Annotated in this window: 34 protein-coding genes, 1 rRNA gene, 1 other RNA gene, 2 pseudogenes, 1 riboswitch and 1 other annotated feature; of the genes and pseudogenes, 31 read left to right on the top strand and 7 right to left on the bottom strand. The window is 52.5% G+C overall.

Annotation, left to right across the window (positions count from 1 at the left end):
* A pseudogene (locus tag K0T92_RS25730) lies at positions 1 to 126 on the bottom strand (IS256 family transposase); the annotation flags it as partial.
* 580 nt (positions 127 to 706) lie between these two features.
* Here K0T92_RS25730 and K0T92_RS24045 point away from each other — a divergent pair.
* From K0T92_RS24045 to K0T92_RS25725, 3 genes and pseudogenes are all read left to right on the top strand, one after another.
* Entirely contained in the window at positions 707 to 2,737 is a 2,031-nt protein-coding gene (locus K0T92_RS24045; RefSeq protein ID WP_219875165.1) for a bifunctional diguanylate cyclase/phosphodiesterase, read from the top strand.
* A 168-nt stretch (positions 2,738 to 2,905) separates the two neighbouring features.
* Positions 2,906 to 5,236: a hypothetical protein gene (locus K0T92_RS24040; protein WP_219875164.1), complete on the top strand. Its 2,331-nt coding sequence runs from the start codon at positions 2,906 to 2,908 to the stop codon at positions 5,234 to 5,236.
* A 387-nt stretch (positions 5,237 to 5,623) separates the two neighbouring features.
* Positions 5,624 to 5,895: pseudogene (locus K0T92_RS25725) on the top strand (transposase); the annotation flags it as partial.
* Between the two features lie 183 nt (positions 5,896 to 6,078).
* Here the strand turns inward: K0T92_RS25725 and K0T92_RS24030 are convergent.
* Entirely contained in the window at positions 6,079 to 10,668 is a 4,590-nt protein-coding gene (locus K0T92_RS24030; protein WP_343223786.1) for a DEAD/DEAH box helicase, read from the bottom strand.
* A 273-nt stretch (positions 10,669 to 10,941) separates the two neighbouring features.
* On the opposite strand from K0T92_RS24030, the gene K0T92_RS24025 reads away from it, so the two are divergent.
* Positions 10,942 to 11,361 (top strand): hypothetical protein, encoded by a 420-nt coding sequence (locus K0T92_RS24025; protein WP_219875163.1) that lies wholly within the window; start codon positions 10,942 to 10,944, stop codon positions 11,359 to 11,361.
* 339 nt (positions 11,362 to 11,700) lie between these two features.
* Here K0T92_RS24025 and K0T92_RS24020 read toward each other — a convergent pair whose 3' ends face one another.
* The 3 genes from K0T92_RS24020 to K0T92_RS24010 form a co-directional block, all read right to left on the bottom strand.
* Positions 11,701 to 12,201 carry a C40 family peptidase gene (locus K0T92_RS24020; protein ID WP_246628401.1) on the bottom strand — a complete coding sequence of 167 codons (501 nt, stop codon included), beginning with the start codon at positions 12,199 to 12,201 and terminating at the stop codon, positions 11,701 to 11,703.
* Between the two features lie 4 nt (positions 12,202 to 12,205).
* Positions 12,206 to 12,368: riboswitch (cyclic di-AMP (ydaO/yuaA leader) on the bottom strand.
* A gap of 290 nt (positions 12,369 to 12,658) precedes the next feature.
* Positions 12,659 to 13,474, bottom strand: a complete 816-nt coding sequence (locus tag K0T92_RS24015; protein WP_219875162.1) for a hypothetical protein — start codon at positions 13,472 to 13,474, stop codon at positions 12,659 to 12,661.
* Positions 13,475 to 13,583: 109 nt separating this feature from the next.
* Entirely contained in the window at positions 13,584 to 15,584 is a 2,001-nt protein-coding gene (locus K0T92_RS24010; RefSeq protein WP_219875161.1) for a M1 family metallopeptidase, read from the bottom strand.
* A gap of 187 nt (positions 15,585 to 15,771) precedes the next feature.
* On the opposite strand from K0T92_RS24010, the gene K0T92_RS24005 reads away from it, so the two are divergent.
* The 3 genes from K0T92_RS24005 to hisC all read left to right on the top strand — a co-directional run bounded on the left by K0T92_RS24005 (position 15,772) and on the right by hisC (position 20,540).
* Positions 15,772 to 16,323 (top strand): YwhD family protein, encoded by a 552-nt coding sequence (locus tag K0T92_RS24005; protein WP_219875160.1) that lies wholly within the window; start codon positions 15,772 to 15,774, stop codon positions 16,321 to 16,323.
* A 938-nt stretch (positions 16,324 to 17,261) separates the two neighbouring features.
* The gene (locus K0T92_RS24000) at positions 17,262 to 19,361 is read left to right on the top strand and encodes a methyl-accepting chemotaxis protein (protein WP_219875159.1); all 2,100 of its coding nucleotides are present in this window, start codon (positions 17,262 to 17,264) and stop codon (positions 19,359 to 19,361) included.
* Positions 19,362 to 19,466: 105 nt separating this feature from the next.
* On the top strand, positions 19,467 to 20,540 hold the full coding sequence (gene hisC / locus K0T92_RS23995; protein ID WP_246628399.1) for a histidinol-phosphate transaminase: 1,074 nt from the start codon (positions 19,467 to 19,469) through the stop codon (positions 20,538 to 20,540).
* A gap of 547 nt (positions 20,541 to 21,087) precedes the next feature.
* Here the strand turns inward: hisC and K0T92_RS23990 are convergent.
* The gene (locus tag K0T92_RS23990; RefSeq protein WP_219875158.1) at positions 21,088 to 23,187 is read right to left on the bottom strand and encodes a transglycosylase domain-containing protein; all 2,100 of its coding nucleotides are present in this window, start codon (positions 23,185 to 23,187) and stop codon (positions 21,088 to 21,090) included.
* Between the two features lie 257 nt (positions 23,188 to 23,444).
* Here K0T92_RS23990 and speE point away from each other — a divergent pair, with 257 nt between their 5' ends.
* From speE to argS (K0T92_RS23955), 7 genes are all read left to right on the top strand, one after another.
* The gene (speE, locus tag K0T92_RS23985; RefSeq protein ID WP_219875157.1) at positions 23,445 to 24,272 is read left to right on the top strand and encodes a polyamine aminopropyltransferase; all 828 of its coding nucleotides are present in this window, start codon (positions 23,445 to 23,447) and stop codon (positions 24,270 to 24,272) included.
* Positions 24,273 to 24,287: 15 nt separating this feature from the next.
* On the top strand, positions 24,288 to 25,157 hold the full coding sequence (gene speB, locus K0T92_RS23980; protein ID WP_219875156.1) for an agmatinase: 870 nt from the start codon (positions 24,288 to 24,290) through the stop codon (positions 25,155 to 25,157).
* Between the two features lie 87 nt (positions 25,158 to 25,244).
* Positions 25,245 to 25,757: a DNA-deoxyinosine glycosylase gene (locus K0T92_RS23975; protein ID WP_219875155.1), complete on the top strand. Its 513-nt coding sequence runs from the start codon at positions 25,245 to 25,247 to the stop codon at positions 25,755 to 25,757.
* A gap of 101 nt (positions 25,758 to 25,858) precedes the next feature.
* Complete coding sequence (locus K0T92_RS23970) at positions 25,859 to 26,116, top strand: DUF7667 family protein (RefSeq protein WP_219875154.1); 258 nt, start codon at positions 25,859 to 25,861, stop codon at positions 26,114 to 26,116.
* A gap of 65 nt (positions 26,117 to 26,181) precedes the next feature.
* Positions 26,182 to 26,459 (top strand) — a binding site (T-box leader).
* A 67-nt stretch (positions 26,460 to 26,526) separates the two neighbouring features.
* Positions 26,527 to 28,224, top strand: coding sequence for an arginine--tRNA ligase (gene argS, locus K0T92_RS23965; RefSeq protein ID WP_425517682.1), 1,698 nt, complete (start codon positions 26,527 to 26,529; stop codon positions 28,222 to 28,224).
* A gap of 110 nt (positions 28,225 to 28,334) precedes the next feature.
* Positions 28,335 to 28,793, top strand: coding sequence for a YwiB family protein (locus K0T92_RS23960; RefSeq protein WP_219875152.1), 459 nt, complete (start codon positions 28,335 to 28,337; stop codon positions 28,791 to 28,793).
* 42 nt (positions 28,794 to 28,835) lie between these two features.
* Positions 28,836 to 30,515 carry an arginine--tRNA ligase gene (gene argS / locus K0T92_RS23955; protein WP_219875151.1) on the top strand — a complete coding sequence of 560 codons (1,680 nt, stop codon included), beginning with the start codon at positions 28,836 to 28,838 and terminating at the stop codon, positions 30,513 to 30,515.
* A gap of 88 nt (positions 30,516 to 30,603) precedes the next feature.
* Here argS (K0T92_RS23955) and K0T92_RS23950 read toward each other — a convergent pair whose 3' ends face one another.
* On the bottom strand, positions 30,604 to 31,737 hold the full coding sequence (locus K0T92_RS23950; RefSeq protein WP_246628397.1) for a S8 family peptidase: 1,134 nt from the start codon (positions 31,735 to 31,737) through the stop codon (positions 30,604 to 30,606).
* Positions 31,738 to 32,082: 345 nt separating this feature from the next.
* On the opposite strand from K0T92_RS23950, the gene rpoE reads away from it, so the two are divergent.
* The 17 genes from rpoE to K0T92_RS23865 all read left to right on the top strand — a co-directional run.
* Positions 32,083 to 32,661: a DNA-directed RNA polymerase subunit delta gene (gene rpoE, locus K0T92_RS23945; RefSeq protein ID WP_219875149.1), complete on the top strand. Its 579-nt coding sequence runs from the start codon at positions 32,083 to 32,085 to the stop codon at positions 32,659 to 32,661.
* Between the two features lie 210 nt (positions 32,662 to 32,871).
* Positions 32,872 to 34,476, top strand: a complete 1,605-nt coding sequence (gene pyrG / locus K0T92_RS23940) for a CTP synthase (protein ID WP_219875148.1) — start codon at positions 32,872 to 32,874, stop codon at positions 34,474 to 34,476.
* 135 nt (positions 34,477 to 34,611) lie between these two features.
* On the top strand, positions 34,612 to 35,010 hold the full coding sequence (locus K0T92_RS23935) for a response regulator (RefSeq protein WP_219875147.1): 399 nt from the start codon (positions 34,612 to 34,614) through the stop codon (positions 35,008 to 35,010).
* 319 nt (positions 35,011 to 35,329) lie between these two features.
* On the top strand, positions 35,330 to 36,184 hold the full coding sequence (gene fba / locus K0T92_RS23930) for a class II fructose-1,6-bisphosphate aldolase (RefSeq protein ID WP_219875146.1): 855 nt from the start codon (positions 35,330 to 35,332) through the stop codon (positions 36,182 to 36,184).
* A gap of 169 nt (positions 36,185 to 36,353) precedes the next feature.
* Positions 36,354 to 37,607, top strand: coding sequence for a UDP-N-acetylglucosamine 1-carboxyvinyltransferase (locus K0T92_RS23925; RefSeq protein ID WP_219875145.1), 1,254 nt, complete (start codon positions 36,354 to 36,356; stop codon positions 37,605 to 37,607).
* Between the two features lie 113 nt (positions 37,608 to 37,720).
* Positions 37,721 to 39,076 (top strand): transcription termination factor Rho, encoded by a 1,356-nt coding sequence (gene rho / locus K0T92_RS23920; protein ID WP_219875144.1) that lies wholly within the window; start codon positions 37,721 to 37,723, stop codon positions 39,074 to 39,076.
* A 23-nt stretch (positions 39,077 to 39,099) separates the two neighbouring features.
* Positions 39,100 to 40,353, top strand: coding sequence for a radical SAM family protein (locus K0T92_RS23915; protein ID WP_219875143.1), 1,254 nt, complete (start codon positions 39,100 to 39,102; stop codon positions 40,351 to 40,353).
* Between the two features lie 128 nt (positions 40,354 to 40,481).
* Positions 40,482 to 40,679, top strand: a complete 198-nt coding sequence (gene rpmE / locus K0T92_RS23910) for a 50S ribosomal protein L31 (protein ID WP_219875142.1) — start codon at positions 40,482 to 40,484, stop codon at positions 40,677 to 40,679.
* An 84-nt stretch (positions 40,680 to 40,763) separates the two neighbouring features.
* Positions 40,764 to 41,180: a hypothetical protein gene (locus K0T92_RS23905; protein ID WP_219875141.1), complete on the top strand. Its 417-nt coding sequence runs from the start codon at positions 40,764 to 40,766 to the stop codon at positions 41,178 to 41,180.
* A gap of 92 nt (positions 41,181 to 41,272) precedes the next feature.
* Positions 41,273 to 41,539: signal recognition particle sRNA large type (gene ffs, locus K0T92_RS23900), an RNA gene on the top strand.
* 141 nt (positions 41,540 to 41,680) lie between these two features.
* The gene (locus K0T92_RS23895; RefSeq protein ID WP_219875140.1) at positions 41,681 to 43,126 is read left to right on the top strand and encodes an ATP-binding protein; all 1,446 of its coding nucleotides are present in this window, start codon (positions 41,681 to 41,683) and stop codon (positions 43,124 to 43,126) included.
* A gap of 87 nt (positions 43,127 to 43,213) precedes the next feature.
* The gene (gene dnaX / locus K0T92_RS23890; RefSeq protein WP_219875139.1) at positions 43,214 to 45,046 is read left to right on the top strand and encodes a DNA polymerase III subunit gamma/tau; all 1,833 of its coding nucleotides are present in this window, start codon (positions 43,214 to 43,216) and stop codon (positions 45,044 to 45,046) included.
* Positions 45,047 to 45,091: 45 nt separating this feature from the next.
* Positions 45,092 to 45,403 (top strand): YbaB/EbfC family nucleoid-associated protein, encoded by a 312-nt coding sequence (locus K0T92_RS23885; RefSeq protein WP_219875138.1) that lies wholly within the window; start codon positions 45,092 to 45,094, stop codon positions 45,401 to 45,403.
* Positions 45,404 to 45,427: 24 nt separating this feature from the next.
* On the top strand, positions 45,428 to 46,027 hold the full coding sequence (gene recR, locus K0T92_RS23880) for a recombination mediator RecR (protein WP_219875137.1): 600 nt from the start codon (positions 45,428 to 45,430) through the stop codon (positions 46,025 to 46,027).
* Between the two features lie 166 nt (positions 46,028 to 46,193).
* Positions 46,194 to 46,475, top strand: a complete 282-nt coding sequence (locus K0T92_RS23875; RefSeq protein WP_246628396.1) for a DUF2508 family protein — start codon at positions 46,194 to 46,196, stop codon at positions 46,473 to 46,475.
* Positions 46,472 to 46,735, top strand: coding sequence for a pro-sigmaK processing inhibitor BofA family protein (locus tag K0T92_RS23870; protein WP_219875136.1), 264 nt, complete (start codon positions 46,472 to 46,474; stop codon positions 46,733 to 46,735). Before K0T92_RS23875 ends, K0T92_RS23870 begins: the two co-directional genes overlap by 4 nt.
* Positions 46,736 to 47,053: 318 nt before the next feature.
* Positions 47,054 to 47,178, top strand: a 16S ribosomal RNA gene (locus tag K0T92_RS23865); the annotation flags it as partial.

The raw sequence follows: 47,178 nt of genomic DNA, 5'->3' as shown, positions 1-47,178 counted from the left end.
GTTCGTTTCATCCTCCATGAAGTGTTTGATCTCCGCCTTCATAATGGATTCCAGGTTTTCTTTTACAAACTGAGTGACAAGATTTTCAAATAGGTTTGTGAGCTGGTTTTCTGCTATTATAGTCATGAAGTAGAGTCCCTTCTTGGTGCGTGGTAACCCCGAGGATACTCTACTTTTTTGTTCCCTGTTAAGGGGCCAAATCTTGGTACACAAACTATTGTACGTCATCCCGTAGATGGCGAAATGCCTGCGCAAGTGCAGGAATAGGAGGCGGTTTTGAGCGATTGAGGAGAAATAGGGCGAAATACCTGCGCTTTGGCAGGCATTTGGTCAACAGTAGATCAGAACGAGATAATACCTGCGCTTTGGCAGGCATTTGGTCAACAGTGGATCAGAATGAGATAATACCTGCGCTTTGGCAGGCATTCGAACGACAGTGGGGCAGAACGAGATAATACCTGCACTTTGGCAGGCATTCGAACGACAGTGGGGCAAAACGAGATAATACCTGCACTTTGGCAGGCATGTGAGCTTTGGCGGATCGAAAGGTGAATCAACGGTATTTTCGCAGGGAGGTTTGACCGTGCCGCCGCATACGCGTATGTTTACCGTTATTTGTCGAATAATGACGAATTGTTCTTCTATTGGAACTGTTATTGACTTATAATGGGGAAGACAATCCATCAATGCAAAGAAGGTATACAGCATGAATCATCTTCACGGGCAGTATGACAGCCCGATTGTATTATTATCTTTTTTGATTGCTGTTGCAGCTTCTTATTCGGCGCTTGGCTTGGCGGGCAAGATTGCCAGAGCTAAAGGACTCAGCTACACCGTGTGGTTGATTGCCGGCTCCTGTGTAATGGGGGCAGGCATTTGGTCGATGCATTTTATCGGTATGCTGGCGTTTCATGTAGAAGCAGAGGTTCACTACAACGTTTATATTACACTGCTCTCCCTGGCTGCGGGCATCATTGCCTCGTATTTTGCGTTTCGCGGAACTGCAGCCCCCGATGCGGGAATGAAAAAGCTGCTTCAAGCGGGCTTGTTCATGGGAAGCGGTGTCGTTGCCATGCACTATATTGGTATGGCCGCGATCAATAAACCGATTATTCTCGCCTATGATCCGCTATTCGTAGGCTTGTCTGTCGTTGTTTCACTTGCAGCCTCCTATGCGGCTCTCTTTCTCTTCCGCAAGTTTCGCAGGGTGGAAGGGTACAGCAAGTGGAAGCTGATGAGCGCAATCGTGATGGCGCTTGGAATTTGCGGCATGCACTATACCGGAATGCGAGCATCCAGATTTGTGCTGGCACCTGCCCACTATAAGGAGGCGGGATTCGTTGCGCCGCAATCCTTTTTGCTTGTCGGGGTGGCGCTTGCCATCTTTTTCGTGCTTGTCGTCACCTTCGGCGCGATGTTCTTCGACCGGAACGTGCTGGAGCGGATGGCTTATCATGATTCGCTGACAGGAATGCCTAACCGGAACCAGTTGGCGCGCTATTTCGAGGATTCCTTCTCCGGGAACGCAAGCGGATTTCTGCTGTTCATTGACCTGGATCGCTTCAAGACGATTAACGATACGCTTGGACATGACGCAGGAGATCTCTTCATTAAGGAGGTTGCCGAGCGGCTTGGCCGGGCGATATCGGGTGATCAAACGGTATTCAGGCTTGGCGGCGACGAATTTCTTGTTGTGTCCAGCAGCGGGACGAAGCAGGAGGCGATCAGGCTTGCGAATGAACTGGTGACCATCATCAAGCGGCCGTATTCCGTTCTCGGCAATGAAATTTATATGACGACAAGCATCGGTATCAGCTTGGCCCCGGAGCATGGGCACAACCGGACAGCGCTGTTGAAGGCAGCGGATGTAGCGATGTATCGTGCGAAGACTGCCGGCAAGAACCAGTTTCAGCTGTTCGATGAGGAGACAGACCGGATGCATGTGCGCAAGCTGGAGCTGGAGCGGGATCTGCGCAAGGCGCTGGCGAACAAGGAGCTGCGCATATACTATCAGCCCAAGTGGGATGCCGAGCGCAACTGCATCTCAGGAATGGAGGCTTTGCTCCGCTGGGAACACCCGCGGCTCGGAATGGTGTCGCCTGCTGAATTTATCCCTATTGCTGAAGAAACCGGACTGATTGTGTCCATTACAAGATGGGTGCTGATCGAGGTGTGCAGACAGAACCGGAGCTGGCAGCAGAGGGATCTTGTCCACGTCTGTGTGTCTGTTAATATGTCCATTCGTGTGTTTGAGAGCAGCATGCTGTGCGAAATGGTTGAAGAGGCGCTGATGGAATCAGGTATTGAGCCCGGTGATCTGGAGCTGGAGATCACGGAATCTATCGCCATGTATGATGTACAGGATACGATCCGGCAGCTGCAGCATCTCAAGGGCCTTGGGGTAAGAGTGTCTATGGATGATTTTGGCACGGGATATTCTTCGCTCGGCAATCTGGACGAGATACCGATCGATGCGCTCAAAATTGATCAGATGTTCATTCGCCAGAGCGCTCAGCCGTCCAAGCAAGCGATCATCAGCACGATTATTGCCATTGCAGCGCATCTGAAGCTTGAAGTTGTTGCCGAAGGCGTCGAGACGGAGGAGCAGATCGGATTTCTGCAATCGCGGGGCTGCCGCATGATGCAGGGCTATTATTACGGCAAGCCGATGGATGTAGACGCTCTGGAATCATGGCTGCTCTCGAAGGGCGGCAATGTGAGCAAAAGCATCTCGTAGCAGGGTGCGGCAGATTGCAATAGGGGACTTTCGCTTTATAAAGCGGGGGTCCTTTGTTGTGTGAGCCAATTCGACAAAAACATCGGTATTCTAGCAAATAGCAATAGCTGCCCAAATTCTTCTATGATAAAATCTAGATGAATAGAGCATTATTAGGAGGGTTATTGGATGCGCAAACTTTCGATAGCATTAGTATGCCTGTTTCTGCTGGGAGGTGCATTTTCTGCTTTTCCGGCAGGTGTGGCCGCTGCAGGTGCTGCTTTAAAGCCTGTTAAAGCCTTCACAAAAGGCGAACAATACATGATCCTGACATTTCCCGAGCGGCTCACAGCAGAGCATCAGTATGTGCCGCTTCTCAAGTCGGGCTTTTCAATAGACCTTCCGGGTTATTCTGTAACCCTGGCGACTGCTTCCGGCAGCGAGGTGGTGCTTTTCTTGAACAAGCCTCTGGTCGGTGTGGATAGTGTCAATATTCATATTGATCAAGGAGTTGTGAGGTCGGTTGACGGACATGCTCATAATCCGACAATTAACGGCTTCAAAATGATTACGCCGCAAGGGAAGCTGGCGCTCAAGCAGACGCTGGACCCCAGCGGCGCGGGAACGACCATTCAGAGCGTAGTGAAGTATCTTCAGGCTCACCCCGGCGGGAACATCGTGGGCGCTTCCGGCATTGATAGCGCGGATGTCCGCTATTTGCTGTCTTTAATGGATCTCGGCGAGGTCAATAAGGACGAGCTTATGGATGCCATAGAGTGGGCTCGTCAATATACCGACAGCACGAGAGGAACAGCTGAGGCACGACAGGAATTAGCGGGGAAAATGGCTGCTGCGCAGGCTGTTGCGGATCAAGCCAGCGCCACCCAGCGGGAGGTCGATATTGCAGGAGTGGAGCTGCAGAATGGGGTCAATCATTTTATCCAGCTGCTTTCAACCTACACCCCTCCTGTCATGCTGTCGCAGCCGGTCAGCATCATCCCCAAAGCGGGAACAATGATTGCGGACAATATCATTAATGAGGCGGAGATCCAGTCGATACAAGGGCCGAATCAGCCGCTCTCAGCCTTTGATCCCCAGTTTGTTGTGACGCTGCAGAAGAACCCGTACAATACAGCCGAATATGCGGCGGGTGATGTGATTCATGTCATATTGGGGCAGTCGGGCGTGGACCTTGCATACACGCTGTCGGCATCGGATATCGAAGCGATCAATGACAATATCGGCCCGTCAGAGCATGCAGCCGTCACAATTGATGCCCGCAGCTTCTTCCTGAACCCGGCTCTGGGCGATGAAGAATTTACGCCTCGCGTGTATGTGGAGAGAGCGGGCCAGACGATTAGCTCAATGCCGAGATCGGCCGCGCATGCTGTGACAGTATCGCGTAACCCCGTTATTCTTAGCCATTCTACCGGCTATGTGGAGATAGGATCGCCTGTTACAGCAGCAATCAGCAAGGCAGGAACAGTGTACCTCGTTCCGGCGGAAGCGGTAATAAACAGCGAGGCTGATCTGCAGGCTCAGAGCTATAGTGAAGCTACGGCAGCAGCGGCGAATGAGACGGTATCCCTGTCTACGGATGGCACAAGCATTGGCAGCTCCTACAAGCTCTATGCAGTTGATCATTCCGGCCAGCTCTCCGCGCCGTCAGCAGCGGTTACCATTACAGCCGCCCCGGCGAATTACCTGAATGCCAGAGGGACGCACCCTCATGTCGAGGTAGATGGAAACATTGTCTATGTGCCAGCGGGAATGGATGCTGCTGCACTCAAGTCGCATCTGGTCACCACATATTCGTTCGATGTCGTGCCTTCGGAAGCGGATCTTACACCAGTCGGCGGTACGGAGATTGTAACGAACGCGATGAAGGTGGCGGTGAATGGCGAGGCATTAGAATTATTCGATATCCGCATTCAGAAAGCAGCCGCATCATTCAGCGATATCATCGATGCGTTGAGTGAGTATGGCATCGATGCGATTAAATTAACAGCAGATATTGTGGATACAAGCGCTGTTATGGAAATTGAATATTGGGTCAATTTCCGCTCGTCGGTCCCTCACAGCCTTACGGTAGGCGGTCTGCGGATCGAGGAGGACGCTGTCGTTACGAAGGATGACACAGTGACGGTTATCGCTGATGTGGGCAGCGACGATGACAGGCTGGCTGGCGCCGTTGCTTACAACAGCATTGCTGATGAGGTGCTTATGGATACACGGGCGGGCTTTATTGCAGGTCCGCTCAGACGCTCGGAATCCAACCCTGAAATTTATGTGAATCCGATTAATATTGCCGTGATTGGCGATCTGGACGGCTGGTATAATGCATCATCGGACAGCAGTATCGGGAAGATCTACGTTGCAGCTGATATTCCGACTGCGGTTGAAATTATCATCCCGAGCCATCCGTTGAACTTGTACGGGGACAACCGCGTCTTGACGGGCTACCCGATTACAGGAACATTGAACGGCACACTAAGCGGTGTGACGATTACAACTCCATAACCGTCAGCCTCGAAATAATCGCTCCATACATGCAAAAAGGGCTGAGAGTCCGTTTTGGAAATATCAGCTCCCATTAGGCGAAACCCGCGAAATGGCATTTATTTGCTCGTTTCTGGCCCCATGAAGGTGAAATGCCTGCCAGAGTGCAGGCATTTCACCTTCAATTCCCCTTAACGGCCGATTTTTCCTCAAATTCATGCATGATCGCAGGAATTTTACCATAAAGGCGTCTTGTAGCCGAAATGCATGCTCATTCGCAGCTTCTTACTCCGTCACTCTGCCTTCAAAACACTTGGAGAAGGGGAAAGGCTACACTGTGGGGAACCTCCCAGCCGATACAGATGGCGGCGAAGAGAATTGCTGCAATCTGGAAGAGGGTAGATCCACTGTCCGCTCACAAGCGATTGTACCAAGGCGCAGGGAGATCGGGAGATTCAGGTGTGCCTGATCTATCTTCGTCAGAAGCAACGGGTGCGAGAAATCTTAAAGAGCCAGGAAGGCTACAAGCTCTTGGTTCGACGGTTGATCGAACCCGAGAGTTCGTTTGCTCAGAAGAACAACCAGGGATTCCGGCGTTTCTTGCTTCGCGGCTTACCCTAATCAGCTTCGAGGTTGGGTGGCTTTCGTTTGCCCATAACCTGCTCAGTGGGCAAGCATGAACCAAGGAGGGGTTGTTATGTCCCCCCTATACAATGAAGATGCTTCCAGTTCCACTTTTTAGTGGTTTGGAGGCATCCCTTCACATCATTTGGGACTAACTCATTGGATATTGGACTTTTCGGAAAGTCCCTTTTTGCATGCTACCATGTTGAGAAGATGCCGTGCTCACACGCTTGCCGCGCTTATTGAAGCTGGCTGGGCCATAGCACAAGCGTGCGGTTGTCACGCTCGGCACCGATGGCGCGAAGCGCGGCTGCCGCATTGGAATCGGTAATATCGGCGCCGTTCCAACGTTCGATTTTGATTTTGCTGAGGCCATGCTGTCTCATGATCGTCCGGAATATTTGCTTGAGCAGCTTAGGATCGGGAACATCATCGGCGACGGATAAATGATGGATGCTGCTCTCCCCCCGTTCATCTGAGAGCTCGACAACTTTGCGGCCGTTATTCTCCAGCCAGTAGCGCCATCGGCCTTGATAGAGAACGAGAAAGTTGCCGCTCTTGCGGCTGAATGAAGCTCCTCTCACAGATGGCCAATCCGCTGCCAGTCCGAAGGGGTTCGCGGGATCGATGGCAGATATGACCGTGATGGCGTCGGATTCCTGCCCGGGGAATGGCTGCCGTATGGCGGACAGCAGCTCGCGCTTGGCGAATTGCAGCGTGTTCACACCCTGAATGAGCAGCCCGCGTGTGACGATACCCCAATGCTCATACTGCCTCAGCACAGGGGTCAGCTCGTCCCAGCCATATGGCGACAGCTGGGTGACAAGATCCTTGGTCACAATGCCGCAGCTCTCAAGCAGATGCTGCGTCCAGCGCAGAGCGGACTGCTGGAGCTCTCCCGAAGCTCCGCTTGCCGTGTCTTCCGAGTCTCCATCTCCGCCCGCAAGCGAGCCAGTCCAGTACCAGCGGCCTTGCCCGGAGCCGGTCTTGGCAAGTCCTTTGCCCTTGGCAAGCAGCTGCAGCCGAAGCGGAGCGAACTGGTCGTTGGAGACGCGGCCCTCCCATACCAGATCAATCAGGTCGGCCAGCAGCTCTGATGGTATTTTGCCACAGTCACGGCTGAGGCGGGTGAGAAAGCTGGCTCCGCCTTCTCGCAACAGTGCGAGCAGAGCCGGATGCCTGGAGGCTTCATCCGATTTCGGCTGGACGTAGGGAGCATAGAGCGGCTTGGATTCTGCGAGAAAGAATGCAATCTTGCCCTCCTTCTCATGATCCTCCTTGCGTCCGATCCAGACCACCTCGCCCGAGGAGCAGAGAAGGTCGAGATCTTCTTTGCGATAGCCGAGCACTCTTGCCGGGAATAGAATGGATTCCCAGTGGGAGGCGGGAAGGAAGAAGCCCTGCAGTCTTGCGATAACATCCCGCAGGCCGTCTATTCCGCTTAGCTGCGTGCCGGACAAGGCATGCTGAAGCAGTGACATGTGCGCACACCAGCGTACAGGGTGGACCGGCTCGGCCCGCTTGCGGGCCTGCTCTATCGTCAAACGGACCAGTCGTTTGGCGACGCCTCTGCCTGTCCAGATGCGTTCCTGCTCGCTTTCTGCGAAAGGCGCCTGCTCGATGGCATCCAGTGCGAGCAGGACATCGACAATGTGGCTGGCTTCTCCGGCTCCAAGCTCGGGGTAGCGTTCACGCAGCTCCGGCTCGGTGAAGGACAGCCGATGCTCAGCGTATCGTCCCGCAACGAAGGCGATCGCGCGATCGCTAAGCGGAAATAATCGATACATCTCTTCCTCATCCGAGCATATCCAGCGGCTATCGGAGCCGAATGCCAAAGCGGTAATACGCCCTGAGCCCTTCAGCTCATCCAGCCACGGGAGTGCCGCTTCACCCGCGACAGCGGATAATTCAGCGCTGCTCTTGTCCCCCTGGCGCTTGAGAAGCGTGTAGAGGTCATCTGCTGAAGCCGGTATGAAGGCACCGGTCTCCAGACGGGCTGCTTCCTCCGCAGCAATAAGAGGATCAACACGCTGGAGCGCATGCTCTCCGAACAGCTCTCCAGCCATAGCTCTACTGACATTCATAAGCTGCAGCTGTGTCGTCTCGCTCAGCCCGTCCCCTTCGTACAACTGCGCGTTAGCATAATCGGCAATAAATTGCACGGCAAACGGCGAGGGCGCATTCGTTTCGTGAATGACGATGTCAATATGTCCGGCGGCAATATCCCCGAGCAGCCGCTTGAGGCTGCCGGTATCCAGGTATAGATGAAGAGATTCCCTCATTGCTTCTTGCAAGTATGGAAAATGCTCCGCATAGGGAAGCGACTGCTTGAGCAGTTCCTCGCTGCGTAGCCTCTTCTGCCACATCGGTGTCCGCGTGAAGCTGCGTGAGAGAAGGAGTGAGGTCTCCGCAATCCGGCGGAAGGAAATGGCCAGCAGCGGCGATCCGGCAATCGCTTCTGTGAGAAGCGGCTCAAGGCTGTCCGGCGTAATATGCCAGAGCATCTCCAACCATGAAGCATCCCATTCCGGAAGTACAAGCTCAATGCCATTGTCCTTGGCATTGCCATACAGTTTATAGGGCAGCAGCCGTTCGAACTGGCGTTCTATGGCGAGCAGCCATGTCCGATTGATCCGCTTGCCGAACGGATTATGGATAATAACCCGCGTCTGATTCATCAGATCGCGGTAATGCTCGATGACGATGCGCCGGTCTGTCGGCAGAGCGAGCGCAGCATGCTGCGAGCAGATGAGCGCAATGAGCTCCTCTGCCGCAGTTCGATCAAATCCGTACTCCATATCCAGCCATACAGCGGCGGATTCCTCGCATTCGCGTCTACTTGCAGCCGCTTCCGTATCGGTATCCCTAGGAGTAGGGGATGCCCCTAGCCTGTCTGCTGCAGAAGAGGGAAGTCCGTAATCTGCTGCAAGCTGAAGCCTGTCTGACAATTCGCGGAGAAAAGCGCCAAGCTGGATGCCCAGCTCATAGGTGCGCCCGCCGGGCTCATTGCGCCAGAATGGAATTTCGCTGAAGCGGTTGGGCGCATCCTTCACATATACCCGGTCATTGTCGATGCTGCTAATCATCCAGGAGGTTGTGCCGAGCTGAAACACATCACCGACACGGCTCTCCTGAATATATTCTTCGTCCAGCTCTCCCAGATGAATACGGCTTTCCGCATGGTGAACCGGGTACGCCGAGCTCTGCGGAATCGTCCCGGCACCCGTAATCGCAGCCATCGCCGTGTTGGCTCTCTTGCGAAGCAGATTCCCGCGTGCGCCGTTCCCCTCGCTGCTGCTGACGGCGCTGCGATCCCAGTCAATCAGCGGTCTGGCGAAGGGGTAGAAGCCCGCAAGAACCTTCAAGGCCGCTTCCAATCTTGCTCTGGGGAAGAGACGGAAGCATTCACTGCGCGTCAGGAGCGCATGAAGGCTGCTCACTTCAATATCCTCGCTGGCGACGATTGCGGTCACTTGCTGTGACAATACATCAAGCGGCTCCATCGGCAGCGTGATGGCTTCGATATCCCGCTGAATGATATTGCGGCACAACACAGCTGTTTCGGGCAGCTCGCTCCGATTGCGGGCGAGAATGTAGCCGATGCTTGTATCACCGACAGCATGGCCTGCCCGCCCGATTCTCTGAATGCCCGCCGCCGCTTCCTTGGGCGAGTCGATCTGTATGACCAGATCAATGTGGCCGACATCAATGCCAAGCTCAAGGGAGGAGGTGGCGACAATGCAGCGCAGCTCTCCGGCCTTCAGCATATGCTCCACCTCTAGGCGGCGCTCGCGGGACAAGCTGCCGTGATGCGCGCGGGCCATCTCATACCCGACATGATCATTCAAGCGGAGGACGAGCCGTTCGCACAGACGGCGGCTTACAACGAAAATAATTACGGAACGGCTATCGTTCATCAGCTGCAGAATACGATCCATAATCGGCAGCCATACTGCTTCCCGCGTGTTCGCAAGCATGCTCATATCCGGCATGGTGACCCGGACTGCAATGGTTTTCTCCATCGCACTCTCTACAATCGTAACCGGACGTGGAACGTAGCCAAGGAGGTGCGCCTCCGACTCCTGTTCAGAAGCGCGTTCTGCAGCAGGTGAAGAGGACGGTGGCTCCCAGCCCCCGAGGAAGCGGGCTACCCGCTCCAGCGGCTTCTGTGTGGCGGAGACGCCGATCCGCTGCACGGGCTCGCCGCACAGTGAAGCAAGGCGCTCCAGCGTAAGAGACAGATGAGCACCTCGCTTGTCCGGTGCCAGATTGTGAATCTCATCTACGATGACGGTCTGCACCGTCTCAAGCATGCCGCGTCCTTTATCCGAGGTGAGCAGCAAATAGAGTGATTCCGGTGTTGTGACAAGCACATCCGGGGGCCTCCGTATCATTCTGGCACGTTCGTGCGCGGGGGTGTCACCCGTCCGGACGGCTGTGCGAATGCCGGGCCAAGCGGAGCCGGCGGCAGCGTTGTCCGCGGAGTCATCCGCATGCTGCAGATTTTCGACAGCTTGCATAAATCCGGTCAAATGATGCTGAATATCGTTGTTGAGCGCTTTGAGCGGCGTAATATATAGAACGCGGACGCCGGGTTTCCAGCCACCGTTTGTATTCAATTTATCCATAGCTACCCGATTCAGGCACGGAAGCAGGGCGGCAAGCGTCTTGCCCGATCCGGTCGGGGCTGCGATGAGAGTGTGCTGACCAGACAGAATAGAGCGCCAGGCTTGGAGCTGCACATCTGTGGGGGCACCGAAAGTTTGTGTGAACCAATGGGCAAGCGTAGGGTGAAAATTGATTAGAGCCGGAGACGGCGTTGGCATCATACAGCAGCTCCTTCTAATGTGCAGGGTTGTAAAGCAGGGTTTATGTATATGCATGCCGCCGATTCCTTCTATTCCCTCTGCGGCGGGGATGCTTTTGTGGTTACATTATACCTTTTTTTGCAAGGTGACAAAGGACAAGTTCTGCTGCGATGATCTTTTTCATAAATGATCCTGTCCTGTCAGTTAGTGATTCATGAAGGGGTTAGTGGTCAGATTACGAGCATTCCCTCATATATATCAGCAGAGAGCTGCAGTTAACAGGAGGGAATGAATATGGCGGGATGGCGGAACAGCTTGGAAGGCAGATGGAGAGAGTGGAAAGGAGTAGAGGAGGCGGTGAACCGGACGCTTGCAGGACGAAAGGTGCTGCGGATCGCAGGTTCCCGCTCGCCAAGGCTGCAGGGACAGAAGTTTAATTCGATCCAGGCACCCGAACTGGCAGGCATTGCGGGGAACTATGATGCAGGGCTGGCCTGCTTCTGTATTAGCGAGCTGCCATCCGAGCAGAGGATAGAGTTTCTGGCTGCGTGGCATGAGAGGCTTAGCCGGGGCGCGACAGCTGTCGTTGCCGACCGCCGCGGTGAAGGGTGTGAGACGGCCTTCGAGCTGCGCGAGCTATTCGCTGCCGGTGCTACGAAGCTGGATGTTCAGATGGGACCTACCTTCTGGTGGGCGCGCTACGAGGTGCTGTAATAGAATATTACTCCGGGCCCGCCAGGCTCAGAGTACACTCGGTCGCCTGCTTCAGGGGCTTTTACCCGTTCCGGCTGAACAATTGGACAATTTCCAATGCCAGCTCATCTATTATTCGCACATGAAGCGGGGCGATAAGCGGTTGGATAAGGTTATGCTTGGACTGGGCCATGCACAGCTTCGGGATGGAATCATATATGTCGATTTCCCTCCTCTTGTTTCAGCTCGGCATGTATGGTGTAAAAAGGAATTAAAGAACAATAAAGCCGCACCACGATTGTCTTGGGAGGACAAACGCAATGCGGCTTCAAGGTGCATCACGGGGATGCCGAGCTTCATTTAATCGACGTCTCCGCCACCGTCTGGCTCATCGGACGGTTCATCGGCATATTTCTCGAACGTTTCAGGACTCATTACACGGCGCGCAGTCACATAGCGTTTCTGATAGTAGGAATCACTGAGGCCGCTGATTGTAACGCCTTTGCTGGAGGAAGAGTGTGCGAACTTTCCATCTCCAACATAGATGCCAACGTGCGAAATGCCTTTACCGCTCGTATTGAAGAATACGAGATCGCCTGGGATCAAGTCAGCCTTTGCGACTTTCTTGCCCAGCTTTGCTTGGGATGCGGATGCGTGCGGGATACTGACGTTGAGTTTGTTGAACACATACATCGTGAACCCGGAGCAATCGAATCCTTTTGTCGTCGTTCCACCGTAGTGATACGGCGTGCCGATCAGGTCTTTGATATACCCGTCCATTTTGGAGTCTGCGAAAGCGCTACCAACCTGGAATGCGAGCAATAGTGCAAGACCAATCAGCATTGCAGAAAGCTTTTTCAAAAGATTGAACCCCTTCCAATGCCTACGAGGTTAGCTGTGGGGTTCGGTTGAAGGCTCCCTATGATTACCTCAGGCATCCGAGATCATGCAATGAGCTCGAATGTCGGCATCAATTCACCCAAAATGGTTCCCCCGTTTCCCTTGCGGGAATTCGGCAAATTTTTCATTCAGGGTATAAGTATTCTGTTTTTCTGTCATATCTCCTTCTTTGTTCACGATTTGTTCACAGATTAGAATTATTAGAGTGAAACCTTTTGACAAGTTATATCGTTATAGTTTAATGGGAATCGAAGCGTTTCTGGAAAACCCAGTAATATCAAGGGTTTGGATACCCATTAAGTTCCACGTAAAGCTGGCAAGACCTCCCGATACCATGATTATATGGCATTGAGAGGTCTTTTATTATTCTCATAATTGAGAAGTTTTGCAGGCAGGAGGACGAATTTCATAGCGAATTTCAGGTTTGCTTCGACTGCCATAGGTCATATTGTGACGCAACCGTCCATACCTTCATAATGGTTCGAATGAGATGGTAGCTTTGATGCAGAATGAGTGCGATCAATCCCGCCCACAGCATAGAAACGGAAGCCATGCTTATGCTGATCAGTATTCCAATCCCCCACATTAACAGCGAGATGCCGACTAGAGGGATGAAATGTCTCACACCGCTCCACATCGACCTGAGAGCGCCGCTGCCGGATACGATTCCGAACTGCATGGAGAGGAAGAGCAGGTGCAGCAGCAATGCCAGCGCCAGCCAGCCTCCGGCCCAGGGGCCGATTCCCTTCGCAAGGCCCGAGAGGCTGCTGCTGGCAAGAAGCGTGTCCAGCGCACGGGGCAGCAGCCATATTGCGGGGGCCAGCGTGAGCGCTGTCTTGATGCAATAGAGCAGAGCGAACGGCTTCCACTTCGTTCGGATGCCCTGCAGGAAGCGCGTTCCGCTATCATCTCGCGCATGATAAAGAGAATACAGCAGTCCTGCATTGAACAGAGGTGTCAGCAGCATCCGCGCGGCCAGTATAGAGGCGAAGAGCCATAGATACGGGCGTATGAGATCTGTCTTCATCAGCTGGAACTGAGCCTCCGCGAGGAACAGCTGCACAGCACCCTCCGCAGGGTTGCTGTCAGGGTACCGCTTCAGCAGCGGGACAACGATACCTTCAATAATCCGGTACAGGAAGAAGCCCCAGAGCAGCTCGTACAGAAACAATATAATCACAATGTAGAAATGCTTCACCGTCAGTCGCCAGCCCTGCCTCACATGATGATTCACCGCTGATCCCTCCTTAACACTACAGCATTTGTCCATCCCTAAGAAATCGCCGCGGTCCGCTAGTCTGTCTCCCTATCCCCTGGGGCGGCTGCAGGCTTCACCCCCGGCGCTACCACGCCAGGGATGTGAATACGGCTTCAATCAGCTTCGCAACTCCGATATTCCAGCGGGTGCGTGTCTTCTCCGGCAGATTCGCTTTCATATAGTTGTTGATTCGCTTATTGTCCAGCACATTGTTCATTTGCGGGTCAATAACCGCCCATGCGAGCGGGGACGAATGCACCATTTTGTATTGAATGTGCGCTTCCTGGCCCTGCCATATCTTCGGCATTGTTGTGCCGTCGGAGAATTGAAAGATAATCGGCACTGGTCCGAGACTGCCGCCCAGCTTGCGAATCAAGACGACAGATTCATACTTTGTCACGCCGTTCTCCTTAACGGGCTGGACATGGATGGACTCTACCGCGTAATCAGCCATCTGCTGTCCATAGACATATTGGCTGAAATAGTCCGTCCACTTGGACTTGGTAACCTGTTCCACGACACGCTGGAAGTCAGCGGTAGATGGATGCTTGAATTTATACTTTTGGAAATACGTCCGCATGATCTTGCGCATGGCCTGGGCGCCTGCCTGCTTCTCGATGCCGAACAGAACGAGCTTGGCGCGCATATAGACGTTCTCTGCATAATGATCATGACTTTGGTACGACCATGAGAGCTGTTTGAGCGGCGCGGGGTCGGTCATGTAGCTGGCTTCAATGGGCAGGTTGGGCTGGACGCCGTATTCGCTCTCCATCACCTTATCCTCCGCATAGGAGGTGAACCCTTCATCCAGCCAGGCTTCCTCGAATTCATTCGATGCGACCATTCCATACCAGTACTGATGCCCGATCTCATGTACAACGGTACGTTCGAGCTCGTAGCCCGGATTATCATTCTCTGCGGCAAAAGAGGTGATAAGCGTCGGATACTCCATCCCGCCGGCTCCGTTGCCTCCCTTGGGAGGTACGACGATGGACAAGGTTGAGTAAGGATAGGAGCCGTACCATTGCGCATATTTGGCGAGTGCGGACTTGGCGGCGTGCAAATAGCGATCCTTTAATTTGGCGTGCAGCGGATCCATATACAGCTTGATTCGCACACCCGGCACCCCATCAGAGGAAAAGGGCTCTTCCGCATAGACGAAGTCCGGAGAAGCTGCGAACCCGAAGTCATGCACATCATCCGCGTAGAACTGATAAATTTTGCGGCCATCCTTAATAACCGTCTGCTTCGTCGGAAAGCCGGTTGCCGCGACCTTATAGGCTTGCGGGACATTGATCTTCACGCTGTAGATGCCAAAATCACTGTAAAACTCCGAGTTGCCGTGATACTGATGGACGTTCCAGCCTTCGGCTGTTCTTCCGCGTGTTCCGGCAGGTTCATACACACACAGCTTGGGGAACCATTGCCCCGCCATGACGAAGTTGCCCGAATAGCCCATGCGAGCGAACACCTCAGGCAGCTTGACCTCGAATTTCATGCTGAGCGTGACACTTTTGCCAGGGGGTACGGGGTTCGGCAAACGCAGCTTGGCAAGTGTCATATCCTTCGTATTCCCGTCGTCAGGCTGAACGTAGTGCAATCGCGGCAGCAGACTTTCGCCCTCTGTTGTTGTGAGCGACAAGAGCTTCATGAACCCGTTGCTTGCACCCGTAGCTTTGTCATCCCGAAGCTGGCCGCCGGATTCGCGCATAAAGGTCGAGTCCTTGGATTGAAACGCATTGGGATACAGGTGAAAATAAAGCTCGGACACCGGATTTTTACCGGGATTAATCCATGTGACCGACTGTTCTCCATGCAGCAGCTTCGTATCATCGTGCAGGTGAACGTCGATATGGTATTCAACGACCCGCTTGCTGAGCGCTACTGGCTTGGGCTGCATGATGGAGTCCGGCTCCTGTACGCTTGGAGGCGCGGCAGGCTTTGGAGCGGTGTTGAGTTTGTCGGGGGCGAAAGCGTATGTGTATTGCGAAACCCAGGCATCCCCGAACCCTTGCTGGGCCGTCACCCCAAGCAGGGCGACGATGAGCGCAAAGAGCAACAAACGTTTGGTGTGACGTGGCTTCATGGAACGATTCCCTCCCGTTGACAAGCATCTACAGCATGTATATGTTTGCTTTTCGCGGATTATTAGCTAAAATGGAATTAATGTGTGGACATGCAAAAAATCCGCGCCGTACGCGGGTTTGGGCCAGCTGGCAAGCCTTCGCTTGCGGCATAGCGGATAGAACATAATAGATTGGAGCGGAGCTTGGATGACAGAGCAGGGACGAGGGCCGGGACAACAGCCTGAGGGCAGTGCGGCAGGAACGCCGGAGAAGAAAGAGAAGAGGTCGCTGGCGCTTAATGTGGTGAGCGGCAGGGAGCATAAAGGCTTCGGAGCGGGAACCATCGATCTGAGCAATGTGGCTTGTGTCATTATTGACAATGGCGAGGCTTATATTGATGTGGGTGCGATGCACGCCAAGAGCAAAGTAGAGAAAGGGATTAAATTCAGCACCAACAAAGAGGATGTGCCAAACGGACGTCTCTGCTGGATCGTATGGGTAGCGGTAGACCGCAACGAGGAAGGCTCCTATTATGCCGGGGCAACGGCATGTCCGATGCTGGTAGACACGGAAGCGCGGCGCGGATGGAAGATTCTTGCCCAGCACGTGAACAACCTGGATTATGCGATCAAGCGCAGATTCGTTCTGAACGAGCTTGGCGATCAAGAGAAGGCTGCGCTGCAGCGCCTCCTTATTTCGCATAATGAAGAGTGGTGGAATCGTTCCCCTGAGGAATTGAAGCAAGGGCTTTCGGTTTAACGTTTATTATAATGAGGGAAGGAAGCTGATCCCCATTATGAAGGGCTGTCCGATAAGTCCAATATCCAATGAGCCAGTCCCGAATGATGTGATAAGATGCCTCCAAACCACTAACAAGTGGGATTGGAAGCATCTTTTCTATTGTATATGGGGGACTTAACGGCCCTCCTTGGTTCATGCTCTCCCCCTGAGCAGGTTCCCGAATCTCCCCAATCTCACCAATCTCCCGAATTCCCCGGATTCCTCGGCGCCTTCGTACAGTCGCTTTTGAGCGGGCGGTAGATCTGCTCCATTTCCAGATAGCGGTCATTCTCTTCGCCGCCATAACCCGCATCGGCTGGGAGGTTCCCGAGTGTTGCCTCTCCCCTTCTCCAAGTATGGTTTGACGGCAGCGTGACAGAGCAAGAAGCCTGCGAATGTGCATGAATTTCGGCTGCAAGACGCCATAATGGCAACATTCCTGCGATGAAGCATGAATTTGAGGGAAAATCGGCTGGTAAGGGAAAATGAAGGTGAAATACCTGCCCTTTGGCAGGCGTTTCACCTTCAGGGGGTCGGAAACGAGCGAATAAATGCTGTTTCGCATGTTTCGCCCAGCTTGCCTCTCGTATTTCGCCTCTCGCTTGCCTTGACGTTTGAATGACGCATCATCCTCTGGCGAGGAGTGCGTGGGCAGTCTCATGACCGCAGGCATTCCACATCGTACAGATTTACAGCCCTTATTCTGTATGTATAAAGGGCGTTCCCCGGATGCCGGAATCGAAGGGCTTGCTGCATACGTTCGACTCCCTCTATAATTCGACAAAATATTAAACAATCATTATTAATGTCATTTATATGTTAGATATTTTTCTATAAAGAAGCTGAAATAAGTTGAAACTGCCACTTAGGAGGGATAGAATGTTAGATAAACTTACATAAAAAGGGGAGAGAACAGCATGGTGATCCTTGCACCGTTCCTTTATCTTATGAACCGTCTTGTCTATTGGAAGAAATTCGTACTCATCGGCCTGTTGTTCGTCATCCCGATCACACTGCTTACAGTGGATTCCTTTCGGGCCATACAGTCCTCGATCGGGTTCGCGATGAAGGAACGAGAGGGTGTAGCCTACTTGAAGCCGCTCAAGGAAATGCTGATGGCGGTTCAGCGGCATCGCGGCGTAGCCAATGGTTACCTTAACGGCGAGAGTGAATCGATCACACAGCTGAAGGAAATTGAGGCGGATGTCGAGAGCGGGCTGAAGTTTGTTCATGCTGTTCATGCGGCTCACGAGGATACATTCGGGGCTTCGACGCGGCTGAATGAATGGCAGGCTGACTGGGCGCTGTTGGTTGAGCAATACAGCGGATTGACCGCCCCCGAGAGCTTCCAGCGTCATAGTTCACTTATCAATGGATTGCTTGATTATATGGTCGTAATTTCGGATGCGTCGAATTTGACGCTGGATAGCGAGATAGAGACTTATTATTTGATGGATATGGCCGTGAACCGGATTCCGCTGCTGATGGAGAAGGTCGGCAAATCGCGTGGTCAAGGGAGAGGCATACTCGCTGCAGGAGCCATAAGTGAAGAACAGAAAATCGAGATGATGCTGGATATGGATCGTGTTGAAGGCTCGCTGGAGGGACTGGACAAGGATTGGACCAATGCCCGGAACGCGCAGCTGGACCTTGGTTCTCTTGAGAGGCTGTACAATACGAATACAACTGCTGCAAGGCAATATGCGGCGATCGTCGAGAGGGAGGTCATTAACGAAGCCTTCTTGATTAAGCCGGCCCATTATTTTGACGAGGGAACCAAGGTTATTGATGCAAGCTCGGTACTTTATAACGAAATCTCCAAGCTGCTTGATAGATTGCTGGCGGAGCGGATAGAGGAGATGAAGTTCAAGCGGGGGACCCTCATTGTCACATTAGGTATAAGCATTCTGCTTGCTGCGCTGTTCTTTGCCGCATTCTACAGCAATGTCCAGCGAACGGTAAGAAGATTGGAGCAGGATTCTGCAAGAATGGCTGATGGCGATCTGAGCATTCGCATAGAGCTTGAGACGAAGGATGAGCTGATGCGGGTTGGAGAAGCGTTCAACCGGATGGCTGTCAGCTTCGGTGAGGTGCTGCGGGACAATCAGGCGGTAGCGGAGCAGGTGGCTGCGTCCTCGGAGGAGCTGGAGGCAACGGCGGGGCAGTCCGTTGAGGCGGCCCATTATATTGCGGGGATTATGAAGGAAATAACAAGTGAGGCCGACAATCAGGCGAGTAGTGCAGACCAGAATGCTACGGCGATGTCAGAGATGGCGGATGGTATCGGGCGTATTGCCGAGACAACTGCCAACGTCAATGAGGCGGCCTCAGCGGTGGCTGTGGAAGCGAAGAGTGGCCGGGATACGGTGGGGCAGGCGGCAGAGCAGATGTCCGCCATTCGCGATAATACCGGAGAGACAGCAGAGGCAGTTGAGAAGCTGCGTGTGCAATCGGAGCAGATTGGCTCGATCGTGACGCTCATTACCAATCTGGCCCGCCAGACGAACCTGCTTGCGCTGAATGCGAATATCGAGGCGGCTCGTGCCGGGGAGCAGGGCAAGGGCTTCGCTGTTGTTGCCCAGGAGGTGCGCAAGCTGGCGGAGCAATCCCGCGAAGCTGCCGAGAATATTGGCGGTCTTGTAAGCGAGATGCAGGCTTATGCGGACGGGGCTTCCCGCAAGATGGCGCACGGAGTGGAGGAGGCTGCCAAGGGAATTGCCGCTATGAACGAGGTGAGCGGCATGTTCGGAACGATTCTGTCTGCAGTCGAGCGGGTTGCTGGCCAAGTGGAGGAAATATCAGCGGCTACCGAGCAGATGTCCGCTGGCACGCAGCAGGTTGCGGCTTCTATTCATGAGTCATTTGGCTATGCCAGTCATGCGGCCAGCAAAGCGCAGGAGGTATCCGCGTCAACACAGGAGCAGCTGGCTTCCATGGAGGAAGTGCTGTCTGCGTCAGGCTCGCTCAGCGCGATGGCGGGCAGGCTTCAGGATTCCTTGCAGAAATTTAAAGTATAGAAGCGATAGACCGGATGGTGATTGCTGCAAGCAAAGTTATTGATAATTCCCGGAGCAATGCCTATTATAAGGAATATGCTGCATTGTTATCTGGAGGGATTGCCTTTGTTATATAGAAAATCGGTAGACACGCTCTCGCCCTATGTACCAGGCTTTCAGCCGGCTATGGACGGCTCCGTAATCAAGATCAACTCTAACGAAAATCCGTACCCGCCTTCGCCCAAGGTCAAGGAGCTGCTCGGGGGCTTTGACTTCAGACAGCTGCGCTATTATCCTGATGCGACAAGCCAGCCGCTTAGGGAGCTGATCGGCGCTCAGCACGGGCTGTCGAGCAGACAGGTGCTGTGCGGCAACGGCTCTGATGAAGTGATTTCACTCATCTTCAAAGTGTTCTTTGAGCAGGGCGATACGGTAGCAACTCCTTATCCGACCTACACGTTCTATAAGTCGGTAGCGGACATTATTAATGTTAAAGTCGCTTTTGTGGATACCGCGGAAGATTTTGTGATTGACCTGCAAGGACTGGTGAACACCGGGGCCAAAGGCATCTTTATTGCGAATCCGAATGCGCAGACCGGGCGGCTGCTGCCGCTGCAGAGCATTGAAGAGCTGCTGAACCGTTATAACGGGCTTGTTGTTATTGATGAGGCCTATATTGATTTTGCCGGACAGCAATCATCGGCCGTTCATCTGATCGGCGCTTACCCGAATCTGATTGTGCTGCGCACCTTATCGAAGTCCTATTCCCTGTGCGGTATTCGCGTAGGATTCTGCATCGCTGACGAATCGCTGATTCATGCGATGGACAAATGCCGGGATTCTTATAATGTGAACCATCTGAGTCAGATCATCGCCGCCGCTGCGCTCTCCGATCAACCCTATTTGGAGACGACCGTGGAACGGGTTGTGCGCTCGCGTGACAAGCTGGAGGATGAACTGCACAAGCTCGGCTTTACAGTCTATCCTTCGCATGCCAATTTCCTGCTGTGCAAGCCGCATCAGCGGAGCGCGGCCGATATTTATAATTATTTGAAGGCTCAGCAGATCTATGTCAGGCATTTCGATTCGCCGCGCTTGTCAGACAAGCTGCGGATTTCGATTGGAACAGAGGAGGAAGTGGAGAGTCTGCTGCGCCATTTGCGCCAATATTTAGGGAGCGACGCAGCCGCGCACACTTGACGCATGTCGTGCAAGGGAACGAACACTGGCCTGTATGGTCATCGCATATTAGCATAACAGGCTGTCCGGAAAGTCCAATAGCCAATGAAATGAGCCAGTTCCAAATGATGTGAAGGGATGCCTCCAAAACCACTGGAAATGAAAAAGTGGGGCTGGAAGCATCTTTTTTATCGTTTACGAGGGCATGGTCAATGACGAACATGCCTGCGAAAATGCAGGCTTTCTCTCGTTAGAGCCTGCGAAAATGCGAAATGCCTGCCACAGTGCAGGCATTTCGGCATAATTGCCTCTAGTCGGCCCTTTCTGTCTATTATCCCTGCACCAACGCAGCTATTTCACCTCGTAATGGTGCTTTTAACCGAAATTCATGCACTTTCGCATGCTTCCTGTACTGCTTCGAAGTGTCCGGCTACCGTCAATGCTCTGCTATGCCGACACCGTCCTGCGGCGCCACGCCAGAGCTTGGAGATATACGCAGTAGGATACCGAATAATGGAGTCAATCACTGCCCGCAAAGATTGAGAATCTTACGGGACAGCCCCGCACTTTAGTCAGTCCACCATCGCTTGAACTGCTTCCACCACGACTTGGATTTCTCGGCCTGGGCGCCATCCTTTACTTCTACAGAAGCCGCCGATTCGCCGTTCCCGCATACCTCTGTAGGCTGTGTGCCTGTGACGAAGGTTTCGAGCCGCTTGCCCTCGCAGGAGGAGGAGGCGAGCTTGCCGCTCTTGGGATCGATATAGACGGATACGACGCCATCTGGTATGGGGAAGATCTTGGGCGGCACGGCTTTAAGCGCATTCTCGGTATAGGCTGCGAAGATAGGGGCGGCGCGATGAGCTTCTGCCTTCGTTAACTCGCGGCCCTTGTCATAGCCGACCCAGACGGCGGTTGCGAGCTCAGGCGTGTACCCGACGAGCCACGCATCATTGGCTGTTGTGCCTGTCTTGCCGGCAACGGGACGCTTCAGCGCAGCGGATACCCGGTTGCCTGTGCCGCCTGTGTCGAACACACTCTCCATAAGGCTGGTCAGTATGTAAGCATGGGCCGCATCTACAACCTGCTGAGGCGATTTCGCAGCCTCATACAGCACCTCGCCCTTGCTGTCCTCAATGCGCAGAATAGCAGTCGGCTCCGCGCGGACGCCTCCTGCGGCGATGGTTCCGAATGCGGAGGCCATCTCGAACGGGCTGACAGGGAATGTGCCGAGAGCCATGGAAGGGACAGGCTTCATGGGGCTGTCGATGCCGAGCCGCCTCGCCATCTCGATGACCTTATCCGGGCCGACGGCCATCATCGTATTCACCGCATAAATATTGTCCGAGCTGGCAATGGCCTGCCGCATATCAATGTAGTCGTTGGCGTATTTGTCATTATAGTTTTTGGGAGCATAGGTTTTGCGTCCTTCGTCGTAGGTGAAGACGGTAGGCGCGCTTTTATATCTCGATACCGGTGTCATAGCACCGTCCTGAAGCGCCGTCAAATATACGATGGGCTTGAAGGAGGAGCCCGGCTGCCGCGTCTTGGCGAACACGCGGTTGAATTGATTGGATTTGTAATCGCGGCCGCCGACCATCGCTTTAATATAACCGGTACGGGGATCGATAGAGATGAGCGCCGCCTGCTGCTCTGAATTGGCGGGTATACCCTTCGCAACAGCCTCCTCTGCCGCTAGCTGGGCATCGGGATCGAGCGTGGTGAAGATGCGGATGCCGCCTTCACTAAGCAGACGCTCGTCAATGCCAAGCTTGTCGACAGCGATATATCTGACATAATCGCGGAAGTAGGGGGCGATCCCGTCCTGAGTGCTTGATCCGAGAGGCTGGATCTTCAATATCTCTGCTGCTGCCGCATTGGCATCGGCCTGTTCGATGATGCCCTGCTCCGCCATCGTCTGGAGAATGACCTTCTGCCGGTCCTTGGCATTCTTCATGTCCAGGTAGGGAGAGTAGTATTTGGGCCCCTTGGGTATGCCCGCAAGCATCGCGCTCTCTGCCAGCGTCAAGTCCTTCGCGTGCTTGCCGTAATAGAGCTGGGAAGCGGCCTCGGCTCCATATGCTCCATGCCCATAGTAGATTTGGTTCAAGTACAAAGCGAGAATCTCGTCCTTGGAATATTGCATTTCCAACTGGATCGTATACATCGCTTCCTTGAATTTGCGTTTCCAGGTTCGTTCGTGTGTCAAATATAAATTGCGGGCAAGCTGCTGCGTCAATGTGCTGGCGCCCTGCTTGGCCTTCATATGCTCGATGTTGACCAGCGCGGCGCGGCCCATCCCCTTCAAATCGAATCCGAGATGCTCATAGAATCGCTGATCCTCGATCGCCAGCGTCGCTTCCAGCAGATAGTTCGAGATCGCCTGAAGCGGTACGGATTGCCGGTTCTCGCCTGCATGGAACGTATCGAGCACATTGCCCCGCAGGTCGAGCATTTGAGATGTCTGACTAATGGATGAAGCGGGAAGCGCCTGATTATGCAGGTAGAAAAGAAAGCCGAAGCCGATGATGCCAACTATTGCTGCAGCCCAGCCCATATAGATGAAGAGCCGTTTCATCCGGCGCGCAATCGGCATCCACCGTTCGGCGCGAATGCGAATGGGCAGACGCCGCTTGAAGCCTTGCTGCCGCGAACCTGGTTTATTCATGATGAAGTCCCCTCACGCTTGTGCCTTGTTATTCCCTTAGTATGGAAAATAGAAGGGTGGCCTATTCATAGTTGAAGGGGAGTGAGGCGAATTTTTTTGGTAAAAATGCGATATGCGGCACCGTATGATGAAGGGGATATTAAGATTCCAGATTCCGTTTGTATTGCGGAAATGATTGCACTATAATACAGGGTGAACCATCGACCCCCGCGGATATTAAGGTACCACATACATACCAGGAAAGAAGGGATTTCATTATGGAATTATGGTATACCGAGAAACAAACGGAAGGTTACGGCATCACAGCCAAAATCTCAGAAACCTATGTCAGCGAGCAAACGGATTTTCAGAAGCTCGATATGATCGAGACGGAAGAATTCGGTACGATGCTCGTCCTTGACGGCATGGTTATGACAACTGATAAAGATGAATTCGTTTACCACGAAATGGTCGCCCATCCGGCGCTTTATACACATCCTGATCCGAAGCATGTTCTTGTTGTAGGCGGCGGAGACGGCGGCGTTATCCGCGAGATTCTGAAGCACCCTGAAGTAGAGAAGGCTGTTCTTGTTGAGATTGACGGCAAAGTAATCGAATATTCCAAGAAATACCTTCCCAATATTGCAGGCGGTCTTGATGATCCGCGTGTCGAGGTTATCGTGAACGATGGCTTCATGCACATTCATGATCATAAGAACAGCTACGATGTTATTATGGTTGATTCCACGGAGCCTGTCGGCCCTGCTGTTAACCTGTTTACCCGCGGCTTCTATCAAGGCATCTTCGATGCGCTGAAGGAAGACGGCATCTTTGTTGCCCAGACGGACAATCCGTGGTTCAAAGCAGACCTGATTGAGAGCGTCAATCGCGATGTGAAGGAAGTATTCCCGATTGTGCGCGTGTACTGGGCGAATGTGCCGACGTATCCAAGCGGTCTGTGGACCTTCACGCTGGGCAGCAAGAAGCATGATCCGCTTCAAGTGGATGAGTCGTCCATTCCTGAGATCGACACCAAATATTACTCCCCTCGTCTGCACAAAGCGGCGTTTGCTCTGCCGAAATTTGTGGAAGACCTGGTCAAATAGGAGAGAAGCTAACTTATGAAACTCGATCAAAAATATTCCGGCAATGTCTTCATCCTCAGCTCGGATGACTATGCCGCTTCCAAAGCGGTTATCTACGGTATGCCGATGGACTTCACTGTATCGTTCCGTCCAGGCTCGCGCTTCGGCCCGCCTCGTATCCGCGAGGTATCCATCGGCCTTGAAGAGTACAGCCCGTATCTGGATAGAAGCCTGGAAGATATCGAATACTTCGATGCGGGAGACCTGCTGCTGCCGTTCGGCAATGCAGCGCGTTCGCTCGAAATTATCGGCGAATTTGTGCGCGGCGTGCTTGCTGACGGCAAGATGCCGGTTGGGCTTGGCGGCGAGCATCTCGTATCGTGGCCGATCTTCCGCGAGGTATATGCCAAATACCCGGATCTGGCGATCATTCATTTTGACGCGCACGCGGATCTTCGCGAGCAGTATGAAGGCGAGCCGCTGTCCCATTCAACGCCGCTACGCAAAGCGGCAGGCCTGATGGGCGGTCAGAATATCTACCAATTCGGCATTCGTTCCGGCTCGCGCGAGGAGTGGCAGTATGCGCGCGAGAACATTAATTTCCATCCATTCGAGGTGCTGGAGCCGCTCAAGAAGGTGCTGCCGGAGCTTGCAGGCCGTCCGGTCTATCTGACGATCGACATCGACGTGCTTGATCCATCCTGTGCGCCGGGCACCGGTACTGCGGAAGCGGGCGGAATCACCTCCAAGGAGCTGATTGATGCGGTACATGCTATCGCACGCTCCGGAGTGAATATTGTCGGCTGTGATCTTGTGGAAGTCGCGCCAGCTTATGATCCGACGGAACAGACGCAGATCGTGGCAGCGAAGGTCATTCGCGAGATGCTGCTTGGATTCTTGAAGTAAGAGCATGAACATAGAGCGGTCCATCGCATGAAGGCAGTTTCTTCTTGTGTGTGGCCGCTTTTTCTATTGATCGTGGAGGTGAAGGCGATGAAGGTCCATTCATTCCCGCCTGTTATCGATGAGCGGGCGCGGGTGCTGGTTCTCGGCAGCATGCCGGGGACGGCGTCATTGGACAAGGGGCAGTATTACGGACATCCCCGCAATCATTTCTGGCCGGTTATCTACGGATTGTTCGGAGAACAGCCGTCTCCTGCCTATGAGAAACGCATTGCGTACGCGCAGGAGAAGGGGATTGCGCTATGGGATACCATTGCTACATGCCGCAGGGAGGGAAGTCTTGATGCGAACATTCAGGATGAGCTTCCGAATGACTTGCCCGGCCTGCTGGAGCGGTATCCCGGCATTCGCTGCATCGCCTGCAATGGTGCCAAATCCCATGATACATTCAGCAAATATTATGGCGGGCATCCTTCCGTCAGGGATCGTATCGCGCTGCTTAAGCTGCCCTCGACCAGTCCTATACCGACGCAGCGGATGCGGACTACGGGTGACAGAATCGAAGTGTGGCGGGTGATTGTACCGTTCCTCTCTATGCATTGAGTGGAACGCAGCTATGATTTGGCGGTGGCTGCATTTGCGGTGAATATCGCTGTTGGATTGCCTTTCTTTTGGCCATAATGGTTACCAGGAGGTAGATACCAATGGGGATTATGCCGATACATGAGCGGCTTGCTGAGCTGTGGACCATAAGAACCCGCCGTCCGTTATCGACTGAGGAGCAGGCCGATTTCGAGCATTGTTTGGCGGTAAACGCCATGCATTGCCGGATGCTTGCGAATTTGCATAACTTGTCACTGCTGGCATCCATGACGCAGGATCAGGAGTGGCAGTACGAGATTTGCCGTAAAATTGAGAAGCTGGGCGGGACCGCTTCAAGGGAGTATAAGGCGGATTCGTAGTTGATGGAATCGGTCCGAACCCCTTGCAATTTTGGGGTGATGGCATATAATAAGACCAATAACAGCTATAGGCGATGAACGGGACAGTATCTTGCAGATCGGTGCTAGCAGCGAGCCGGGTTGGTGGAAGCCGGTGCAGCGAGGCAGGGGAAGCGGGCCCGGGAGTTGATTGTCCGAAGGGTATTCGCCATCGTAGGGCAGTCCGGTCACCCCGTTATCGTGCTTGAGAGGCATCTACCTTGCAGATGATCCTTGCTGGCTTTCGAGCCATGCGGGGCTTTCGTATTTTCGCACAGATGAAGCCAGAAGAGTGGTACCGCGGATAATAACCTCCGTCTCTTTATTGAGACGGGGGTTTTATTTATATCACAGCACGAACTGAATATTATGAAGGAGATGAAACGATGACGATCCTGCTAGAATGGTCAGTGGAGAAATTGCAGCCTTATGTGGAGCTAACGAGTAATGAGATTTTTGCTGTGCTGGAAGTGCCGCCGCGACCGGAACTGGGGGATGTCGCGTTTCCATGCTACGCCTTGGCCCGCAAGTGGAAGAAGTCGCCGGAGGCTATAGCCGGGGAACTGGCGGACCGCTTTAATGCAGGTGCGTCAGATGTGCGGGCGGAAGCGGCAGGCTCTTATCTGAACTTGTTCTTTGATCCGCGTCAATGGGCGCCAAGGCTGCTTGCAGCTGCCTTGGAACATGAATACGGGTACTCCGCTGATGGCGAAGGAGAGAGGGTTGTTATTGATCTGTCTTCACCTAATATCGCCAAGCCGTTTGGTGTAGGCCATCTGCGTTCTACGATGATTGGCAATGCGCTTGCTAATCTGTATCGTGCATCCGGTTATGAGGTAGTGACTGTGAATCACATTGGCGATTGGGGTACGCAGTTCGGCAAGCTGATGGCGGCCTACAAGCGCTGGGGGGATGAGGAGCAGCTCAAGCAATCGCCTATACGCGAGAGCCTGAGGCTCTATGTCAAGTTTCATGAGGAGACGGAGCAGGATGAGACGCTGGAGGATGAGGGCCGCCGCTGGTTCTGGAGATTGGAGAATGGAGATCCTGAAGCGCTGAAGCTATGGCACTATTTCGTCTCCTTCAGCCTGGAGGAGTTCGAGCGCGTCTATGCCCGTCTCGGTGTGACATTCAATCATACGCTGGGCGAAAGCTTCTATAATGATAAGATGGGAGCAGTAGTGGAGCAGCTGAGGGAGCAGCAGTTGTTGGTGGAGAGTGATGGGGCGCAGGTTGTCCGCCTTGACGATCAAGGAATTCCGCCATGCCTGATTCTGAAATCGGACGGCACGACGATCTACCCGACGCGCGATCTGGCAACCGCCTTGTACCGCAGGAGGGAGATGAAGGCTGATCGCCTGCTTTATGTTGTCGGAGGGGAGCAGAAGCTGCATTTTCAACAAGTGTTCAGTGTGCTGCAGCGGATGGGAATGGATTGGGCGGTCAATTGCGAGCATATCCCGTTCGGGCTGATGAAGATAGACGGCCGCAAAATGTCTACGCGCAAAGGCCAGGTTGTCTATCTGGACACCGTGCTGGATGAAGCAGTGAGAAAAGCGGAGGCTATTATCGAGGAGAAGAATGCCGGCCTTGCGAATCGCCGTGAGGTTGCCGAGGCTGTCGGAATCGGGGCCATCGTCTTTAATGATCTGAAGCATAGCCGGATGCTGGAGGTCGACTTCTCGCTGGATGAAGCGATTCGATTTGAAGGCGAGACGGGGCCTTACGTGCAATATACGGCAGCAAGATGCTATAAGCTGCTAAGGACGGGAATGACCAGAGGGCTGGCAGTGGATGAGATTGCCGGGGACAGTGTTTATTTGACAGGGCCTGCCGCGTGGGATTGCCTGAAGATGCTCGGGGCTTTCCCTGCAATGGTTAAAGAGGCGCTGCGCGTTCATGAGCCATCCGTATTGGCCAGATATTTGCTTGATGTATCCCAAAGCTTCAACCGTTTCTATCATCAGGAGCGTGTCCTTTCGGAATCAACAGAAGAGACGCTGGCCAAGCTGGGTGTCGTCGCCGCTACCGTTCAAGTGCTTCGTACCGGGCTGGAGCTGCTGGGCTTGAAGGCGCCTCAACAAATTTGAGCCAGCCTTCAATATCGGGCTTTGCATGAATACATTCATAGAGGAATATTGAATTGGCTTATCTCCTCCATTATAGTAGGAGCATGAGAGGAATGAACAGGAGGCGTGCAGTGACGACAGATAAAGCGCAAGTGCGGATCACGCTGGAGAGCGAGATAGACGGTGAGAAGCAGCTTCATGAACATATCGGCGAATGGTACTGCAAGAACCGTACCGTATATATCCGTTATGAAGAGACGGAGCCGCATGGCAAAGTGCGTACGATGGTACGTTGGCGGGAAGGTGAGCTGAATGTTACGCGCCACGGCGATGTGGAATCAGAGCAGTCATTCGTCGCTGGCGCGCGCCGGGCTGGCCAGTACGTGTCGGCATTAACCCGATTCCGGCTGGAGACAGACACCACCCTGCTGTGGATGCAATGCGGGGATATGCTGCATAACGAATCGGAAGATGGGGAGCCCAAGCTGTCACTGCCGATGCTGCTGGAGTGGCACTACACCATGTGGCTTGAAGATCAGCTTACAGGAACATTTGTTATTCGCCTTCATGCGGAAGCGAAGCGTGGATAGTGAAGCATTACTTGCAGAAAAATTGTGGAGGGTCTATTAACGATGAGAACAAACGTAATTGAACAACTGTATGTAAAAGTGAAGGAGGCGCTCTCTGAAGCGGTTGTAGCTGCGGGGCTTGTGAGCCGTGAGGAGCTTCCTCTCTTCGTGCTGGAAGTTCCCAAGGATAAGGCGCATGGCGACCTCGCTACGAATGCTGCCATGCAACTGACGAAGCTGGCCAAGAAGAACCCCCGCCAAATTGCCGAAGCAATCATCGCGAACCTGCCTGTTGGCCAGGGCTATATTCAATCGGCGGAGATCGCAGGCCCTGGCTTTATCAACTTCCGCCTGGACAGAAGCTATTTGTACCCCGTTGTAGCGGATGTGCTTCAGCAGGGAGAGGAATATGGCCGCGTTGATGCGGGTAATGGACAAAGCGTGCAGGTAGAGTATGTGAGTGCGAATCCGACAGGCAGCCTGCATTTGGGCCATGCGCGCGGAGCGGCGGTAGGGGATGCGCTCTGCAATGTTCTGGATTATGCCGGGTATAAGGTTACTCGTGAGTATTACATCAATGATGCCGGCAACCAGGTAGCTAATCTTGCGAAATCCATAGAAGCCCGTTACAAGCAGGCGCTTGGCCAGGATGTGCCAATGCCGGAGGATGGCTACCATGGCGAGGACATTGTTGGTTTCGCCAAGGCGCTCGTTGAGGCAGAGGGTGAGCGGCTGCTCTCGTTGTCCGATGATGAGCGGTTTGCCTTCTTCCGCGAATACGGTCTTCAGCGTGAGCTGGACAAGATTAAGCGCGACCTTGGCCGGTTCCGCGTTGGCTTTGACGTCTGGTACAGCGAAACATCGCTTTATGAGACCGGACAGGTCGAGCAAGCGCTGGAAGCGCTGCGTGAGCGCGGGCAAGTGTTCGAGGAGGGCGGCGCTACCTGGCTGTCTACGATGCCGTATGGCGATGACAAGAACCGTGTTCTTGTAAAGAATGACGGATCGTACACCTATCTGACACCGGATATTGCGTATCATCGTGATAAATTTGGCCGCGGCTATGATCGCATGATCAACATCTGGGGGGCGGATCATCACGGCTACATTCCGCGTGTGAAAGCGGCAATGGAGGCGCTGGGCAATGATCCGGGCAAGCTGACGGTGCTTATTGCGCAGATGGTCAGTCTTTTCCAGAACGGCGAGAAGGTCAAGATGTCCAAGCGGACGGGCAAGGCCGTTACAATGGAAGATCTGATGGATGAAGTTGGCGTGGATGCGATCCGTTATTTCTTTACGATGCGCAGCATGGATTCGCACCTGGACTTTGACATGGATCTGGCTATTTCGACATCGAACGAGAATCCGGTCTTCTATGTGCAATATGCCCATGCGCGCATCTGCAGCGTATTCCGCCAGGCAGAGGAGCAGGGTGTAGTACTGGGCTCCACGGATTCCATTGACTTTACTACGCTGTCGACAGAGCATGAGTTTGATCTGCTGCGCAAAATGGGCGAGCTCCCGCAAGAAATAGCGGAAGCGGCAGAACAGTATGCGCCGCATCGTCTTGTCCGCTATGTATATGAGCTGGCCTCCCAGTTCCACAGCTACTACAGGGCAGAGCGTGTCATTACAGAGGATGCTGCGCAGACAGGAGCTCGTCTGGCATTGCTTGGGGCAGTCCGTGTCGTCATTGCGAACGTGCTTCGCCTTGTTGGCGTATCCGCTCCAGAGCGGATGTAATAGAGCGAGCTGCAAGCTTCTTCGCTGACGGGCAAGGGCGGTGCGGAAACAGGTGCAGCCTGCTCCATCAATAATGCAGGCTGCAAACCTAACGGTCGGCAGCCTGCAGCATACGCATGACATCCAGCTCCCCGGTTAGCCGGGGAGCTTTGGTTCCTCGAAGCGGGATCATCGACCGCCTCAGAATGGCCTTTATTTCCGCAGGCGATAGATTGGGGCGGTGAGCAAGCAGCAGCGCGACTGCGCCGCTGACATGAGAAGTTGCCATCGAAGTGCCGCTCATTTCGTTGTATTTGCCATTCAGCCATGCGGATAAAATTTTGTCGCCGGGTGCAAAAACATCGATATAGGCGCCGCGATTGCTGAATAATGCTATGCGGCGCATCCGGTTGGTGGCGGCGACGGATATCGTTTGCGAATAGCGGGCGGGGTAGTCGATGGATTTGCGTTTCCCATCGTTTCCGGAGGAAGCAATAATAATAACACCTGCGTTGTATGCGCTTGTAACTGCGCTGAGAAGCGACTTGCTGCGGGTCTTCATGCCGAAGCTCATATTGATGATATCCATGCGGTTGCGAACGCACCAATCAATGCCGAGAATAATGTCGGATACAAATGCGCTGCCATGCTGGTCAAAGGCTTTGACAGGATAGACCGTCGCACGCGGTGCGACGCCGATCATGCCGCGCAGCTGATTGGCTGCTGCAATCGTTCCTGCAATATGTGTGCCGTGGCCATTGTCATCATGCGGGAGCGAGCCGCGATTCAGCAGATTGATTCCCCGGCCCAGTGAATGTTTCAAGTCCGGGTGGCTGAAGTCGACGCCGGTATCGATTACACCAACCTTGATGCGATGGCCTGTCGTGGTGCTCCACGCTTGAGGTGCTCTAATCTGGCCGACCCCCCATGGGATGCCCTTCTCACGGGAGGCTGGTTTGTGAATCGTGGCATGAACCGTTACTAGCGGGTCGTCCTCGATCCATATGCTTTGATGGTGGCGGGCAGCTGCCTCCTCATCCGACAGAAGGAGAGAGAAGGCTTCGATCGCCGGCAAATGCCGGATAGTATTCCGGGAGGCGGGAGGCGCGTTCAGCTCCGACCATTCATGGAGAAAACGTTTGTAGTCGCTATGCTGCCGAAAACGGACGATTCGCCGTTTTGCGCGATAGGCGGGCTTGGCGAATGCGCCCTGTAACCAACGAAGAATTGCAGTTCTGTCCAATTTGGCGTCCCCTCCAAGTCGGATCATGCTGAAGTATTGTATGAAGGAGAGCAACAAGCTGTATGAGCAAGTTGCCTTTTTTCATATAATTAGGCGCAAAACCGTGTCATTCGCCGTCCGGGGACATAGTATGAATAAGGAGCGGGCAGCGGCTTTAGGACATTCGGGTAGGACGCTGTTGCCGCATCCAACAGGATACAGTCAAAGCGAGGGATCGCCCTTCGCTTTTTCTTTTTGTCTCTATCTGCGGGGACGCTTGCTTTTTTGCAGGAAATAGGTTTTACTATAGGATGATAATGGTTCGCTTGCAGGAAGCGGCGGATTCGCATGAGAGGAAGTGTCAAGATGAGCAGCGACTACACCTTAAAAATTGATCCTGAACGCATCAAGGAAATGCCGATGGTCGATTTGGCGTTTGAATTGCTGAAAGCGGTCAATACGCCGTTCTATTTTCGTGATCTAATGATGGAAATAGCGAAAATCAGAGGCTTGTCTCAAGAAGAAATCAACCAGGTTATTGCGCAAGTATATACGGAAATCAATATCGATGGTCGCTTTGCCTGTGTGGGCAGCAATATGTGGGGATTGAAGCGCTGGTATCCGGTAGAGCGTTCCGAGGATCCGGTAGGCAGTGCGAAGCGTCCTCGTATTATTAATGACGAAGATGATGATGATGATCTCTACTCCGATGATGAAGAAGAATCCTTCGCAGCGGATGAAGAGGATTTCGATGCTTATGATGAAGATGGAGAGATCTTCGAAGAAGCAGAGGAAGAAGCGGAAGTTGATGAAGAAGTTCTGATCGATGATGAGGAGATGGATGAGGAATCCGAGGAAGAGGATTCTGAAGATCTCGACGATTCTGACGATGAGGACGGCTTTGATGACGACGCTGAAGATGATGATGAGGACGATGACCGATAAAAGACCGCTTTCGCTCGATATGTTCTCTTGACAGCGGGCAGTTGCGAAGAGTAAACTATTGCATGGGCTTTAAGTTCGTGTATAAGTTATATACAAATTAAGAAAGTGCCCCGTTTATACGGGTGTCACTTTTTTCTTTTTTTTGATCCATTTTTATGCGTGAAATGGGCAACCCTATACTTTAACATAATAGCGTGGAGGGTATCATCAGTGACCAAATATATTTTTGTGACCGGCGGTGTTGTTTCTTCTTTAGGAAAAGGTATAACTGCCGCATCGCTCGGCCGCCTGCTTAAGAACCGTGGTCTGAAAGTGACCATTCAGAAATTCGACCCGTACATCAACGTTGACCCGGGTACGATGAGTCCTTATCAGCATGGAGAAGTGTTCGTAACCGATGACGGAGCGGAGACAGATCTCGATCTGGGCCATTACGAGCGTTTTATCGACATTAATCTGTCGAAGAACAGCAATGTGACCACAGGCAAAATCTATTCCACCGTCATTACCAAGGAACGTCGGGGAGAGTACCTCGGCGGTACGGTTCAGGTTATTCCCCACATTACGAACGAGATTAAGGATCGTGTGTTCCGTGCGGGCAAAGAAACAGGTTCGGATGTTGTTATTACTGAGATTGGCGGCACAGTAGGCGATATTGAGAGCTTGCCGTTCCTGGAAGCGATTCGCCAGATCAAGAGCGATATTGGACGCGACAATGTCATGTACATTCATGTTACGCTGATCCCTTACATTAAAGCGGCGGGCGAAGTGAAAACCAAGCCTACCCAGCATAGTGTGAAGGAGCTGCGGAGCATCGGCATTCAGCCTAATGTTGTCGTATGCCGGACGGAGTATCCGCTTGCTGATGAATTGAAGCGCAAGATCGCGCTATTCTGCGACATTGATGCGAGTGCGGTTGTTGAATGCCGCGACGCATCGACACTGTATGAGGTTCCCCTTAATTTGCGTGAGCAAGGGCTGGACGACATTGTCGTTAACCACCTGAAGCTGACAACAACGCCTCCGGATATGACGGAGTGGGAGAATCTGGTGAAGCGCGTGAAGCAGCTTAGCCGCACGACGGAGATCGCCATCGTAGGCAAATACGTTGCTCTTCACGATGCGTATCTCAGTATTGTTGAATCGCTTAGCCACGCAGGCTTTGCTGCGGATGCGGAAGTGAAGGTTCGCTGGGTTAACGCGGAGGAGCTTACGGAGAGCAATGTAGCGGACAAGCTGCAGGGCGTACACGGCATTCTGGTGCCGGGCGGCTTCGGCGACCGCGGTATCGAAGGCAAGATCAACGCCATCCGTTATGCGCGTGAGAACAATGTGCCGTTCTTCGGCATTTGCCTCGGCATGCAGGTTGCGGTTATCGAGTATGCGCGTTCCGTAACGGGACTGCGTGATGCCAACAGCTCGGAGATCAATCCATCAACGCCGTATCCGGTCATCGATCTGCTTCCTGAGCAGAAGGATATCGAGGATTTAGGCGGTACGATGCGTCTTGGCTTGTATCCGTGCAAGCTGGTTCCAGGCTCGCTTGCCGAGCGGGAATACGGAGACGAGCTCGTGTATGAGCGTCATCGCCACCGGTATGAATTCAATAATGAATACCGTGAATCCATTGAAGCGGCTGGTCTGCTGATCTCTGGTACATCACCTGACGGCCGTCTCGTCGAGATGATCGAGCTTCCGGGTCACCCATGGTTCCTGGCTGTGCAATTCCATCCGGAATTCACCTCGCGCCCGAACCGTCCGCAGCCGTTATTCCGTGGTTTTGTACAAGCGGCTCTTATCAATGCCGAAAATTAAATATTTTTAATTATTTTTCCATTAGAAGCAGGATAATGAATGTTGACAAGCGAATATGTTAATGATCGGCGTTTGTATGGGGTTAACAATTCGTGTCGTACTGGTAGGTGTCGGCATTTGTAGGAGGGTTTCAAGTTGGATAAGAAGAAAGTGTTGATCGTCGATGATCAAAACGGAATTCGCGTCTTGCTGATGGAAGTATTTAGCAGTGAAGGGTATGCGACCTTTCAAGCCTCCAATGGCAAGCTGGCGCTTGAAATCGTTAGAGATGAAGCGCCGGATCTTGTCTTATTAGATATGAAGATCCCGGGCATGGATGGACTTGAGATATTGAAGCATTTGAAGGCCATCAACAAGGAGATCAAGGTGATCATGATGACGGCTTACGGAGAGCTGGATATGATCAAAGAAGCGACTGACCATGGCGCGTTGATGCATTTCACGAAACCGTTCGACATTGATGAAATGCGAATGGCGGTCAACATGCAGCTGCGCGGTGGAGAATCGAATAATTGGTATGCAGTAGGGTCCTAATCGGGGCCCTCATTTTTTTATCACCTGGTTGTGATGAGCGCGTGAGACGATGTTGCAAAGGACTGTACCAAACAATGCCCTGTTGTGGTATAATAGCTCAGTGTGACAAGTCGGACGAGCCTCAGGATGGGCCCGGAAACGGTGCTGTCAAGTGCCGGATATGTCTGGAATTGAATTGTTCCCCGAGAGGGGCCGGCATAGTTTCTGCCCATCTGCGAAGCATCACAGAAAACATGCATATGCTTACAAGCAAGTTTTCTGCCGCAGGCAGCTTGTAAGGGGAGCATAAGCAGAAAACTTTTAGGAGGAAGAGAGAATTATGCCACTCGTATCTATGAATGAATTTTTGCCTAAGGCAAAAGCGAACAAGTTCGCGGTAGGACAATTCAACATGAACAACCTTGAATTCGCTCAATCAATCGTTGAAGCTGCTATGGAAGAGAATTCGCCGTTTATTTTTGGTGTTAGCGAAGGCGCACTGAAATACATGGGAATCGAGTTCACTGTAGCAATCGCTGAAGCGGCTGCCAAGCAATCCGGTCTGCCAATCGCGCTTCACCTTGATCACGGCAGCAGCTTTGAAGTAGCAATGAAATGTATCCGTGCGGGCTTCTCATCCGTTATGTTCGATGGTTCCCACTACGGTCTTGAAGAGAACATCGAATTGACGAAGCAAGTTGTTAAAGCGGCACATGCAATGGGCGTTTCTGTTGAGGGTGAGCTTGGAACAATCGGCGGCGTTGAGGACGACATCAGCGTTGATGAAGCAAATGCATCCCTTGCGAAGCCGGAAGAAGCGATTCGTTTCTACGAAGAGACGGGCGTTGACTGCTTGGCAATCGCAGTAGGTACAGCTCACGGTATGTATGCGGGCGAGCCTAACATCCACTACGATATCATTCAAAAAGTAGCCAGTGCTATTCCAGTACCGGTTGTTTTGCATGGCGGTTCCGGCGTACCTGACGAAGCAATTCGTCTGTCGATCGCAGCTGGCGTTGGCAAAATTAATGTGAATACAGAGAACCAAGTTGCTTGTACGAACGCTATTCGTGAAGTTCTTGGCGGCAATGCAACTGTATATGATCCGCGCAAATACCTGACACCTGCTCGTAAAGCAATGAAAGCAGTTGTACAAGAAAAAATCCGGCTGTTCGGCAGCAGCAACCAAGCGTAACATCCGGAGCAAGGAACAAACCGCCATGTGAAGCCCAAGTTGACAGCTCGCGCTTCCGGATTCAAGCATCAGCTGGAATGTGGAGCGCTGGTTGTGCCGTAACGATGAAGATCGTGGGTTTCGGCGGTTTTTCCTTTGTTCTCTTCCGAATGGGAGGATAATGAATCTGATGGAAAAATTGATGGTACGCGGCGGACTTCCGCTGCGCGGGACCGTTCAGATTAGTGGAGCGAAGAATAGCGCGGTCGCTCTTCTGCCCGCCGCAATATTGGCGGAATCGACGGTAATATTGGATAACCTGCCGCTTCTTAGCGATGTAGCGGTATATAGTGATATTCTTCAGGAGCTGGGCGGTACTGTGACTTGGAACGGTGACACCATTGTCATTGATCCATCCCTTATGCAATCTACTCCTATGCCTAACGGGAAAGTGAAATTGCTTCGCGCATCCTATTATTTGATGGGTGCTATGCTTGGACGGTTTGGTGAAGCGACAATCGGCTTGCCAGGCGGCTGTAATTTTGAGCCACGGCCAATCGATCAGCATATTAAAGGCTTTGAAGCGCTTGGCGCACAAGTGACCAACGATCATGGATCGGTGCGTATCGTAGCCAAGGAGCTTCGGGGAGCCAAGATTTATCTGGATGTTGTCAGTGTGGGAGCAACCATTAATATTATGCTTGCGGCCTCCAAGGCCAAAGGATTCACAATTATCGAAAACGCGGCAAAAGAGCCTGAAATCATAGATGTAGCTACACTTTTGAACGCCATGGGTGCAAAGATTAAAGGGGCGGGAACGGAAACGATACGTATTGAGGGCGTGGATAGCCTGCATGGCTGCCGGCACTCCATTATTCCAGACCGCATTCAAGCAGGTACTTACATGATAGCTGCAGCTGCAACGCGCGGCGATGTTATTATAGATAATGTTATTCCGAAACATATGGAGGCCATGACCGCCAAGCTTCAAGAAATGGGCGTTCATGTTTATGAAATGGATGAATCGATTCGAATTGTGGGGCAGCCCCACTACGAAGCGATAGACGTGAAGGCGTTAGTTTACCCCGGATTTGCCACTGATTTGCAATCCCCTATGACCAGCTTGTTGACACAGACCAAAGGTGTAAGCATTTTGAGCGATTATGTGTACAGCAACAGGTTCAAGCATGTTCCTGAGCTAACACGTATGGGTGCTAACATCCGCGTAGAGGGACGCTCTGCCATTGTTGAGGGCGGGCCGCTCAATGCAGCGAAGGTAAGAGCTGCGGATTTGCGGGCAGGGGCTGCTCTTGTTGTTGCGGCGCTTACTGTGACAGAGGGCGTGACCGAAATTACCGGTGTCGAATACATCGACCGAGGTTATGATAATTTAGTAGACAATTTGCGAATGCTCGGCGCAGATGTGTGGCGTGAGCAGGAGTAATGGAGACTGGCGGAACCGGACGCGGAATAGACCGGTTCTTTTCCGGCAATGCTGGAATAAGTTGGATTGATTTATTGATAGGATTGATCATTGAATAAAGAAGTGGTGAGAACATGTCCGAACTTCAGATCACAGATCTTGAAGAGATGAAGCTGACTGAACTATATAAGCTGGCTAAACAATATCAAATTCCTTATTATGGTCAGCTTAAGAAGAAGGAATTAATTTTTGCAATTTTACGTGCACAGGCAGAACAAAGCGGTCTTATGTTTATGCAGGGCGTGCTGGAGATTTTATCGGAGGGCTATGGTTTTCTCAGGCCGATCAACTATTTGCCGAGTACGGAGGACATCTATATCTCAGCCTCCCAAATTCGCAAGTTCGATTTGCGGACGGGTGATCTTGTTTCCGGCAAATGTCGTGCTCCCAAAGAAAATGAGCGCTATTTCGGCCTGCTGCAGGTCAACGCCGTAAATGGAGAAAGCCCCGAACATGCTGCAGAACGCCTTCACTTTCCTGCCCTAACTCCTCTCTATCCAGAAAAGAAGCTGGTTCTCGAAACTTCCCAGTCGAAATTATCAACACGCATTATGGATGTGCTCGCTCCCGTGGGTCTTGGCCAGCGTGGTTTGATCGTCGCTCCGCCGAAAGCAGGCAAGACTTTGCTGCTCAAGGAAATTGCCAACAGCATTTCGACGAATAATCCGGAGATTGAGCTATTCGTGCTGCTGATTGATGAGCGTCCTGAGGAAGTAACGGACATGCAGCGTTCTGTTAAGGGAGAGGTTGTTGCATCGACATTCGATGAGCTGCCGGAGAATCATATTAAAGTGGCGGAGCTTGTGCTGGAGCGTGCGCTTCGGCTTGTTGAGCACAAGAAGGATGTTGTTATATTGCTGGACAGCATTACACGTCTGGCGCGTGCCTACAACCTTGTCATTCCGCCTTCAGGCAGAACATTGAGCGGAGGTATTGACCCTGCGGCATTCCATCGGCCAAAGCGGTTCTTCGGCTCGGCGCGGAATGTGGAGGAAGGCGGAAGCTTGACGATACTGGCTACGGCCTTGATCGAGACGGGTTCCCGTATGGATGATGTTATCTATGAAGAGTTCAAGGGAACTGGCAATATGGAGCTTCATCTTGATCGCAAGCTTGCAGAGCGTCGCATCTTCCCTGCGCTCGATATTCGACGTTCGGGTACACGGCGTGAAGAGATGCTGCTAACGAAGGAACAGCTTGACAAAGTGTGGGCGATACGTAAAAACATGAACGATTCGCTGGAATTTGTAGATGGCTTCCTGAAGAAGCTTGCGGATACGAAGACGAACGAGGAGTTCCTGATGTCTCTTGATCTTTCCTCGACCCCGCAGCCATCGGCACCTAGACCAAACAGGCCGCCAAGCTCTTCCGGGGGCTCAAGCAGCATGGGAGCAGGAAGACGGCCGACGCGCTCGACGCCTGCCACATAGAGGAACGGCCAGGAGGTGACAACATGAATCTCGTATATGCGGACGAACATGGCAATCTGTTCGATCATCCCGATTGGATTGCGCTTGGTCGCAGCGGGGATATGATAGTTGAATTAATGGAAGATGAACTGATACCGCTACCTGACGGAGCGACATTGGTCGGATTGCCATATACGCGGCCAATCGGCTTACATGCGGCATCGGGCGAGATGCGTCCGATGCCAGGTGATGTTCAAGCGGTGGGAGCACTGCTTCCGCAAGGGTTTACCCGGCTTAGCATCCCAAGCTATATGAAGACGGACAAGAACCAGAAGCTGCCGCTGTTCGGTTATTCCGCTGTTGTCTGGAAGGAAGACGGCTTTTATGTTGCTGCTCAGCAGTGTGATGATCCGGAGCGTTGGAATCCGCTTAATTGCGATCGTCAAGAGCTGAGCCTGGGTGTGGAGCGTCTGCTTGCCAAGTACCCGGAGAACCGGTTGTATCAGCATTTGTCGAACTGTGCGTTAGGCTATGAATGCTTGACGGCTTCCAATACATTCCTGCAGCGCTGGGAAGGGGCAGTGCCTGTTTCTTTCTCCTGCAATGCGGGCTGTTACGGTTGTATTTCCGAGCAGCCGGATGACAGCGGGTTTCCTGCACCGCAGACGCGAATGAATTTCAAGCCGACTGTCAATGAGCTTGTCGATATTATGCTGGAGCATCTGCGAACACCGGAGTCCATTATCAGCTTCGGACAGGGCTGCGAGGGCGAGCCATCGACACAAGCGAAAATCATCGTGGAAGCCATGCGCGAAGTTCGGAGCAGAACGTCACTCGGTCATATCAACATAAATACGAATGCAGGCCTGACCGATCATATCCGCGCTATTGTGGATGCCGGGCTAAGCCTTATGCGCGTCAGTACGATCAGCGCGCTGGATGAACACTACAACGCATACTACAAGCCGCGTGGATACACATTAGCCAATGTGGAGAAATCGCTTCGGTATGCAGCGGATAAAGGGGTGTACACCTCTATCAACTATTTGATCTTCCCCGGCGTAACCGATCGGGAGGAAGAGATCGACGCTATGCTCGGATTTATTAAACGAACGGGCTTGCGGCTAATTCAGATGCGCAATTTGAATATTGACCCGGAGAGCTATCTGGACCTGATTCCCAAGGCTCAAGGTGAAATATACGGTATGAAGCAAATGCTGGAGATCTATGCACAAGAGGTGCCGGATGTTGTCATCGGCTCTTACACCCATGTGCCACCGGCATCACTTTTATACTAAATTATGGCAATATCTGCAATAAGCACAAATACATTGCGGCGAGTAGACCATACATGCTATAATCGTCGCATGTGTGTATTTTAACTCTGGATCCACAAGTTGATTCAGGGCAGAAAGAGGTGAACGCGATGAAAGAAAGTATTCATCCGACATACCATATCACCACGGTTACTTGCGCTTGTGGCAACAGCTTCGAGTCTGGTTCTGTTAAACAGAGCCTGCGCGTAGAGATCTGTTCCGCTTGCCACCCGTTCTACACGGGTAAGCAAAAGTTCGTGGATGTTGGTGGACGCGTCGACAAATTCAAAAAGAAATACGGCATCTAATCCTTACAAATCGCTTCTGCCGAAAATTAGCAGAATACAAGAACCTCCCTCAGCCATCCTAATGGTCAAAGGGAGGTTTTTTTAATGAAGATATTACATCGGACCGGATCGCGATCCAGAATGATGCTTGCATGCGTTGCTCTGCTGTTGGCGGCAATTATGCTGCTGACTGCTTGCGGCGATAATAACGGCAGTAATAACGTCAAGACCAAATCCTATGGCAACGATGGCTACCTGGGATTAAGCAATAGCAATCCGCACCTGCCCAATCGCAACGGCTCTTACTTGAATTACCGCGAGGACGGTGATTTCGCCGAGAAGAAGCTGAAGGAGATCGGCGGCATAGCGAGGATGAATATTACTTTTCAGGGGCCCAACCTATATGTAACTTTACGGCCGGAGTCCGGGGTGAATGAGGCGCAGCTTCGTCTAAAAGCAATATCTGTCCTTCGTTCCAATATGCCAAGATATATCATTCATGTGAACACATCGCGTCAATAAACGGGAAGTCCGCAAATCCTGATTTATTCCTGTGCAAACAACTTTTGCCGATAGGTTGCATCTTGGCCCAGAACACGTTATACTAAGTTCTGCCGTGCTAGATGGGGAGGTAGCGGTGCCCTGTAACTCGCAATCCGCTGTAGCGAGGTTGAATTCCTGTCTGAGGTTATGCTGATGCGGGGCTGGTTTTTATGAACAGTGTTGACGGAATGGGTCCTCCGCAATGGGCGCTTGTGAACCCGGTCAGGTCCGGAAGGAAGCAGCCGTAAGCAGGTACGTTCATGTGCCGGAGGGGTGCCTGGCCAGAGCTGGGATTAAAATTGCCGCCCGGGTCGCATATATCGAGGGCAGGTGCACGGTTTATATTTTAGAATAATAATGATTACCCAAACATCCAAGCGTGTCTCAGCATGAGCGCAGAGGATGTTTTTTTATTATATTGCAGTTGAATGCCGAACACGACCTGCGGAGGAAACGGATCCATTAAAGAGGGGATGCTCATGTACGATATTCCACCGGAATCCATAGTTAAACTCAGTATACGAACACTCGACGACTACTCGAATCGCCTGCCGGGCACGATGGTTATCGTGGTCGATGACCGGGCTCATGTGGTGCATTGCAACATACAGTTTTTGAAGGAAACGGGCTATTCAATGCCATCTATGATGAACAAGCCTCTTCGTATGCTGTTGAATGATGGCTTGACGGGCTCGATATCTGCGGACTGGCTTCTTCGTTCGCTCTCGGATCGGGTTGTCGAGCCGATGACGGTATGTTTGAACAAAGCTGATGGCACAATTCTGCGTGTGCTGGTCATTCGCATGCTCATTGAGACAGAGGCAGGAGTGCAGACCATGCTGCTGCTCTACAATCAAGAGCCAGCTAAGAACGGCAATCTGATGGAGCGGTTCGGCAAAGCAATGCTGACAGATGAGCACATTGGTGTTGTGCTGCTGCAGCCGGATTCCAGTATACTTGACATTAGTCCGCTGGCCTGTCAGGTGCTGGGCGTATGCAAATCAGTTGTCGTTAATGAGCCTCTGTCACGTTTTTTCACCAATGCCGAGAATGAATACGCACTCATCCGCTCAGCGCTCCAATATGGCGAAACGGTTCGCAACTATCCCATAACTTGGCTGCATGAAGGAAAGCGGTCGGAATTGCTGATGGATGTGGGTTGGTTGCGCTGGCCGGACGGCAGTGTTGAGGGTGCATATATTATTTTCAAGGATATTACAAACTTGAGATCGTTAGAGGAGCAAGTCCAGCGGGGCGACCGGCTTGCTATGATCGGACAGATCGCGGCAGGCGCCGCTCACGAAATTCGCAATCCGCTTACCGCCATCAGGGGATTTCTGCAGATGTTCCGCAAAACCATGTCCGATCGCGAAATGAGCAAAGAAGTAGGCTATACCGATATTATGCTGTCCGAGCTGGATCGTATCAATGCGCTGGTAAGTGAATTTTTAATGTTGAGCAAGCCGCGGCATGTCATCTGTGATCAAGTTAATATTCATACCGTGCTCAGCGGCATAATGCCGATGATATCCAGTGAAGCGACACTTCACGGCGTCATGGTGGACTGGGAGATAGGGGATGATCTTCCGCTTGTAACAGCTGATCAGGAGATGCTGAAGCAAGTGTTCCTCAACATTTGCAAGAATGGCATAGAAGCGATGTCAAGCGGAGGAAGGCTGACGGTAAAGGGAAGATTGGAGAGGGATAGGGAAGGTCGGCGTATCGTCATTGACATACAAGACACCGGTCCTGGAATACCGCTGCATATGCTGGACAAAATATTCGATCCGTTCGTAACGACCAAATCCAACGGTACAGGGCTTGGTTTATCTGTATGTCAGCGGATTATCCATGAGTTCGACGGAGTGATTCGAGCGGTGAGCAGGGAGAACGGCGCACAATTCACCATTGTATTGCCTTGTTAATAGTTTTTTTGAGAGATGCGATCGTGTATAATGAAGAGAATTGGGCAACGCCCCATCTAAGGAAACGAGCCGAAAGGGACGGTACGCGTGGCACATATAGCTCTTTATCGCTCCTGGCGTCCGCAGACGTTCCGGGATATGGTTGGCCAACAGCATATTATTCAAACCTTGCAGAATGCCATTCGCGAACAGAGGGTTTCGCATGCGTATTTGTTCAACGGCCCACGGGGAACAGGGAAGACGACCACAGCCAAACTATTGGCCAAAGCGATCAACTGTGAACGTGGACCGGCAGTAGAGCCCTGCAATGAATGCGATGCCTGTCTTGGCATTACGGCCGGAACGATTATGGATGTCGTGGAGATTGATGCGGCTTCCAATCGGGGGATTGACGAAATTCGCGATATACGGGACAAAGTCCGTTATGCGCCTTCCGATGTCCGTAATAAAGTGTATATTATTGATGAAGTTCATATGCTAACCTCGGAAGCGTTCAATGCTTTGCTGAAGACGCTGGAGGAACCGCCTGCGCATGTTATTTTTATTCTTGCGACTACAGAGCCTCACAAGCTGCCTGCGACGATCATATCGCGATGCCAGCGTTTTGACTTCCGTCAGGTGTCGCTTCCGGAGCAGACGGAGCGGTTAAGGGAGATTTGCAAAGAAGAAGGCATTGCAGCTGATGAAGATGCGCTCGCCTACATAGCCCGCCTGTCCGACGGTGGAATGCGTGATGCAATCAGCTTGCTGGAGCAAGTAGCTGCATATTGCGGGGAAGAGATTACGCTTGCAGGAGCTGTTGATGTAACGGGAGGGCTCGCAGCCGAACAATTTGCGCAATTGGCAGATGCCGTTCGGGAGCGCAACGCGGGTGCAATACTGCCGCTGGTCGAAGGGCTTATGCAAGCCGGGAAGAGCGCAGACAAGTGTCTGGAGAATCTGGTCTATTATTTCCGGGATTTGCTCGTGATTAAGCTGGCCCCTCGAGGGCGTGCGGCGACAGAGCGGATTGTGGATCAGGAGCGGTATGCGGCAATGGCCGAAGCCTTCAGTGCAGATCGGTTGTTCCGAATGATTGATGTCCTGAACCAGTACCAGATTGAAATTCGTCATGCCTCATTGCCTCAAACGATTTTTGAAGTGGCTCTTATGAAAATATGCACGCTCCCTGAGACGGGAGATCCGGTATCCGACCGCGGTTCTGCAGCAGCAGGGGAACGCTCTGCGGGAAGTGCGGCAGCAACAGGAGCCTCCGGTAAGACGGCGCCCCCGCCAGCAGCGGAGGTGATGCGTCTCCAGCAGCGGATCGACTCACTGGAACAGAAGCTTGAGCAATTGCTTAGGTCAGGTGTAAGACCAGCTGGCGAAGGGGCGGCTTCTGGCGAGCCATCAGGCTCGGGCAGCGGCGGGAGGACCAATCGGGCAGGGAATTTTGGTGCCCGTAGCGGGAATCAGACTGGCGGAATACCGCGTTCCGGTGTTAAGCTTGCTCCATACGTTGCTGCCGCTGACAGTCAGACGACGAGTCAGGTGCGGATGAAGTGGGGCGAGATTCTGCAGCGGGTGAAGGAAGCGCGCATTACAGTCCATGCCTGGCTTGTTGATGGCGAACCGGTTTCCGCAGATGACAAATCCGTACTGGTAGCCTTCAAGAACACGATGCACCGCGAAACAACAGAGAAGCCAGCCAATAGAGAGTTGATCGAGCGCGTCATGCAAGAGTCATTCGGCAAGCCGCTCTTGCTGGCGACCGTCATGATCAAGGATTGGCAGGCTGCTGCCGATGCAGGGCCAGCAGCGGCAGAGCCCTTGCTCATGGAGACGGATGAACAGGGTGCTGCCCCGTCATCGGATCCGGAATGGGTCGAGGAAGCAGTCAAGCTGTTTGGCGAGGATCTGGTCGTAATCGAAGATAAGTAAGGATTGAGATCAAATGAAACCAAATTATAAGGAGCGAACATTCCAATGAACAACATGAATCAAATGATGAAGCAAGTGAAAAAAATGCAGGAGCAAATGCTTAAAGCACAAGAAGAGCTTGGAACAAAAATGGTAGAAGGTACAGCGGGCGGCGGTGTTGTGACGGTTTCAGTCAACGGTCACAAGAATGTTCAGAGCATCGTGATCAAGCCGGAGGCTGTAGACCCTGATGATATCGAAATGCTGCAGGACCTTATCCTGACAGCTGTCAACGATGCGCTTAACAAGGTCGATGAGCTCGCTAACAAAGACATGGGCAAATTCACAGGCGGCATGAAAATCCCAGGGTTGTTCTAATCCCCGCTGTAAAGGAGTTTCGACTTGTACTATCCCGAACCGATAGCCAAACTAATTGATGCTTTCAGCCGCTTGCCGGGTATCGGTCCCAAGACTGCGGCCAGACTTGCCTTTCATGTGCTGCGGATGAAGGAAGATGATGTGATAGATTTTGCGAAGGCGCTGGTGAGTGTTAAGCGCAATCTTCATTACTGTTCTGTCTGCTGCAATATAACGGATATCGATCCGTGCCGTGTATGCCAGGACAAGACGAGAGACGCTTCCGTTATTTGTGTCGTACAGGAATCAAGGGACCTTGTTGCGATGGAGCGGACGAAGGAGTTTCAAGGCCAGTACCATGTCCTGCAGGGAGCAATCTCTCCCATGGAAGGGATAGGGCCTGATGACATCCGTATCGCAGAGCTGCTCAAACGGCTAAGCGATGAGACCGTTCAAGAGATGATATTAGCGACAAATCCTAATATTGAAGGCGAGGCTACCGCAATGTATCTGTCGCGGCTCGTCAAGCCATTTGGGATTAAAGTAACGAGAATTGCCCACGGTTTGCCGGTAGGCGGCGATTTGGAGTATGCCGATGAAGTAACGCTCTCCAGAGCTCTGGAAGGCCGAAGAGAGCTCAGTTGAATAGGAATGATAAGATGGATTGAAGACCTTGTGAGGGATGTGCCTCGCAGGGTCTTTTTGTTTTGCTCCCAGCCGTTCTAATTGCCCTCATGCTTCATAGATTGATAGTACATGCACAGTACTTTGCATACGAGGAGAGAACGGACAAGCGGGGAGGAGAATGGCGATGTGGAAACGATGGAATTGGTTATGGAGTAAGGAAGCTGCGGAGAGCAAGGAGAAAGAAGGCGTTAAGTCGGATATGTATATGTTGTATGAGGAGATTGTAGCGGCCAGGCGTGATTGGGATAATGCACAGCGTCATTTCGAATACGCGCTAGGACGGGATCAGGTAGATTATGCGATCTTTGCCATTGAAGCTGCTGAGAAGCGATATGAGATGCTGCTTCGCAAAGCCAAGGCGCTCCAGCTCAAATGGCCGCAATGGTACAAGGGGGAAGTGCAGTGAAAACAATTTGGCTGGCAGTTCTAGTCGTATCGGCAATTCTTCTACTTATTGTAATCATACGCCAGAGGCTCTCCTTGCAGTGGGTAAGAAGTTTCTCGCTGCATCTTGTAGCGGCGGCGGTTGCGTTGTACATGCTTAACTACTCTGGAGTCGTATCCGGCTTGGAAGTCCCGATTAATCCGACTACAATCGGCACTGTAGTATTGCTGGGCATCCCCGGGATCATGCTGATTCTGGGCTTGCAGTGGGCGCTGTTCTGACGGAGGGGGGCTTGCGTAGGAGGCTGCGAACGTTGGAAAATGAAAAAGCTTGACCACCCGACTGCAGGTATGCTAAAGTAGTCTTCGCATCACATGAAGGTTATTGGGTTGCGAATAATATTTTAAAATAATTTAAAATAATGCTTGCAATCATATAGGCGGATGTGATATATTAATCAAGTCGCCGCTGAGAGGTAGCGACGAGGTAAACAAGAATTTGTTCTTTGAAAACTGAACAATGAGCGACCTGTCAAACAGGTTTTAACAAGTAAGTCAGCGATGAGCTAACAAGCCATCCTGAAACTGGCTTCGGCCACTTTTATGGAGAGTTTGATCCTGGCTCAGGACGAACGCTGGCGGCGTGCCTAATACATGCAAGTCGAGCGGACTTGACGAGAAGCTTGCTTCTCTGATGGTTAGCGGCGGACGGGTGAGTAACACGT

The organism is Paenibacillus oenotherae, assembly GCF_019443105.1.
In the GTDB taxonomy this organism is placed as follows: domain Bacteria; phylum Bacillota; class Bacilli; order Paenibacillales; family Paenibacillaceae; genus Paenibacillus_Z; species Paenibacillus_Z oenotherae.
This window is presented reverse-complemented; position numbering and strand designations above follow the sequence as displayed.

Coding starts and splice junctions, on each gene's coding strand:
- rho (WP_219875144.1), top strand. CDS start 37,721: ATGTCCGAACTTCAGATCACAGATCTTGAAGAGATGAAGCTGACTGAA.
- K0T92_RS23875 (WP_246628396.1), top strand. CDS start 46,194: ATGTGGAAACGATGGAATTGGTTATGGAGTAAGGAAGCTGCGGAGAGC.
- K0T92_RS23990 (WP_219875158.1), bottom strand. CDS start 23,187: ATGAATAAACCAGGTTCGCGGCAGCAAGGCTTCAAGCGGCGTCTGCCC.
- rpoE (WP_219875149.1), top strand. CDS start 32,083: ATGAGCAGCGACTACACCTTAAAAATTGATCCTGAACGCATCAAGGAA.
- K0T92_RS24000 (WP_219875159.1), top strand. CDS start 17,262: ATGGTGATCCTTGCACCGTTCCTTTATCTTATGAACCGTCTTGTCTAT.
- K0T92_RS23895 (WP_219875140.1), top strand. CDS start 41,681: ATGTACGATATTCCACCGGAATCCATAGTTAAACTCAGTATACGAACA.
- K0T92_RS24025 (WP_219875163.1), top strand. CDS start 10,942: ATGGCGGGATGGCGGAACAGCTTGGAAGGCAGATGGAGAGAGTGGAAA.
- K0T92_RS23905 (WP_219875141.1), top strand. CDS start 40,764: ATGAAGATATTACATCGGACCGGATCGCGATCCAGAATGATGCTTGCA.
- K0T92_RS23885 (WP_219875138.1), top strand. CDS start 45,092: ATGAACAACATGAATCAAATGATGAAGCAAGTGAAAAAAATGCAGGAG.
- K0T92_RS23970 (WP_219875154.1), top strand. CDS start 25,859: ATGGGGATTATGCCGATACATGAGCGGCTTGCTGAGCTGTGGACCATA.
- speB (WP_219875156.1), top strand. CDS start 24,288: ATGAAACTCGATCAAAAATATTCCGGCAATGTCTTCATCCTCAGCTCG.
- fba (WP_219875146.1), top strand. CDS start 35,330: ATGCCACTCGTATCTATGAATGAATTTTTGCCTAAGGCAAAAGCGAAC.
- K0T92_RS24030 (WP_343223786.1), bottom strand. CDS start 10,668: ATGATGCCAACGCCGTCTCCGGCTCTAATCAATTTTCACCCTACGCTT.
- K0T92_RS23915 (WP_219875143.1), top strand. CDS start 39,100: ATGAATCTCGTATATGCGGACGAACATGGCAATCTGTTCGATCATCCC.
- K0T92_RS23925 (WP_219875145.1), top strand. CDS start 36,354: ATGGAAAAATTGATGGTACGCGGCGGACTTCCGCTGCGCGGGACCGTT.
- K0T92_RS24040 (WP_219875164.1), top strand. CDS start 2,906: ATGCGCAAACTTTCGATAGCATTAGTATGCCTGTTTCTGCTGGGAGGT.
- rpmE (WP_219875142.1), top strand. CDS start 40,482: ATGAAAGAAAGTATTCATCCGACATACCATATCACCACGGTTACTTGC.
- K0T92_RS24045 (WP_219875165.1), top strand. CDS start 707: ATGAATCATCTTCACGGGCAGTATGACAGCCCGATTGTATTATTATCT.
- speE (WP_219875157.1), top strand. CDS start 23,445: ATGGAATTATGGTATACCGAGAAACAAACGGAAGGTTACGGCATCACA.
- K0T92_RS24010 (WP_219875161.1), bottom strand. CDS start 15,584: ATGAAGCCACGTCACACCAAACGTTTGTTGCTCTTTGCGCTCATCGTC.
- argS (WP_219875151.1), top strand. CDS start 28,836: ATGAGAACAAACGTAATTGAACAACTGTATGTAAAAGTGAAGGAGGCG.
- K0T92_RS23975 (WP_219875155.1), top strand. CDS start 25,245: ATGAAGGTCCATTCATTCCCGCCTGTTATCGATGAGCGGGCGCGGGTG.
- K0T92_RS24005 (WP_219875160.1), top strand. CDS start 15,772: ATGACAGAGCAGGGACGAGGGCCGGGACAACAGCCTGAGGGCAGTGCG.